Annotated in this window: 56 protein-coding genes, 1 pseudogene and 1 riboswitch (1 of these 58 running past the window's edge); of the genes and pseudogenes, 34 read left to right on the top strand and 23 right to left on the bottom strand. The window is 60.6% G+C overall.

Annotated elements, in window-relative coordinates:
• Positions 1-329, bottom strand: the 5' portion of a protein-coding gene (locus D1646_RS03365) for an RNA polymerase sigma factor (protein WP_347565123.1). Its footprint begins 160 nt before the window's first position; 329 of the gene's 489 nt are visible here — the first part of the coding sequence; the start codon lies at positions 327-329; the stop codon falls past the left edge of the window.
• Between the two features lie 264 nt (positions 330-593).
• Between D1646_RS03365 and D1646_RS03360 the strand changes: the two genes are divergently transcribed.
• The 12 genes from D1646_RS03360 to D1646_RS03305 all read left to right on the top strand — a co-directional run bounded on the left by D1646_RS03360 (position 594) and on the right by D1646_RS03305 (position 13,860).
• A complete protein-coding gene (locus D1646_RS03360) occupies positions 594-1,349 on the top strand; it encodes a carboxymuconolactone decarboxylase family protein (RefSeq protein ID WP_160635084.1) in 756 nt (251 codons plus the stop codon).
• Between the two features lie 146 nt (positions 1,350-1,495).
• The gene (locus D1646_RS03355; RefSeq protein WP_160635083.1) at positions 1,496-2,218 is read left to right on the top strand and encodes a DUF434 domain-containing protein; all 723 of its coding nucleotides are present in this window, start codon (positions 1,496-1,498) and stop codon (positions 2,216-2,218) included.
• A gap of 244 nt (positions 2,219-2,462) precedes the next feature.
• Entirely contained in the window at positions 2,463-4,214 is a 1,752-nt protein-coding gene (locus D1646_RS03350) for a FapA family protein (protein ID WP_160635082.1), read from the top strand.
• A gap of 322 nt (positions 4,215-4,536) precedes the next feature.
• Complete coding sequence (larE, locus tag D1646_RS03345; protein WP_243154002.1) at positions 4,537-5,334, top strand: ATP-dependent sacrificial sulfur transferase LarE; 798 nt, start codon at positions 4,537-4,539, stop codon at positions 5,332-5,334.
• A 12-nt stretch (positions 5,335-5,346) separates the two neighbouring features.
• The gene (gene larB, locus D1646_RS03340; RefSeq protein WP_160635081.1) at positions 5,347-6,102 is read left to right on the top strand and encodes a nickel pincer cofactor biosynthesis protein LarB; all 756 of its coding nucleotides are present in this window, start codon (positions 5,347-5,349) and stop codon (positions 6,100-6,102) included.
• Positions 6,099-7,364, top strand: coding sequence for a nickel pincer cofactor biosynthesis protein LarC (larC, locus tag D1646_RS03335; protein ID WP_160635080.1), 1,266 nt, complete (start codon positions 6,099-6,101; stop codon positions 7,362-7,364). The genes larB and larC overlap by 4 nt, the downstream gene beginning before the upstream one ends.
• Positions 7,365-7,553: 189 nt before the next feature.
• A complete protein-coding gene (locus tag D1646_RS03330; RefSeq protein WP_160635079.1) occupies positions 7,554-8,387 on the top strand; it encodes a hypothetical protein in 834 nt (277 codons plus the stop codon).
• Entirely contained in the window at positions 8,384-8,977 is a 594-nt protein-coding gene (locus tag D1646_RS03325) for a metallophosphoesterase (protein ID WP_160635078.1), read from the top strand. The genes D1646_RS03330 and D1646_RS03325 overlap by 4 nt, the downstream gene beginning before the upstream one ends.
• A gap of 121 nt (positions 8,978-9,098) precedes the next feature.
• Complete coding sequence (locus D1646_RS03320; RefSeq protein ID WP_160635077.1) at positions 9,099-9,611, top strand: hypothetical protein; 513 nt, start codon at positions 9,099-9,101, stop codon at positions 9,609-9,611.
• 163 nt (positions 9,612-9,774) lie between these two features.
• The gene (locus tag D1646_RS03315) at positions 9,775-10,263 is read left to right on the top strand and encodes an NAD(P)H-dependent oxidoreductase subunit E (RefSeq protein ID WP_160635076.1); all 489 of its coding nucleotides are present in this window, start codon (positions 9,775-9,777) and stop codon (positions 10,261-10,263) included.
• A gap of 1 nt (position 10,264) precedes the next feature.
• On the top strand, positions 10,265-12,154 hold the full coding sequence (locus D1646_RS03310; RefSeq protein WP_160635105.1) for an NADH-ubiquinone oxidoreductase-F iron-sulfur binding region domain-containing protein: 1,890 nt from the start codon (positions 10,265-10,267) through the stop codon (positions 12,152-12,154).
• Between the two features lie 5 nt (positions 12,155-12,159).
• Complete coding sequence (locus D1646_RS03305) at positions 12,160-13,860, top strand: [FeFe] hydrogenase, group A (RefSeq protein WP_160635075.1); 1,701 nt, start codon at positions 12,160-12,162, stop codon at positions 13,858-13,860.
• Between the two features lie 36 nt (positions 13,861-13,896).
• Here D1646_RS03305 and D1646_RS03300 read toward each other — a convergent pair whose 3' ends face one another.
• Entirely contained in the window at positions 13,897-15,204 is a 1,308-nt protein-coding gene (locus D1646_RS03300) for a PD-(D/E)XK nuclease family protein (protein WP_160635074.1), read from the bottom strand.
• Positions 15,204-16,448 carry a DUF815 domain-containing protein gene (locus D1646_RS03295; protein WP_243154001.1) on the bottom strand — a complete coding sequence of 415 codons (1,245 nt, stop codon included), beginning with the start codon at positions 16,446-16,448 and terminating at the stop codon, positions 15,204-15,206. Before D1646_RS03295 ends, D1646_RS03300 begins: the two co-directional genes overlap by 1 nt.
• A gap of 108 nt (positions 16,449-16,556) precedes the next feature.
• Between D1646_RS03295 and dusB the strand changes: the two genes are divergently transcribed.
• The 4 genes from dusB (at position 16,557) to D1646_RS03275 (ending at position 21,538) form a co-directional block, all read left to right on the top strand.
• A complete protein-coding gene (dusB, locus tag D1646_RS03290) occupies positions 16,557-17,528 on the top strand; it encodes a tRNA dihydrouridine synthase DusB (protein ID WP_160635073.1) in 972 nt (323 codons plus the stop codon).
• Between the two features lie 16 nt (positions 17,529-17,544).
• On the top strand, positions 17,545-18,156 hold the full coding sequence (locus tag D1646_RS03285; RefSeq protein ID WP_160635072.1) for a sigma-70 family RNA polymerase sigma factor: 612 nt from the start codon (positions 17,545-17,547) through the stop codon (positions 18,154-18,156).
• 5 nt (positions 18,157-18,161) lie between these two features.
• A complete protein-coding gene (locus D1646_RS03280; RefSeq protein ID WP_160635071.1) occupies positions 18,162-19,289 on the top strand; it encodes a hypothetical protein in 1,128 nt (375 codons plus the stop codon).
• Between the two features lie 176 nt (positions 19,290-19,465).
• The gene (locus tag D1646_RS03275; RefSeq protein ID WP_160635070.1) at positions 19,466-21,538 is read left to right on the top strand and encodes an elongation factor G; all 2,073 of its coding nucleotides are present in this window, start codon (positions 19,466-19,468) and stop codon (positions 21,536-21,538) included.
• Positions 21,539-21,605: 67 nt separating this feature from the next.
• Here the strand turns inward: D1646_RS03275 and D1646_RS03270 are convergent, their stop codons facing one another.
• Positions 21,606-22,493 (bottom strand): LysR family transcriptional regulator, encoded by an 888-nt coding sequence (locus D1646_RS03270; protein WP_160635069.1) that lies wholly within the window; start codon positions 22,491-22,493, stop codon positions 21,606-21,608.
• Positions 22,494-22,754: 261 nt separating this feature from the next.
• Here D1646_RS03270 and D1646_RS03265 point away from each other — a divergent pair, with 261 nt between their 5' ends.
• From D1646_RS03265 to D1646_RS03255, 3 genes are all read left to right on the top strand, one after another.
• Complete coding sequence (locus tag D1646_RS03265) at positions 22,755-24,191, top strand: aldehyde dehydrogenase family protein (RefSeq protein ID WP_160635068.1); 1,437 nt, start codon at positions 22,755-22,757, stop codon at positions 24,189-24,191.
• A 347-nt stretch (positions 24,192-24,538) separates the two neighbouring features.
• On the top strand, positions 24,539-25,321 hold the full coding sequence (locus tag D1646_RS03260; protein WP_160635067.1) for a hypothetical protein: 783 nt from the start codon (positions 24,539-24,541) through the stop codon (positions 25,319-25,321).
• A 10-nt stretch (positions 25,322-25,331) separates the two neighbouring features.
• On the top strand, positions 25,332-25,565 hold the full coding sequence (locus D1646_RS03255) for a hypothetical protein (RefSeq protein ID WP_160635066.1): 234 nt from the start codon (positions 25,332-25,334) through the stop codon (positions 25,563-25,565).
• A 61-nt stretch (positions 25,566-25,626) separates the two neighbouring features.
• Here the strand turns inward: D1646_RS03255 and D1646_RS03250 are convergent, their stop codons facing one another.
• On the bottom strand, positions 25,627-26,811 hold the full coding sequence (locus D1646_RS03250) for a Gfo/Idh/MocA family oxidoreductase (protein ID WP_160635065.1): 1,185 nt from the start codon (positions 26,809-26,811) through the stop codon (positions 25,627-25,629).
• A 178-nt stretch (positions 26,812-26,989) separates the two neighbouring features.
• Between D1646_RS03250 and D1646_RS03245 the strand changes: the two genes are divergently transcribed.
• Together D1646_RS03245 and D1646_RS03240 are read left to right on the top strand one after the other, a co-directional pair.
• Positions 26,990-27,907 carry a LysR substrate-binding domain-containing protein gene (locus D1646_RS03245; RefSeq protein ID WP_160635064.1) on the top strand — a complete coding sequence of 306 codons (918 nt, stop codon included), beginning with the start codon at positions 26,990-26,992 and terminating at the stop codon, positions 27,905-27,907.
• Complete coding sequence (locus D1646_RS03240; RefSeq protein ID WP_160635063.1) at positions 27,904-28,518, top strand: MBL fold metallo-hydrolase; 615 nt, start codon at positions 27,904-27,906, stop codon at positions 28,516-28,518. The genes D1646_RS03245 and D1646_RS03240 overlap by 4 nt, the downstream gene beginning before the upstream one ends.
• 69 nt (positions 28,519-28,587) lie before the next feature.
• Here D1646_RS03240 and D1646_RS03235 read toward each other — a convergent pair whose 3' ends face one another.
• The 5 genes from D1646_RS03235 to D1646_RS03215 all read right to left on the bottom strand — a co-directional run bounded on the left by D1646_RS03235 (position 28,588) and on the right by D1646_RS03215 (position 33,529).
• Entirely contained in the window at positions 28,588-29,013 is a 426-nt protein-coding gene (locus D1646_RS03235) for a CD1247 N-terminal domain-containing protein (RefSeq protein ID WP_160635062.1), read from the bottom strand.
• A gap of 31 nt (positions 29,014-29,044) precedes the next feature.
• Positions 29,045-29,611: an elongation factor P gene (gene efp, locus D1646_RS03230; protein WP_160635103.1), complete on the bottom strand. Its 567-nt coding sequence runs from the start codon at positions 29,609-29,611 to the stop codon at positions 29,045-29,047.
• A 174-nt stretch (positions 29,612-29,785) separates the two neighbouring features.
• Positions 29,786-30,223 (bottom strand): Lrp/AsnC family transcriptional regulator, encoded by a 438-nt coding sequence (locus D1646_RS03225; RefSeq protein ID WP_160635061.1) that lies wholly within the window; start codon positions 30,221-30,223, stop codon positions 29,786-29,788.
• Positions 30,223-31,446 (bottom strand): imidazolonepropionase, encoded by a 1,224-nt coding sequence (gene hutI / locus D1646_RS03220; protein WP_160635060.1) that lies wholly within the window; start codon positions 31,444-31,446, stop codon positions 30,223-30,225. The genes D1646_RS03225 and hutI overlap by 1 nt, the downstream gene beginning before the upstream one ends.
• A gap of 67 nt (positions 31,447-31,513) precedes the next feature.
• Positions 31,514-33,529 carry a urocanate hydratase gene (locus tag D1646_RS03215; RefSeq protein WP_160635059.1) on the bottom strand — a complete coding sequence of 672 codons (2,016 nt, stop codon included), beginning with the start codon at positions 33,527-33,529 and terminating at the stop codon, positions 31,514-31,516.
• A 301-nt stretch (positions 33,530-33,830) separates the two neighbouring features.
• Here D1646_RS03215 and D1646_RS03210 point away from each other — a divergent pair, with 301 nt between their 5' ends.
• The 7 genes from D1646_RS03210 to D1646_RS03180 all read left to right on the top strand — a co-directional run bounded on the left by D1646_RS03210 (position 33,831) and on the right by D1646_RS03180 (position 39,876).
• The gene (locus tag D1646_RS03210; RefSeq protein ID WP_160635058.1) at positions 33,831-34,733 is read left to right on the top strand and encodes a LysR family transcriptional regulator; all 903 of its coding nucleotides are present in this window, start codon (positions 33,831-33,833) and stop codon (positions 34,731-34,733) included.
• Between the two features lie 121 nt (positions 34,734-34,854).
• Positions 34,855-35,766 carry a glutamate formimidoyltransferase gene (ftcD, locus tag D1646_RS03205; RefSeq protein ID WP_160635057.1) on the top strand — a complete coding sequence of 304 codons (912 nt, stop codon included), beginning with the start codon at positions 34,855-34,857 and terminating at the stop codon, positions 35,764-35,766.
• Between the two features lie 13 nt (positions 35,767-35,779).
• Positions 35,780-36,406, top strand: a complete 627-nt coding sequence (locus D1646_RS03200) for a cyclodeaminase/cyclohydrolase family protein (RefSeq protein ID WP_160635056.1) — start codon at positions 35,780-35,782, stop codon at positions 36,404-36,406.
• Positions 36,407-36,470: 64 nt separating this feature from the next.
• A riboswitch (THF riboswitch) is annotated at positions 36,471-36,568 on the top strand.
• Between the two features lie 53 nt (positions 36,569-36,621).
• The gene (locus D1646_RS03195; protein WP_160635055.1) at positions 36,622-37,185 is read left to right on the top strand and encodes a folate family ECF transporter S component; all 564 of its coding nucleotides are present in this window, start codon (positions 36,622-36,624) and stop codon (positions 37,183-37,185) included.
• 16 nt (positions 37,186-37,201) lie between these two features.
• Positions 37,202-37,774 (top strand): HutD family protein, encoded by a 573-nt coding sequence (locus D1646_RS03190; RefSeq protein WP_160635054.1) that lies wholly within the window; start codon positions 37,202-37,204, stop codon positions 37,772-37,774.
• A gap of 4 nt (positions 37,775-37,778) precedes the next feature.
• Positions 37,779-39,041 (top strand): folylpolyglutamate synthase/dihydrofolate synthase family protein, encoded by a 1,263-nt coding sequence (locus D1646_RS03185; protein WP_160635053.1) that lies wholly within the window; start codon positions 37,779-37,781, stop codon positions 39,039-39,041.
• Between the two features lie 34 nt (positions 39,042-39,075).
• Entirely contained in the window at positions 39,076-39,876 is an 801-nt protein-coding gene (locus tag D1646_RS03180) for a formate/nitrite transporter family protein (RefSeq protein ID WP_160635052.1), read from the top strand.
• Between the two features lie 95 nt (positions 39,877-39,971).
• On the opposite strand, the gene cysS is transcribed toward D1646_RS03180, so the two are convergent.
• Genes cysS through cysE form a run of 4 tightly spaced genes read right to left on the bottom strand, consistent with a single transcriptional unit; the run spans position 39,972 to position 43,400 of the window.
• The gene (gene cysS / locus D1646_RS03175) at positions 39,972-41,420 is read right to left on the bottom strand and encodes a cysteine--tRNA ligase (protein WP_160635051.1); all 1,449 of its coding nucleotides are present in this window, start codon (positions 41,418-41,420) and stop codon (positions 39,972-39,974) included.
• Between the two features lie 29 nt (positions 41,421-41,449).
• The gene (locus D1646_RS03170) at positions 41,450-42,112 is read right to left on the bottom strand and encodes a hypothetical protein (RefSeq protein WP_160635050.1); all 663 of its coding nucleotides are present in this window, start codon (positions 42,110-42,112) and stop codon (positions 41,450-41,452) included.
• Between the two features lie 41 nt (positions 42,113-42,153).
• Positions 42,154-42,747 (bottom strand): SMI1/KNR4 family protein, encoded by a 594-nt coding sequence (locus D1646_RS03165; protein ID WP_160635049.1) that lies wholly within the window; start codon positions 42,745-42,747, stop codon positions 42,154-42,156.
• Positions 42,744-43,400 (bottom strand): serine O-acetyltransferase, encoded by a 657-nt coding sequence (gene cysE, locus D1646_RS03160; protein WP_160635048.1) that lies wholly within the window; start codon positions 43,398-43,400, stop codon positions 42,744-42,746. Before cysE ends, D1646_RS03165 begins: the two co-directional genes overlap by 4 nt.
• Positions 43,401-43,804: 404 nt before the next feature.
• On the opposite strand from cysE, the gene D1646_RS03155 reads away from it, so the two are divergent.
• Positions 43,805-44,515, top strand: a complete 711-nt coding sequence (locus D1646_RS03155) for a helix-turn-helix transcriptional regulator (protein ID WP_160635047.1) — start codon at positions 43,805-43,807, stop codon at positions 44,513-44,515.
• A complete protein-coding gene (locus D1646_RS03150; RefSeq protein ID WP_160635046.1) occupies positions 44,512-44,871 on the top strand; it encodes a hypothetical protein in 360 nt (119 codons plus the stop codon). Before D1646_RS03155 ends, D1646_RS03150 begins: the two co-directional genes overlap by 4 nt.
• 39 nt (positions 44,872-44,910) lie before the next feature.
• Here the strand turns inward: D1646_RS03150 and raiA are convergent, their stop codons facing one another.
• The 9 genes from raiA to D1646_RS03100 form a co-directional block, all read right to left on the bottom strand.
• Positions 44,911-45,462: a ribosome-associated translation inhibitor RaiA gene (gene raiA / locus D1646_RS03145; protein ID WP_160635045.1), complete on the bottom strand. Its 552-nt coding sequence runs from the start codon at positions 45,460-45,462 to the stop codon at positions 44,911-44,913.
• Between the two features lie 121 nt (positions 45,463-45,583).
• On the bottom strand, positions 45,584-46,741 hold the full coding sequence (locus D1646_RS03140; RefSeq protein WP_160635044.1) for an amidohydrolase: 1,158 nt from the start codon (positions 46,739-46,741) through the stop codon (positions 45,584-45,586).
• A 306-nt stretch (positions 46,742-47,047) separates the two neighbouring features.
• Positions 47,048-47,518, bottom strand: a complete 471-nt coding sequence (locus D1646_RS03135) for a S1 RNA-binding domain-containing protein (protein WP_160635043.1) — start codon at positions 47,516-47,518, stop codon at positions 47,048-47,050.
• A 57-nt stretch (positions 47,519-47,575) separates the two neighbouring features.
• On the bottom strand, positions 47,576-47,857 hold the full coding sequence (locus D1646_RS22970) for a septum formation initiator family protein (protein ID WP_243154000.1): 282 nt from the start codon (positions 47,855-47,857) through the stop codon (positions 47,576-47,578).
• Positions 47,858-48,340: 483 nt separating this feature from the next.
• Positions 48,341-48,634 (bottom strand): sporulation protein YabP, encoded by a 294-nt coding sequence (gene yabP / locus D1646_RS03120; RefSeq protein ID WP_160635040.1) that lies wholly within the window; start codon positions 48,632-48,634, stop codon positions 48,341-48,343.
• An 88-nt stretch (positions 48,635-48,722) separates the two neighbouring features.
• Entirely contained in the window at positions 48,723-49,457 is a 735-nt protein-coding gene (locus tag D1646_RS03115) for a DUF4230 domain-containing protein (RefSeq protein WP_160635039.1), read from the bottom strand.
• Positions 49,458-49,592: 135 nt separating this feature from the next.
• Positions 49,593-49,874: a hypothetical protein gene (locus D1646_RS03110; protein ID WP_160635038.1), complete on the bottom strand. Its 282-nt coding sequence runs from the start codon at positions 49,872-49,874 to the stop codon at positions 49,593-49,595.
• Positions 49,875-49,943: 69 nt separating this feature from the next.
• Positions 49,944-50,963, bottom strand: a complete 1,020-nt coding sequence (locus D1646_RS03105) for a membrane dipeptidase (protein ID WP_160635037.1) — start codon at positions 50,961-50,963, stop codon at positions 49,944-49,946.
• Positions 50,964-51,000: 37 nt separating this feature from the next.
• Positions 51,001-53,148 (bottom strand): Tex family protein, encoded by a 2,148-nt coding sequence (locus D1646_RS03100; protein ID WP_160635036.1) that lies wholly within the window; start codon positions 53,146-53,148, stop codon positions 51,001-51,003.
• A gap of 430 nt (positions 53,149-53,578) precedes the next feature.
• Between D1646_RS03100 and D1646_RS03095 the strand changes: the two genes are divergently transcribed.
• The 4 genes and pseudogenes from D1646_RS03095 to D1646_RS03080 all read left to right on the top strand — a co-directional run.
• The gene (locus D1646_RS03095; RefSeq protein WP_160635035.1) at positions 53,579-53,971 is read left to right on the top strand and encodes a DUF4430 domain-containing protein; all 393 of its coding nucleotides are present in this window, start codon (positions 53,579-53,581) and stop codon (positions 53,969-53,971) included.
• 5 nt (positions 53,972-53,976) lie between these two features.
• Positions 53,977-54,492, top strand: a complete 516-nt coding sequence (locus tag D1646_RS03090) for a hypothetical protein (RefSeq protein WP_347565120.1) — start codon at positions 53,977-53,979, stop codon at positions 54,490-54,492.
• Positions 54,493-54,716: 224 nt separating this feature from the next.
• Positions 54,717-55,178, top strand: a complete 462-nt coding sequence (locus D1646_RS03085; protein WP_160635034.1) for a low molecular weight protein-tyrosine-phosphatase — start codon at positions 54,717-54,719, stop codon at positions 55,176-55,178.
• Between the two features lie 264 nt (positions 55,179-55,442).
• Positions 55,443-55,697, top strand: a pseudogene (locus tag D1646_RS03080) (flagellin); the annotation flags it as partial.

Below are 55,697 nucleotides of genomic sequence, written 5' to 3'. Positions count from 1 at the left end.
GGCAGGCGCAGGACACTCTCCCATATGTCTCCGTCCTCCGGCTGTTCCCAGGTCAGCCCTTGAAAGACCTCTTCGCTCTCCCGGCGGGTCCGCCACCAGTGCTTGAGCTGGTTGCGGCACTCGTTCCGGGCGGTGACGATCAGCCAGGCCCTCTCATGCTCCGGATCACGAAAGGGTTTGGGGTACTCCATCACCTTTCGGAAAACAGTCTGGACTGCGTCCTCTGCGTCGGGTACGTTCTTCATCAGCATCAGACAAATCTGATACACCATGTCCACGTGCCGCTGGTAGAGGCTGGCCACCTCCTCTTGACTGCGAATGGGCTCCACACCGGACGCCTCCTTTCTGTTCTCTCTGTTTATAACACAATTGAAGACAGGAAAATGTTGAGGGATCATAAAAAATTCCTCGGCTCCTGCGAGTCATATCATTACAAATTTTTATTTCTTCACAGTTTCCTCACAAATATGGGCTATCCTGTGGTATTATACCAGCAAAGGGAATCCAAGTGTGCTGATTGTGGACGGTCAGGACAGGCCGGCCCTGATATCTTTCAGCCCCTGAAACATCCATAACAAACAGGAGGAGCAGCTATGGCAAAAAAACAGACGGCAGGGCGGGACAACCTGGGGCGTCTCGCCCCCAAATTCGCACAGCTCAACGATGACGTTCTCTTCGGCGAGGTGTGGTCACGGGAGGAGGAGCTCTCCCTCCGCGACCGCAGTCTGGCGACCATCGCAGCACTGTTCTCGGCGGGACTGTATCCCCAGCTCAAGTCCCACCTGGTACTGGGGAAGGAGCACGGAGTGACCCGGCAGGAGGCGGTGGAGCTGGTGACTCAGCTGGCCTTCTACTGCGGCTGGCCCAAGGCGTGGAGCACCTTCCCGCTGATCCAGGAGGTCTACGGCGAGGACAGCGGCGAGACGAACCGCCCCACTGGGCTCTCCGCCTTTCCCGTGGGGGAGAAAAACGACAGCTTCGCCCAGTATTTTATCGGGCAGAGCTACCTTGCCCCCCTGTCCACCCAGCAGGTCCCAGTGTTCAACGTGACCTTTGAACCGGGCTGCCGCAATAACTGGCACATCCACCACGCCTCCAGCGGCGGCGGACAGATGCTGATCTGTGTCAGCGGCCGGGGCTGGTATCAGGAGTGGGGCCAGGAGGCACGCCAGCTGCACCCCGGCGACGTGGTCAACATCCCCGCCGGCGTCAAGCACTGGCACGGCGCGGCCCAAGACAGCTGGTTCCAGCATCTGGCCATTGAGGTCCCCGGAACGGAGGCCCGCACGGAGTGGTGTGAGCCGGTGGACGAGGAGCAGTACAGCAGCTTGTGTTCGCGCTTGCTCTAACGGACTGGCCGAAATATCTGTGAAGCGCACCTCAAATATATCTCTGACTACATGTAGTGCCGTGTACTGCTGTCAGTACACGGCACTATACCAGATCCTATGTATTTGGTTTACGGGAAATAATCTATCAAAGAAATGAGGCCGCCATGGAAATCGTAAAACGCGGCTATATGCCGAAAGATACCACCGAATTTGGCCCCAAGGCTGCGGTCAAGCTGAACGCCGCCGCCCAGGAGCTGGTCTTCCTGATGGACCGGGGCTATGACACCAAATCCGCCTCCACCTTTGTGGGCAACCACCACCTGCTCTCAGAGCGCCAGCGGCTGGCTCTGGCCCGGATGACCTCGCCCCACGCCGCCCTGGCTGAGCGGGAGCGGAAACGGCTGCGTGAGGCCCCGCAGGCTCTGGTGCTGGACGGCTTCAACACCATCATCACCCTGGAGGTGGCCCTGTCCGGCTCTCTGCTCCTGGAGGGGATGGACGGCACCATCCGGGACCTGGCCGGGCTGCGGGGAAGCTACCGCATCGTGGACAAAACGGTGCGGGCGGTGGAGCTGCTGCTGGACCGGATGGAGACTCTGGGGGTTCAGGAAGCCCTGTTCTATCTGGACCAGCAGGTATCCAACTCAGGCCGCCTCCGGGCGTTGCTGCTGGACAAGGCGGAGGGCCGCCCGGTCCAGGTCCAGGTGGAGCTTCACCCCAGCGTGGACGGCGTTCTCTCCCGCCTGGAGAAGGTGGTCACCACCGACGCCATTATCCTAGACAAGTGCGGAAGCTGGTACAACCTGAACCGGGAGCTGATGGAAGAGACCGTCCCGGAGGCGTGGATTTTTCGCTTGAGAAAGTCAAACACGGATTGGGGACGCTGAAAATAGGAGCAGATGATCTGTTTGAAGCTTTTGGGATGGAGGCCGGATCGCCCCAGGCGCCATCGGGCCTGACCCGAAGCCGGGGCCGCGCACTGGGTTTGTCTTGGGTGGTATCACGAAATGCCGGAATTTTCTGTCTTTAGCCCATACTTTTTTGAATAATACGGAAATAAGGCTTGTAAATATCTGAGATATTTCGTATAATAGTGAGATAGAAGGCCCATGGAATGGAGGTGCAGTGTACATGTCACTCAAGAGCAAATTGAAATCTCTTTTATTCTCCGCCGCGTCGAAAAAGGAGGAAGAGCAGCAGGAACCCGTCCAAGCCGCGCCGGAGGTAGAACGCCCCGCCGCGCCGCCCCCCCCTATCCTGGACCCGGACCAGCTGGACCTGCCCCGGGATCATGCCATCTTCCGGCTGTATCAGCTCAGCGGAACAAGCATGGAACAGCTGTCCTCTCCCAGCCTCCGGCTGGACCCAGACGGTGTGCTGCCGGGGGAGGTTGTGAAACGGGAGAAGAACAGGATTCGGGGTACCTTGAGCAAGATCTGCAGCGACCGGCTGAAGGAAGTCTCCCGCCGGGAGGCCGCAGCTCAAAAATCTGACCAGGACCCGTCCGGCGTTCAAAAGCCGGCGCTGCCGCCGCTGGACGCATCACCCCAGATATTTCTTTCAACAGATTCCCTGTATGCCTGGCTGCTTGTGTTCCCTCCGACGGAACAGGGCGAGGCGCTGTCTGACGAGATGCTTCAGCGTGCGCTGGCGGATCGGGGCGTCCGCTGGGGTCTGGATACGCAGCTGATCCAGCAGCTCTCTCAGGCGGAGGACCGGTATTTTACACTGCACCTTGTTGCGGTGGGCAAGCCCGCTGTCAACGGTGAGAACGGCAAAGTTGAGGACCGCTTCCCCCGGTCCAGCCAGCAGCTGCTGGAGCCGGACGAGAATGACCAGGTGGACTACGCCTCCTTGAATCTTGTCCGCAGCGTAGAAAAGGGACAGGAGATCTGCCGCCTGGTCCCGCCCACCGAGGGCGAGCCGGGCCGCACTGTGCTGGACCAGGAGATTGCTGCCAAAGCCGGGCGGGCGGTCACCCTGCCCAAGGGGAAGAATACCCAGATCAGCGAGGACGGCCTCTCTCTGCTCTCCACGCTGGACGGACATTTGGAGTTCAGCGGGAACTGCTTCCATGTGAAGCCGGTATGGGATGTCCCCGGCGATGTGGACTTCTCCACCGGCAACATCAACTTCACCGGGGATGTGACCATCAGAGGCGATGTCGTCAGCGGCTTCACCGTCCGGGCCAAGGGCAGTATCCATGTGGACGGCTCAGTGGAGGCGGGCAGTACAGTGGAGGCCGGAGGCGACCTGATTGTGGCCAAGGGCATCCTGGGGGACGGGAGCACAGTGATCCGCTCCCAGCGGAGTGTTTTCGCCAAGTATATTGAAAATTCCACCATTTTTGTCCGGGAGACCCTGCAAACCGACTGCATCGTCAACGGGCAGGTGTACTGCGGCGGACAGGTGGTGGTCCGCTCCGGTCGGGGAAGCATTATCGGCGGCCGGATCTGGGCAGCCAAACTGGTCAACGCCCAGACGGTGGGATCACCGTCAGAGCGTTCCACCTCCATCGTTCTGGGAGGCCGCCCCTGCGTCAGCTTTGAGCGGGAGACCCTTCAGCAGGAGCTGCAGGCCCTGACGGCGGAGCGGGAGAAGCTGAAAAACCAGTTGGACAGTCCGGCCAAGTCGGGTCAGATGGGCCGGCTCAAAATCCGTATGTCTGCGTTGGAGATCAAGCTGAAGCAGCTGGAGGACAGCTTTCCGGAGGGCAGTCCGAATCCGGCGGACAAAACGCCCAAGCGAAACTCCGGACGGCTGGAGTGTGGCATTGCCCACCCGGGGGTGGATATCACCTTCGGGGATCAGACGTTGCGCCTGCGGAATGAGAACCGCCAGTGTATCGTCAGGCTGATTAACGGCGAGATAGTTGTGATGTAGTGGAGCAAAGGGAGTTCTAGCTGTTATATTGACACGATGGAGGGACTTGGCCGGTTGGTCCAAATCCCTCCATTGAAAATCACCGGTATCATTGGACTTGATTGGCTGCTGTGTCGTCCTTCTGAATGCAGCGAAAGTATCTGTATAGATGTACTCCTGAAGGAAGGAGGGGATGACCGCCGAAGGTCATATTGACAGGGGAGCGGCCGGCTGATATACTGATGAAAACGGCATGAAGCCGTGAATGGGTCAGAAGGCCGCAAAAACATGGGAAACAATATGTGTCCGGTCAGGAAGGCGGGGCGCTGCCAGGAGGCATACCATGCAGGTATGTCTTTTATTGTTGGCTGAGGGGGATTTTGCGATGACGCTGGAAGAATTTTTTCAAGCCCATCCCCGGGGGGCGCTGGCCTTTTCCGGGGGAGTTGACTCCGCCTTTCTGCTGTGGGCGGGTCTGGAGTACGGCGCGGAGGTGGAACCTTATTTTGTCAAAACCCCCTTTCAGCCCCGATTTGAGCTGGAGGACGCCCGGCGGCTGTGCGGGCAGCTGGGGGTGGAGCTGAGAATTGTGGAGCTGGATATCCTCGCCGCCCCCCAGGTGGCGGACAATCCGGCGGACCGGTGCTACCACTGTAAAAGGCGGCTGTTTTCGCTGCTGCGGGAGCGGGCGGCGGCAGACGGGTTTTCCCTGCTGCTGGACGGCACCAACGCCTCCGATGACATAGGGGACCGCCCCGGAATGCGGGCATTGCGGGAGCTGGAGGTGCGTTCCCCTCTGCGGGAGTGCGGGCTGTCCAAAGAGGATATTCGAGCGCTGTCGAAGGGGGCCGGGCTGTTTACCTGGGATAAGCCCTCCTACGCCTGCCTGGCCACCCGGATCCCCCCGGGGCGGCCCATCCTCCGGGAGGACCTGGAGCGGGTTGAGCTGGGGGAGGAGCGGCTGGCCCGGCTGGGCTTCCGGGACTTCCGCCTGCGGCTGAGCGATGGGGGCGGCAAGCTCCAGGTGACCCGGGAGCAGTTTCCCCTGGTCCAGACCCGGCGGGAGGACATTCTGGCCGCGCTGTCCCCCCTGTTTTCCCAAGTGGTACTGGACTTGAGCCCCAGGATTTCTGTGGATTGAGGAGGTGTGCCTGTGGACAACCGGCACGACATTTTACAGCTGCTGCGCCAGGTAGCCGGCGGCGCGGCCACCCCGGAGGAGGCCCTGCTCCAGCTGAAGCGGGAGCCCTTCCAGGACCTGGGCTACGCCAAGGTGGACCTCCACCGTGGGGTGCGCCAGGGGGCGGCGGAGGTGATTTACGGCGCAGGCAAGACGGCGGAGCAGATTGCCGGCATCGCCGCCGCCATGGGGGAGCGAGACTGTCAGAACGTGCTCATAACCCGCCTGTCCCAGGAGGCAGCGGAGCTGGTGGGGCGGACGATCCCCCTGGACTACCATCCCATTCCCAAACTGGCCATTGCCTGGCCCGGGGCGCGGAGGTCCTTGGGGCACATTGTGGTGGCCACCGGGGGCACCAGCGATATGCCGGTGGCGGAGGAGGCCGCCCTCACCGCCGAAGTGATGGGCAACCGGGTCACCCGGCTGTATGATGTGGGGGTTGCCGGCCTGCACCGGCTGCTGGCCAATCTGGAGCCGCTGATGGAAGCCCGGTGCGTGGTGGCGGTGGCCGGGATGGAGGGGGCGCTGGCCTCTGTGGTGGGGGGACTGGTGGACTGCCCTGTCATTGCCGTCCCCACCAGCGTGGGCTATGGGGCCAACTTCGGCGGACTGTCGGCGCTGCTGGCTATGCTGAACTCCTGCGCCTCCGGGTGCAGTGTGGTAAATATTGACAACGGATTTGGGGCCGGGTACCTGGCCAGCCGGATCAATCAGATGGAGGGACTATGAAAACACTTTATTTAGAATGTAAGATGGGGGCCGCAGGGGATATGCTGATGGCCGCCCTGTACGAGGTGATGGATGAGGGGCAGAAGGCGGACTTCCTGCGCGCCATGGAGGGGCTGGGTCTGCCCGGGGTTGAGGTGGCCCCTGTGCCTGCCACTGCCTGCGGCATCCGAGGGACCCATATGCGGGTCACCGTCCACGGTCTGGAGGAGCATGAGCACCACCACGACCACGACCATGAGCACCACCATGACCACGACCATGAGCATGACCACGAACACGACCATGACCATGAGCACGGCCATGAGCACCACCACGCTACACCGGGGCACATCGGAGCGCTTATTGACGGTCTGGCGCTGCCCCCGGAGGTCCGGGAGAAGGCCCGGGAGGTCTACGACGCCATTGCCCGGGCGGAGGCCCAGGCCCACGGCTGTGACGTGAGCGACGTCCACTATCACGAGGTGGGGGCGCTGGACGCGGTGGCCGACGTTGTTGGGGTCTGTCTGGCGATCCATATGCTGGATCCCGACCTGATTGCCGCCTCCCCCGTCCACGTGGGCAGCGGCACGGTGAAGTGCGCCCACGGGATCATGCCCGTCCCCGCTCCCGCCACCGCCGCCCTGCTGAAGGGGGTCCCCACCTACGGGGGGGAGATCAGCGGGGAGCTGTGTACCCCCACCGGGGCCGCCCTGCTGAAATGCTTTGTCCGGAGCTTCGGCCCCATGCCTCTGATGGCCGCAGAGGCGGTGGGCTGCGGCATGGGGAGCAAGGACTTCCACCAGCAGCCCAACTGCGTCCGGGCCTTCTGGGGGGAGGAGGAGCCCCAAGCCTCCGGCGATATCCTGGAGCTGGTGTGCAACATAGACGACATGACCCCCGAGGCTCTCTCCTTCGCCTGCCAGCAGCTGCTGGAGGCGGGGGCGCTGGATGTGTACACGACCCCCGGCACCATGAAGAAGGGCCGCCCCGGCTGGGTTCTCACTGTGCTGTGTGTCCCCCACCAGGACCAGGAGATGATCCGGCACATCTTTGCCCACACTACCACCAACGGCCTGAGGGCCCATCTGTCAGAGAAATTCTATCTCGCCTCCGGCAGGGAAGAGGTCCAGACCCAGTGGGGGCCGGTGGGGGCTAAGCGGGCCCAGGGCTTCGGCGTCTCCCGGGTCAAGCCGGAGTATGAGGACGCAGCCGCCCTGGCTCGGGCCAACGGCCTGTCCTACCAGACCGTGTGCCAGGAGGTCCTGCGCCGGATTGAGGAGTGATTTCCTGCACACTCCCTCAATATTTGTCGAAAGTTCACAAATCATTGACGCCGCCGCAGAGGTTTTTCCCTTTGCGGCGGCATTTTTTGTCCAGTTTTTGCCTTGCGTTGATATTGGGCCTGTGTTATGATACTGCAAAGCTGACCGAAGCAGTCAGCCATTCCTTCCCCTGATGAGGAGGTGCGTTTTATGTATATGGAGGAATATCGCAAGGCCCGGCAGCTGGGTCTGAAGGAGGCCAAATTGTGTCAGTCCCGAGGGGGCTCCCCCTATCTGCCGGTGCTGGATGAGATTTTGGCCGAGGAGACCACCTGTGGAGAGGTGGACTTGGGACTGGTGGACATTCCCATGGAGCTGATTGTGGGAACCCGGACCGCCGGGCGCAGTCAGGCCCTGTCCCGCAGCTTCTATCCGCTGATGGCGGAGGATTCCGAGTTTGCCCACAAGTGGGTCGCGCTGTGCAAGGCCCACATGGATGAGGGGATCAACGACCCCATCAAGGTCTATGAGTATATGCACACGTTTTACGTAGAGGAGGGCAACAAACGGGTCAGTGTCCTGCACTACTTTGGGGCGGTGAACGTGCCCGCCATGGTGACCCGTATCCTGCCCGTGAAAAACGACTCCAAGGCCAGTATCATCTACTACGAGTACGTGGATTTCTACCGTCTGACCGGGGTGAATTACCTGTGGTTCAGCGGGGTGGGCCGGTTTGCCAAGCTCCAGCTGGCGGTGGGCAAGGGGCCGGACGAGCCCTGGACCGAGGAGGACCGGCGGAAGTTTTACAGCTTTTACCACAGCTTCTCCGCCCTGTACGGCGACAAAAGCGCCAAGGAGCTGGCGGGCCGGATGACCACCGCCGACGCCATGCTGCTCTATCTGAATATGTTCGACTACAGCGAGGTGAAGGGCTGGTCCCAGACCCAGCTGGAGGAGGGCTTTCTTCAGCTCCACCAGGCGTTTTCCGTGAAGAAAAAAGGTCTTCAGGATCTGAAGGGGCTGAAAGGACTGCTGGGCCTATGAAAATTTTGGCGTTGTCTGACCAGGAGTCCCTGGGGCTGTGGGACTATTTTGACCCCCGCCGGCTGGAGGGGATCGATTTGATCCTCTCCTGCGGCGACCTGGACCCCCGATATCTCTCCTTTATTGCCACCTTTGCCCACGCGCCGGTGCTCTATGTCCACGGGAACCACGACGACAAATATGCCAGCGTGCCGCCGGAGGGCTGTATCTGTGTGGAGGACAAGCTCTACACCTGGAACGGCATCCGGATCCTGGGGCTGGGGGGCTCGGTGCGGTACAAGCCCAAGGGGGAACACCAGTACACCCAGCGGCAGATGGACTGGCGGGTGTGGAAGCAGAAGCTGACGCTGCTGCACAGGGGCGGCTTTGATATTCTGCTGACCCATGCGCCGGCCCTGGGGCTGAACGATGGGGAGGACCTGGCCCATATGGGCTTTGACGCCTTCAATACCCTGATAGACCGCTATCAGCCCCGGTACTTCATCCATGGACACGTCCACATGAACTATGGACTGGAGTTCCCCAGGCGGTGTAGCCGGGGAGAGACTCAGGTCATCAACGCCTACGAGACCTATACCTTTGAATATTAGACAGCCCGCCGGAGGAGATTTTTTCCTCCGGCGCTTTGCTGTCTGCGGCTTGAAAAGGCGGACAGGCTATGGTACAATATGGATAATGGAAGGGAAAAATGGAGAAAGGGAGATGAGAGATATGTCTACGCAGACGTCTGCCGCACAGACCAGACTGCCCCCTGAGCTGATGACTCAGGTGTGCCGGGCACTGAATTTCGATCCGGAGGACTTTGCCAAGCGTCACGCCGGGGAGTTTGTCCACCTGTACCTGCGGGTGGACGGGATGCTCAGCTATGTGGGGGAGGAGATTGTCTCCTACCTGTCCAAGCAGGTGAATGAATGCCTGTCCAAGGCGGAGTATGCCCTGCTGTCCTACATCGAGTACGCCGGGCGGGCGGAGAAGAAGGCGGACTCCGACTGCTTCAGCGAGGCGGTGGCCCGGTACCTCCAGGCCCGGCAGGAGGTGGGGGACGGCTGGGTCTACGCCTTTGAGGGGGAGGGGGCCCGGGGCCGCTGTCTGAACGCCTATCCCCAGATGTACGCCATTGCCCACGCCATGTACAGCTTCTCCCAGGAGGTCAAGGAGCTGAAGCAGGTGGCCAAAACCGATGGGCCGGACGCCTGGCCCAATCCGAAAAAAATAAAGCTGTGATGCAGCGGCGGCGCGGCCAGTTCGCGCCGCCGTTTTTTCCAGATAAATGAATTATTTCCTGCAAATTCGTCTTGTCTAACTGGCGGTGGATATGGTAAAATCCCAAGAAGTGTAATGGGATTTATCCAATATGCACAAGAAAAGAGAGGAGAGAGCATCAGCCATGTCCAATGGAATTTCCATGGAGCGGGTAGAGGAGATCATTGACAGCTATGGGTGTCAGCTCCACCACCTGATTGCAATCATGCAGGACATCCAGGCGGAGTATAAGTATCTCAGTCCGGCGGTGCTGGAGCGCATTGCGGAGAAGCTGGGGGTCGGGGTTGCCAAGGTGTACAGCGTGGCCACCTTCTACGAGAACTTTTCCCTGGAGGCGAAGGGCAAGTACATTATCAAGGTGTGTGACGGCACCGCCTGCCACGTGCGCAAATCCCAGCCTATCTACAACGCCATCCGGGAGTATCTGGAGCTGGAGGGCAAACAGAAGACCTCCGCCGACGGCATGTTTACCCTGGAGACGGTGGCCTGCCTGGGAGCCTGCGGACTGGCGCCGGTGGTGACGGTAAACGACCAGGTCCACTCCAAGATGAGCCCGGAGCTGGCTATCGACCTGCTGGAGGAGCTGCGAAAGGAGGAGGCCGCCAATGGCTGAAATGAATCGGGAACGGCTGGAGGTCCGCCGGGTGAAGGCCAAGCGGGCCCTGTCCTATCAGAAAAAGCAGGTGCTGTTTTGCGCCGGTACCGGCTGTATTGCCGGCGGCGCACTGAAGCTGTACGGCTATATCAAGGAGGAGTGCGCCCGCCGGGGTTTGGACGTCTATGTGGGTCTGAGCCAGGAGAGCGAGACCGAGGACGTGGCCGAGCCCAAGGGCGACGGCGTCTATTTGAAGCGGAGCGGCTGCCACGGCTTCTGCGAGATGGGCCCCCTGGTGCAGATCGAGCCCGAGGGCATCCTCTATACCCATGTGCAGCTGGAGGACTGCGACGAGATCATTGAGAAGACCATTATGAAGGGGGAGGTCATTGACCGCCTGCTCTATGAGCTGGACGGGGCCAAGTACACCAAGCACAGCGACATCCCCTTCTACCACCGGCAGCACCGGGTCGTGCTGGAGAACTGCGGCACCACCGACGCCGAGGACATTGACGAATACCTGGCCAAGGACGGCTATGTGGCCTTTGAGAAGGCCCTGTTTGAGATGACCGACGAGGCCATTTGCAAGGAGGTCCTGGACTCCGGCCTGCGGGGGCGGGGAGGCGGCGGCTTCCCGGCGGGGCGCAAGTGGGACAGTGTGCGCAGACAGCCCAAGGGGAAGAAGTATGTGGTGTGCAACGGCGACGAGGGCGACCCCGGCGCGTTCATGGACCGCTCCATTATGGAGGGCAACCCCCACTCCATTATTGAGGGGATGCTCATTGCCGCCCTGGGGGCGGGCAGTGACGAGGGCTACATCTACGTCCGGGCCGAGTACCCCCTGGCGGTGGCCCGGCTGAAAACTGCCATTGCCAAGGCGGAGGAGATGGGCCTGCTGGGGGAAAACATCCTGGGGACTCAGTTTTCCTTCCACCTCCACGTCAACCGGGGGGCGGGGGCCTTCGTCTGCGGCGAGGGCTCTGCCCTTACCGCCTCCATCGAGGGCAACCGGGGTATGCCTCGGGTCAAGCCCCCCCGCACCGTGGAGCACGGCCTGTGGGCCCAGCCCACCGTACTGAACAACGTGGAGACCTTCTCCGCCGTCCCCCTGATTATCCGCCGGGGCGCTCCCTGGTTTAAATCCATCGGCACCGAGAAGTCCCCGGGCACCAAGGCCTTCGCCCTCACCGGCAATGTGGTGAACACCGGTCTGATCGAGGTCCCCATGGGCACGACCCTGCGGGAGATCATCTTCGACATTGGCGGCGGCATTAAGGACGGCAAGAAGTTTAAGGCGGTCCAGATCGGCGGTCCCTCCGGCGGCTGTCTCACCGAGGAACACCTGGACCTGCCCCTGGACTTCGACTCCCTGAAAAAGCTGGGGGCCATGATCGGCTCCGGCGGCCTGGTGGTCATGGATGAGGACACCTGTATGGTGGAGGTGGCCCGGTTCTTTATGAACTTCACCCAGAACGAGTCCTGCGGAAAGTGCGTCCCCTGCCGGGAGGGAACCCGCCGGATGCTGGAGATTTTGACCCGTATTGTCAACAACGAGGGCTCTCTGGAGGACCTGGACCTGCTGGAGGAGCTGTCCGCCACCATCAGCGAGACCGCCCTGTGCGGCCTGGGCCAGAGCGCCTGCAAGCCGGTGCAGAGCACCCTGAAGTATTTCCGGGACGAGTACTTGGCCCATGTGGTGGATAAGCACTGCCCCCACTGCAATGGCCGGAAAAAGGTGCTCCAGATCGATCCGGAGCTGTGCAAGGGCTGCGGCAAGTGTATGCGCCAGTGCCCCATGGAGGCCATCACTGGGCAGATCCGGATGCCCCATGTCATCGACACAGAGAAGTGTATCAAGTGCGGCGCGTGCTGGGGCTGCTGTCCCTTCGGCGCCATTCGGGAGGAGTGAGCAGTATGGCAAAGGGAATTATGTACATCGACGGGCAGCGCATCCCCTTCGACGGGGAGCCCAACGTCCTGTCCGTCATCCGGAAGGCCGGCATCGAAATGCCCACCTTCTGCTACTACTCCGACCTGTCGGTCTACGGCGCCTGCCGGATGTGCGTGGTGGAGGACGAGCGGGGGAAGATTGAGACCTCCTGTTCCATGCAGCCCCGGGACGGCCTGTCCATCAAGACCAACACCGCCCGCCTGCTCAAGCACCGGCGGATGATCCTGGAGCTGATGCTGGCCTCCCACAACTGCTCCTGTACCACCTGCGAGAAGAGCGGCGACTGTCACCTTCAGTCGCTGGCGACCCAGTTCGGCATCCACCGGGTCCGCTTCGGGGACAGCCGGGAGGAGAAAGAACTCGACATGACCAGCCCCGCCATCATCCGGGACCCCAGCAAGTGCATTTTGTGCGGCGACTGCGTCCGGGTGTGCAGCGAGAATATTGGAATGCACATCATCGACTTTGCCCACCGGGGCTACAATATGCGGGTCATGCCCGCCTTTGACCGCAGCCTGGACCAGACCCACTGTATCAGCTGCGGCCAGTGCTCCGCCGTCTGCCCCACCGGCGCTATCACCGTGAAGAACCAGATCGGCGACGCCTGGCGGGCCATCCACGACCCCGCCAAGCGGGTTGTGGTGCAGATTGCCCCCGCCGTCCGGGTCGCGGTGGGCGAGGCCTTCGGTATGGCCCCCGGGCAGAACGCCCTGGACCAGCTGGTCTCCGCCCTGAAGCTGATGGGGGTCGACGAGGTGTACGACACCACCTTCGGCGCCGACTTCACCACCATTGAGGAGGGCACCGAGTTCCTCCAGCGGCTGGAGAAGGGCGGCCCCTTCCCCATGTTCACCTCCTGCTGTCCCGCCTGGGTGAAGTATCTGGAGAACGAGAATCCCAAATATCTCAAACACATCTCCACCTGCAAGTCCCCCATGCAGATGTTCGCCTCCATTTTGAAGGACCGCTACCAGGAGAAGGACGCGGAGGACGGCCGCAAGACCTACCACATCGCCATTATGCCCTGCACCGCCAAGAAGATGGAGGCGGCCCGGGCGGAGTTTGTCCAGGAGGACGGGACCCCGGCGGTGGATTTGGTCCTCACCACCAAGGAGATCATTAAGATGATCCAGGAGTCGGGCATCCAGCTCACCAAGCTGGAGTACGAGTCCCCCGACCTGCCCTTCGGCCTGGGCTCCGGCGCGGGCACCATCTACGGCACCACCGGCGGCGTGGCCGAGGCGGTAGTCCGGTTCTGCCTGCCCGACAAGTCCAAGAATGTGCTGCGGGAGCTGAAGTACTCCCCACTGCGGGGCAACCGGGCCATCCGGGTTGCCGTCATCAAGGTGGGGGACCGGGACGTCCATATGGCCATTGTCCACGGCCTGGCCAACGCCCAGAAGCTGCTGCGGGAGATTGAGGCGGGCAACGCCTACTTCGACCTGGTGGAGGTAATGACCTGCCAGGGCGGCTGTGTAGGCGGTGCGGGTCAGCCCCACAGTATGCAGCAGGATAAAGAGGACCGGGCTGAGGGCCTGTACTCCCTGGACCGCTCCGCGCCCTTCAAGCGGGCGGAGCGCAACCCGGTGGTTGGTGTGTTCCTCAAGGATTACACCCAGGAACAGCACCATAAGCTGCTCCACGTAGACTATGTGAAGGAATAAACACATCACCCTCCGGACGCGCCGGAGGGTGATTTTTTATGGCGTTTGATTGTGGGCGGTGTCCGGCGTCAGGGCATCCAGAAGCTGCGCCTCAAAGACCTGAACGGCCCGCCGCACAAACTCCCGCCGCCGCCCGGGGTCCACCAGACTGACGGCGCAGGGATTCATTGTTTTGAAATTTGGCACGTCGGGATAATCATCGTCCTGAAATTTTCCATTGGGATAGCAGTATGCAAGCCACCAATCCTCGGGTTGAATCATATCCTTATCAAGGTATTGCGCCGCTTCTTTAATGAGCGCTGGAGTGATCTTGTCCACCTGACAGCCTCTGGAATAGCCGTATTTGGTCTCCGCCTCCAGGTCGAACAGGCAGAATCCGGCGAAGAGCCGGTGGTCCACCTCAATGCGGAACCACAGCCGCAGGCCCTCCGCCTGAAATTTGGCCCTTTTGACCACGTAGTTCAGGGCAGGCCAGGTGCTGGCTTTGGAGCTGTAGTACCCGTCATGGGCCGGGTCCTCATAGGTGTAGTAGTCCGTGTCCGTGACCTGTTCCAGTCCGTATTTTTGGGCCACAGGAGCCATCTCCTCCTTGAAGCAGTCAAACATCAGCCGCATAAGGGCCACCTTTGCCCGGCTCATGGTCCCCTCCAGCTCCAGCCCCGCCTGGAAAAACTCCGGGGAGGCCAGCACCGCCTGCACGATCTCCTCCACCTGCCTCTGCCCCCTCTCGTCCGCAATCGTGCGGATGGTGTCGATGTACTGCTCTGTCATGGAGCGGACTGCTCCGTCCAGCTGAGGCAGCAAGCCGGTCAGCCAATTGACGATGTCCCTGGACCAGGAGATACACCGGACGTGCTCCAGCGGGAGCAAGCCCGGGCCGTCCTTCTGCTTCAGGCTGTAGCCCGAGGGGGCCTCCCCGAACCGGGTCAAATAGAGCAGCGGAGCGTTTCGGGCGTACTGACTGTAATCAAAACACTGTCCCTCCTGTTCCCTGGCGTATATTTTCACTTCAATTGGAACAAAATACCGGGAATTTTGAATGACAATGTCAATTTTCCGGTCACCGTCCGTCACAAATTCCGTGACCACACTCGTCCGGGCAAGCAGAGTATCGCTCATGGGACAGTCCCACAGGACCCTTTGGAGAAATGCCCTCAAAAACAGGGGACCGGTTCCGTGGCTCCTCTCCGGATTCAGCAGGTCGGCCAGGAAGCGGCACATAATCACCTCCTTGGCCTCGACCCCCAAAATCCGAAAGATGTTATAGCCGGACAGCGGCTGATGGGGCAGGCAGCCCTTGAGCCGCTTGCTGACCTCCGCCAGCAGATCCCTGGGACCGTCCATCAGTTCAGGCTGGCCACGAACTGCCGTGCCACTCTGGGGGTACGGCCTGCGTGGCGGATCTCCCAGGTCATAGCCTGGGCGTGGAGGGCCTCCGGGTCCATGGCGATCCCCGCCTGAGCGGCCAGGTGGTCCACCAGGGCCAGGTAGCCCGCCTTGTTCATGGTCAGATAGGGGATACGCAGGCCGAAGCGCTCCGCCAGGGCGGTCTTTTCCGAGATGGTCTCAAAGGTATCCACCTCGTCCCCCGCACGGTCGGCGAAGGTCTGGCGCACCAGGTGGCGGCGGTTGGAGGTGGCGTAGATGGCCACGTTGACGGGCCGTTTCTCCAGGGTCCCCTCCAGGATGGTCTTCATGGAGGAATAGGTTTTGTCGTCCTGGTCGAAGGCCAGGTCGTCAATAAAGAGAATGAACTTCTGCCGCCGCCCGGCTAGGGAGCGGATCAGGTCAGGCATTCCGGTGAGGTTTTCCTTCTCCACCTCAATAAGGCGCAGGTCCTCCATGCCCGGCAGGTAGAGCATGGATTTCACTGTGGCCGACTTGCCGGTGCCCCCGTCGCCGAAGAGCAATACGTTGTTGGTCTGCCGCCCCGCCAGCATGAGCCGGGTGTTCTGCTCCACCTGGCCCCGCTGGTGCTCATAGCCCAGCAGGTCCTGGGGCTTGGGACAGTCTGGGTCGGTCACCGGCACCAGTCTGCCCTCCTCCCACAGGAAGGCCCGGTATTTGGCGAACAGCCCCGCGCCGTGGTCCCGGTAGAACTGGGTCAGACGGTCAAAGTCAAAGGGGGCCGCCGCCCGCCACCGGGGCAGTCCGGCCAGCACTGGGGCGTACTCGCTGCCCAACAGGGGCTTCATGGCGTCGATGTACCGGTCGCAGTCGGTTTCGGCCAGCAGGACCAGGGTGTCAATGTCCCGCCGGGCGGCGTTCTCCAGGGCGGGGTCGGACTTTCCCTCCTCAACAAGCCGGGAGTATAGGGTCTCATGATACCGCAGGAAGTCCCACAGCCAGTCCCCCAGTCCCTCGCAGCCTGCCAGACGCAGGGAATGGAACAGGCGGATGTAGAAATCCAGGGCGTTCTCCCCGTAACCGTGCTTCAAAAAGTGCAGCAGCCGTTCCGCATTTTCCATCACACGGACATCGGGGCCGCTGTTCTCGCGCACCATCCCGGCAACCCCGATCAGGGGGTCCAGCAGCTCCCGGTGAGCGGAGATGCCCATCAGAGCGGCGTGTAAAGCGTTCAATTCCATTTGTTTCTCCTCCCTTTGAGGTTTTTTTCATTTTACCGGGTAAAAGCGGCCTTGTCAACGGTCAAGGGACATGATAGAATGGGAAAAATAGTTTGATGCGAGGTAACTATGGTCACCATTGGAGGAATCACAATTGAGACGCCCCTGGCGCTGGGGCCCATGGCCGGAGTGACGGACATGGCCTTCCGTACTATTTGCCGGGAGCAGGGGGCGGGGCTGACCTGTACCGAGATGGTCAGCGCCAAGGCCCTTTGCTACCAGGATAAGAAGTCCATCCCCCTGCTGCAAATAGGGGAGAAGGAGACCCCCGCCGCCGCCCAGATCTTCGGCAGCGACCCCAAGTGCATGGAAGAGGGGGCCGCCATTGCCCGGGAGGTCTCTGGGGCGGACATCATCGACATCAACATGGGCTGTCCCGTCCCCAAGGTGGCCAACTCCGGGGACGGCTCCGGGCTGATGAAAAATCCCGACCTGGCGGTCCGGGTTGCTGAGGCGGTCATCCGGGGGGCGCGGTGCCCTGTAACGGTAAAATTCCGCCTGGGCTGGGACAAGGGCTCCATCAACTGCGTGGAGTTCGCCAAGGCCATGGAGCAGGCCGGGGTTGCCGCAGTGGCCGTCCACGGGCGCACCAAGGTTCAGATGTACTCCGGTACCGCCAACTGGGATTGGATTCGGGAGGTCAAGAAGGCGGTGAACATCCCGGTCATCGCCAACGGGGACGTGTTTAAGGGGGAGGACGCCCCCCGCATTCTCCGGTACACCGGGGCGGACATGGCCATGATCGGCCGGGGGGTGTTTGGCAATCCCTGGCTCTTCGCCCAGTGCAGAGCGGCCCTGAAGGGGGAGCCCATCCCCGAGCTGCCACCCCTGGCGGAGCGGTGCGACACCGCCGTGCGCCAGTTTGAGATGGCCGCCGCCAACAAGGGGGAGAAGATTGCCTGTCTGGAGGCCCGAAAGCAGTACGCCTGGTATTTGAAGGGGGTCCCCTACGCAGGCTACTACAAGGAGCAGATTGTGAAAATTACCACGCTGGAGGACGTCTATCGGGTGACAGCGGGTATTAAACGAGATTTGTGCTGAGAGGAGGTGAGCCGCCGTGTCTGACCGGGAACTGGTGGAGCGGGCAAAGAAGAGGGATCAAAAGGCCTTTGAGCAGCTGGTATTGGACAACCAGAATCGGGTCTACGGGCTGGCGCTGCGGCTCACCAATGACCGGGAGGAGGCGGCAGACCTGGCTCAGGAGGCCTTTGTCAAGGCGTGGCAGGGTCTGGACTCCTTTCAGGGGGAGAGCAGCTTTTCCACCTGGCTGTACCGGCTGACCGCCAACCTGTGCATCGACTGGCTGCGGAAAAAGAAGCGGCGGGAGGGGGTCGAACCCGCCGTCTCTCTGGATGACGAGGAGCGCGCCTGGGCGGAGCCCGCCAACTGGGAGGGGGACCCCCAGGTCCAGCTGGAGCGCTCAGAGCAGGGAAAGGCGCTGGCCCGGGGACTGGCCCGGCTGTCTGAGGAACACCGGCGCATCCTGGTGCTGCGGGAGCTGTCCGGGTTGAGCTATCAGGAGATCAGCCAGACGCTGGAGCTTGACCTGGGCACGGTGAAGTCCCGCATCGCCCGGGCCAGACTGGCATTGCGAAAAATTTTGCTGGAGGACGGGAACTTTTTTGACAAAGGACCGTCTAACCCGGTGAAGAGAAAGGAGAGGGGGTGAAGTCTGTGGACGACGGCAAATATTTGGAACTGCTGGCGCTCAGTCTGGACGGGGAGCTGTCGGAGGAGGAGCGGCAGGAGCTGGAGAAGGTTTCTGGCCATGAAGAGGTGGAGGCGCAGCTGGCCGCGCTCCAGGCCGCATTTTGTGAGCTGGAAGAAATTCCCGCCCCCGAGGGCTTTGCCCAGGGCGTGATGGAGCGCATCAAAGCGGAAACGCCCAAGGACAGGACCATCCCCCTATTCCCCCGGCCCCAGTTCCGAGCCCTGGCCGGATTGGCCGCCTGCGCAGTGCTGGCGGTTGGGCTGTACGGCACTGCCCGGTGGCCGGCTGAATACGACGACGCTGCGGGGTCCGAGCTCCTCCAGAATGTGGATTTGGATTCAACTGCTGTGCAGCGCTGTATCCCGGACACGGCGGACACGACGGAAGGGGAGGAGAGCTTAATGATGTTCGCCTGTGCTCCGCCGGAGGATGAGGAGGACAAAGAGGACCTCTCTGCCAGTCAGGGAGAGCAGGGAGCACCTGCGGCGGAGGAGAAATCCGTCCGCGCCAATACCCTGCCCACCCCCACTGAGGAGACTGTGGAGTCCCCCACCGCCCCCGTCGGCTCTGACAGTCTATCCGGCCCCACTGCCCCCGCCGGCTCTGACAGTCTATCCGGCCCCACTGCCCCCACCGGTTCTGACAGTTTCTCCGGCCCCACTGCCCCCGCCGGTTCTGACAACTTCTCCGGGTCCACCGCCCCCGCCGGCTCTGACAGCCTCTCTGACCCCACCAACGGGGAGGCTGCTGTGGGGACCGGCACGGACACCGAAGTGTCAATCACCTCATCTGACGGCGGCGTGGATATACCGGCGTCCCTGGTGAGGCGGCCGTCCGACAGCGCTATTCTGGTGCTGGACCGGATGCCCCAGGGGGCGGAGGCGTTGATCCCAGAGGACCCCGGGCTAGTATCGGTGATCCATCATACTGAAACTGGCGAAAAGGGGTATCAGTGGTGGACGGAGGATGTGTTTGAGGTCCTGGACCAGATCGAACGCCTGGCCCAGGAGCAGGGTATCACCGCCCAGCGCTCCTCCACTCCGGCAGAAGCGCTGCTGTATACCTTGGCGATTTTACAGCCGGATACCTGACAAAAAGGCTCTCCGCCAGCTGCGGAGGGCTTTTTCCATTCCGGCCAAAATCCCTCAAAAAAACAGTTGTCAGAATTGCCTCTTTCGTGTATAATAACCAATAGCGTGTAACGCCCTTTTTCAGATAGGACAAACGGTCCGGGGGCGATACCAAACGATAAGGAGTGGAACCAACTATGAGCTATTCTGTACAAAACATCCGCAACGTGGCCCTGATTGGGCATGGCGGCAGCGGCAAGACCGCCCTGGCTGAGAGCCTGCTCTACATGACCAAGGCCATTGACCGCATGGGCAAGGCCGTGGACGGCAACACCGTGTGCGACTACGACCCCGAGGAGGTCAAGCGTCAGATTTCCATCTCCCTGGCCGTGGCCCCCGTGGAGTACAAGGGCTGTAAGATCAATGTGCTGGACACCCCGGGCGGCTTCGACTTTGCCGGCGAGGTGATGGAGGCCCTGCGCGCCGCTGACGCCGCCATCATCGTCTGCTCCGCCAAGGACGGTGTCTCCGTGGGTCTGGAGAAGGCCTGGAAGTACTGCGAGGAGCGGAATATGCCCCGCTTTATTTACATCTCCAAGACCGATGAGGATAACTCCGACTACAACGCCACCTTCGAGGCCCTCCGGGAAAAATACGGCAACAAGATTGCGCCCCTGGTGGTGCCCATCTGGGACGACAATAAAAAAGTGACCGGCATTATCGATGTGCTGAATAAGCGGGCCTATGAGATGCAGAAGCTCCAGCGGGTTGAGATCCAGCTGCCCGAAAGCAAGGCCGGCGTCATTGACGAGTTCTACGAGGCCCTGAAGGAGTCGGTGGCCGAGACCAGCGAGGAGATGATGGAGCGCTTTTTCGAGGGCGAAGACTTCACCTACCCCGAGATGATCCAGGGCCTGCGCCAGGGCGTGCGGGAGCTGTCCATGTTCCCCGTGGTGTGCGGCTCCGCCGTGAACTGTATGGGCTCTCTGATGCTGATGGACTACATTGTGGAGCTGCTGCCAACCCCCATGGAGGGCAACTATCACAAGGCAACCCGCCAGGACGGCGAGACCGAGGAGTTTGTGGTCTCTCCCGGCGGCGTGCCCGCAGCCTTTGTCTTTAAAACCGTGTCTGACCAGTACGGCAAGTACTCCTATATCAAGGTGCTCTCCGGCATCATCACCTCCGATCTGGCCCTGGTCAACTCCCGCACCGGAAATGCTGAAAAGCTGGGCCGGCTGTATGTGATGAAGGGCAAGAAGGCCGAGGAGGTCAAGGAGCTGACCTGTGGTGACATTGGCGCCATCGGCAAGATGGACAAGGTGAAGACCGGCGACACCCTGTGCGACAGCCGCAAGGTGGTGGCCCTGAAGCAGATCCCCTTTGCCGAGCCCTGCTACTCCGTGGCCATCGCCCCCAAGACCCGGGGGCAGGAGGACAAGGTGGCCCAGGGCCTGAACCGCCTCAACGAGGAGGACCCCTCCTTTACCCTGGTGAACAATGGCGAGACCCACCAGATGGTACTCACCGGCGCCGGCGACATTCAGGTGGACGTGCTGGTGGCCAAGCTGAAGAGCCGCTTCAATGTGGAGGCCGTCCTCAGCGAGACCCGGGTCCCCTACCGGGAGAAGATCCGCAAGAAGGTGGAAAAACAGGGGCGGCATAAGAAACAGACCGGCGGCTCCGGTCAGTTCGGCGACGTGTGGATTCGCTTCGAGCCCAACCCCGACGAGGAGCAGATGGTCTTTGCCGAGGAGGTCTTCGGCGGCTCCGTACCCAAGAACTTCTTCCCCGCCGTGGAGAAGGGCCTGCGTGAGGCCTGCGTCCACGGTCCTCTGGCCGGCTACCCCGTGGTCAACCTGAAAGCGGTGCTCTACGACGGAAGCTACCACCCGGTGGACTCCTCCGAAATCGCCTTCAAGACCGCTGCCCAGCTGGCTTACAAGGCTGCTATGCCCGAGGCCAACCCCGTCTTGCTGGAGCCAGTGGGCGAGCTGAAGGTCACCGTGCCCGACAGCTACATGGGCGACGTTATGGGCGACCTGAACAAGCGCCGGGGCCGTGTTATGGGCATGAGTCCCACGGGCGACGGCGACCAGGTGATTGAGGCCGAGGTCCCCATGGCCGAGATGACCAGCTACGCCATCGACCTGCGGGCCATGACCCAGTCCCGGGGGTCCTACACCTTCCACTTCATCCGCTACGAGGACTGCCCCCCCGCCGCCCAGGAGAAGGCCATTGCCGCCGCCAAGGCTATGGCCGAGGAATAAAATTCTCAAAATCCGCTTCCCGGTTCCGGGAAGCGGATTTCTTGATTTATATTGAAATTCTCTCTGGTCAGGGCGTCTCATAGTGCTCCACAATATAGTCCCGAACCCGTTTGGCTGCCGGGGAGAGGGGGCGGCGCTTCATCCAGGAGAAGCTGACGGTGCGCACAAAGGAGGCGGTCTCATCGGAGATGGGAATGACCACCACCTTCTCGTTTTCCATAGCGGGCACCTGGGGCAGAACGGATACACCAAAGCGCAGGGCCACATACTGGAGAGCGGCGTTGCACTCCCGCACTTCGAATACTACCTGGGGGGACTGACCGTGCCGGGAATAGATCTCGTCCAGCTGCTGGCGCAGGCTGCTGGGCTTGTCCAGCATGACGATAGGCTCCCTGGAGAAGTCGTCAAAGCACACTGACTCCCGCCGGGCCAGGGGGTGGTGCTCCGGCACGGCCAGATACAGGGGCTGGCGCATGATGGTCACCGACTCCAGGTCCTCGTCCTGGTGCAGGCAGAAAGCCAGGTCGATCTCCCCCTTTTTCAGCGCCTGAAACAGGTCGAAGGAGGGGGCCTCGGTAAACTGAAAGCGGATGTTCTGATTCTTATCCTGGCCGTAAATGCCCAGCATCACCGAGGGGATGAGAGAGGCGGAGACGGAGTGGAAATAGCCCAGGCGGACGATCTGCTGGGCGGAGTTGGACATCTGCCGCAGCACCCCGACCCCCTCGTCGATCATGGACAGGGCCTGCTGGGCGTAGGGCAGGAACTGCTCCCCGTAGATGGTCAGGCGGATGTGCCGGCTGTCCTTTTCGAAGAGCTTCACCCCCAGTTCCTTCTCCAGCTCCTTGATGGAGTAGCTCAGGCTGGGCTGGGCGATGTGGAGTTCAGCGGCGGCCTGGGTGTAGTGCAGGACCCGGGCCAGAGTCTGGAAATATTGCAGCTGAAGCAGGGTCATAAAAACTCACTCATTTCCTCATTATAGTTTTTCTCTATTGTACGACAGAGCGGACTCTTTTGCAAGCGAGCCCTTTGCACAAGAGGCCTTTCCGGAATTTGTGTAAAAGCTCCAAACAAGCTGCATAGAAGGGGCAAATAATAGAGAATGTCTATGAATTAAGAGAAAGCCGGTATTGGACTTGTGGCTTTTTTCACGCTAAAATAAAACCATAGAAAACAACCCCGGCAAACAATAAATTGATGAAGGAGCGTATTCATTATGGCCAAAGAAGTTACTGCTGAGCAAATCCAGATGCTGGAAGAGATGGTAGCCCGCGCCCAGAAGGCCGCCGACATCATTGCCACCTATGACCAGGCCCGTGTTGACCGGCTGTGCCAGGCCGTTGCCGCCGCCGTGTGCGACATGAAGGTCTGGGCCAACCTGGCTGACGAGGCCGTGGACGAGACCGGCCTGGGCGACAAGGTCACCAAGCGCAACAAGCGCAACAAGATCAAGCTGATCCTCCGGGACTGCCTGCGCCAGAAGAGCGTCGGCATCATCGAGGAGATCCCCGAGAAGGGCATTGTCAAGTACGCCAAGCCCGTGGGTGTCATCGCCTCCCTGGTTCCCACCACCAATCCCTGCCTGACTCCCGCCGGCCAGGTGGTCTACGCCATCAAGGCCCGTGACGTTATCATCTGCTCCCCCCATCCCCGCGCCAAGAAGACCACCAACAAGTGCATCAACATCATCCGTGAGGCCCTGGTCCGCGAGGGCGCACCCGCCGATATCATCCAGGGCATCGAGGAGCCCAGCATCTCCCTGACCCAGGAGCTGATGAAGCGCTGCCAGCTGACCATCGCCACCGGCGGCCGTCCCATGGTCAAGTCCGCCTACTCCACCGGCGTGCCCGCCTACGGCTCCGGCGCCGGCAACGCCACCGTCATCATCGACAACACCTGCGACACCCCCGAACGCCAAGCTGAGGCCGCCGAGAACACCCGCATCTCCAAGACCTCTGACTTCGGCTCCGGCTGCTCCTGCGACGGCAACCTGATTATCCATGAGGATGTGTACGACGGCTTTGTCAAGGCTCTGGTGGATCAGGGCGCTTACTTGGCCAATGAGGAAGAGGCCGAGAAGCTGAAGAACGTCATGTGGGACGAGACTGGTCACCGCCTGCCCAACACCGTGGCCATCAGCCCCCAGAAGCTGGCTGAGGCCGCCGGCTTCACCATCCCCGAGGACCGCAAGTTCATCGCTGTCACCGGCGGCGGCATTGAGAACGTGGGCAAGGAGCACTTCTTCTCCAGCGAGAAGCTGACCACTCTGCTGGCCCTGTTCAAGTACAAGGGCGAGTTCCAGAACGCTCTGGATATGATGCAGGCTATGTTCAACGTGGGCGGCAAGGGCCACTCCTGCGGCATCTACTCCTGGGATGACAGCCACATTGACCGTCTGGGTATGTGCGCCCCCGTCTCCCGTATCATGGTCCGTCAGCCCAACAACCGGGGCAACTCCGGCTCCGCTTACAACGGTATGCCCCCCACGTCTTCCATGGGCTGCGGCACCTGGGGCGGCAACATCGTTTCCGAGAATATCTGCCTGAAGCACTACATGAACACCACTTGGGTTGCCCGTCCTCTGCCCTATGATATGCCCTCCAACGAGGAGCTGTTCGGCGACTTCAACAAGCCCGACATGGACGAGGAGTAATTCCATCCCTCTCCCGCGAGTTCCGGGCCGGGACACCTGCCGGGGCAGGGCGCCGAGTCTGGACGCGGATTGCAAGCGGCATTCGCTCTGATATGAGAAAAACCGCCCTGCGGCGTCCGTAGGGTGGTTTTTCTCATGTGTACTCACTTTTACGGGGATGGAGGGATGGGAGCTAAGAATTTGCTTGACAAGTTTTGCTTAATGTGTTAAAGTGGTAAAAAGCATTTATATAGGTTACATTAAAAATTTGGGAGGGTCAAAATGAAAAAAGATGTTTATCTGTAGTGCTGGCGTTGGTAACATTGGTTGCGTCGATTTGCACTGTTGGCGCATATGAAGTTCCCCGTGTGAATGTAGAGGATAATTCCACTCTTGTATGTGAGACTGTGAGTGAGTACGAGGCTGTTGCTGAGCTTGCGAAACGGTCAACTAACGATCTTATATGTGCTGGGTATAATCTTCAAGAGATTCAGAATATTAAAAATTATAAGGAATTATATGTAGGACATATTGAAGAATTGAATAGCTTAAGTACAGAAACTCTAAAAGAGCATGGATATACAGATGGTCAGATATATGATATTAGGAATTTCACTGGTGCTGAGTCTCAAATTGCGCGCATCGGCGCAACATTAACTTTGCAAGTAAATATTACTAGTCTCAAATATGATGGTCAATATACACGTGGTACGATTATCTATTCGTGGCTTTGGAATGGAATTCCGGAGTTTAAAATGAAAGATATTGTAGCTTTTGGGTGGAATGATTGGATTGTTGAAACCCAACGATCTAATGTTAGCTATATGAACATACTAACAGGGAATTATACTTATAATAAATCTGCCACTTATGAAGCAGAAAATATTCAAACCAGGGGTGCAGCACACAAGTTTAGTGTATCAGAAGATAATAACTATTCTTATGCGAAAACAGGGGATGGAAGTTTTACTGTTAAATCTGACGTTCAAGCACGTAAGGATATGTATCTTTATGCTTCTTATGGGCATTCTGAAATTGTAGCAAGTGCCCCGTCATTTAGCGTTGGTACTAGCGGTGCAGGCTTGTCCATTTCTTATTCATTTGGAGTCTCGACCATTGCTAGTGTAAATAAAAATAAAGCCTGCTCATAGGAGACTTTGCATGAAGCGAGAAAGCAAAATTTTCATTGTTTTTTTGACTATTATTTTAATTACTCAACTTGTATTGCTGAAGCGTATCAGTGATTTAGAAGTTGCTATATCCGGATTAACTTCCTTTCATATGAAAACAAACGATATATTGACCGGAAGGATTTGCAGAATTCTAGAGCATTTTGATTTACCTACAGAAATAGTAATAGACAATCCAGACGGTACGACACCGGCAATTGACTGAGTTTGATGACCTTGTAAAGAAGGCCGCCGCATATGCGGTGGCCTTCCGTATTTCTGTAGTATCATAACTCAATTGTCCGGCCCTCCTCGGCGGACTGGTAGGCGGCATAGAGAACTCTGGTGGTCTCATAGGCCAGATCAAAGCCGGAGGCGGGCTGGCGGTGATATGCGGCCGCCTCCATAAAGTCCTGGAGCTCCCCCACATAGCCCCGGATGATCTCGTCCGAGACAAAGGCCTTGTTCCAGCCCAGCTTTTTGGGCAGCATCTCCGAGATGGGCACATCGTCCAGGCCCTCTTCATCCAGAAAATAGGTGTTCAGAAGGTCGGTGGGCGTGATGTTGCAGGTCAGGGCAGTGTTGTTTCCATAGATCTCGATGTAGTTCTTTGTGCCGCCCAGAACGGCGTCGCTGGCGATACACAGCGCCTTGGTGCCGTCGGAAAAGGTCAGGCTGGCGACGCCATAGTCCTCCACATCCTCGGGATGGGCGGTGATGTACTGGTGCTCCTCCTGAGTCAGGCACTGGGTCACCTTGCCTACGTCACAGCTGACCCGTTTGACGGTGATGACCTCGCCCCGGGCAGCGGCCTCCTGCTGCTTCAGCCAGAGCATCCCGCCCAGGGGATGGACACCGGTGCGGCTCAGTGTACCGCCGCCGGTCCGGTTCCATTTGCCGGCCACGGGGCTGCTGGAGCCCTTCAGACTCTCCTCCCCCTTCATAAAGAGCAGCTTGGTTTTTTTGGCCCGGATGATCTCGGCGGACTTTTGGATGGGCGAGGCGTAGACGAAGTTTTCTGCGTACATAAAGGTGCGTCCGGTCTGTTGGACAACCCCTTTCAGCTCGTCCATCTCCGCCAGGCACTGCCGGAGCATCTCCCCCTTGGGCACCGAGAGCCCCACATTTTCCTGCCCCGGCGCGCCAAAATAGCCGGTCAGAGGCTTTTCGCAGATGACATCCTTGCCTGCTCGCATGGCCTCCATGGCGAAGCGGGTGTGGAGAAAGGGCGGGAGGACAATGTCCACAACGTCGATCTCCGGGTCGTTCAAAATTTCCTGATAATCGTTTACCGCCCGCTCATAGCCAAACCGGGCTTTCACCTTTTCTGCCAGCTCCAGCTGCACGTCGCAGACGGTTTTCAGCCGGACAGAAATCCCGCTCACCTTCTCATAGCCGTTGCCGTGGAGGTACGCCGCGTAACCGGCGCCCACCGTTCCAATGGTGACCGTTTTTGTGGGGTTGCAGCTCATATTCTCTTCCTCCTGTCTCTCGGCGGCGCCGAGTGTAACATGTCCGCATACCGTTGTTTTTTGCGATAAGGTATGTTATCATTATCATAACCGGAGTACCATTGGAAAGCAATCACCTTTTTCAACGGCATTGATACCAAAACCGTTATGAATCTCGGGGCAGGAGGGCGAGAAAGCTATGACCTTGCACCAGCTGCGGCATTTTGAGAGTCTGGCCCATACCCAGCACTATCAGCGCTCCGCAGAGCTGCTGGGGGTCAGCCAGCCTGCCCTGAGCCGGTCCATCAGCGCGTTAGAGCTGGAGTTGGGCGCGCCGCTTTTTGAGCGGCAGGGGCGGAACGTGGTGCTCAGCCGCTTTGGCCGGGTCTTTGCGGAGCATATCTTTGCCGCTATGGATGAGATCAACACCGGCTTTGCCCATGTGCGGGATTTGACCGACCCCAAAAAGTGTGTACTGGATATCTCTCTGAATTACATTGCGGCCAACCTCTACCTTCCGCAGCTCCTGCGCGGTTACACCCGGCTGAACCCGGAGAAGGAGCTGGTATTTCAGCTCCGTCAGGCCAATACGCCGGAGATCCTCCGCAATGTGCTGGAGGGACGCAGTGAAATTGGACTGTGCTCCTATATGGAGGACCAGCCGGGGATCCATTTCTCCCCCCTTGTCCGCTATCCTCTGCGGCTGGTGACCCCGCCGGACCACCCTCTGGCCCAGCGGGATCAGGTGTCGCTGGAGGAGATTGGTCAGTATCCGCTGATCCTCTCCATAGATAAAACCCACTACATTGAAAATATGCTGATCGGTTTGGGGGTGAGGCCCATTGTGGCCTGCCGGATGGGGGAGGACCGCTCCATCGCCAACTTTGTGGCCTGCGGGTTTGGACTGGCCATTTTGCCCTATGACCCTCAACTGGAGAGCTGCGGCGTCTCCCTGGTGCCCATCCGGGACAGCTGCGCCTATCGGGACTTCTACCTGGCGCTGGCCCGGGGCAGGCCCATCTCGACCCACAGCAGAGACTTTTGCCGCTATATTTTAAACGGCCGGAACAAGGACAGCGCCCGCCGGCCATCCATTTTTAAGGAGGAATCACAATGAAAATCACTTATCTGGGTCACTCCTGCTTTCAAATCGAGTCTCAGGGCTATTCCGTGGTGCTGGACCCCTATCGGGAGGGCAGCGTACCCGGTTACCGCCCCGTTCAAGCAGAGGCCGACGGGGTACTGTGCAGCCACGGCCACAACGACCACGGCGGCGCGGAGTGCGTGACCCTGAGGCAGGGCACAGTCTCCCCCTTCACTGTGGAGACCATCCAGACCTGGCACGACGACCAGCAGGGGGCCCTGCGGGGCAGCGACACCATCCACATCCTGGACGACGGCCAGTGCCGGATTGCCCACCTGGGGGACCTGGGCTGTGAGCTGACGGTGGAGCAGAAGGAGAAGCTCAAGGGCCTCACCGCCCTGCTGATCCCGGTGGGGGGTTACTACACCATTGACGCCGCCCAGGCCAGCGCGCTGGCGGATGAACTGGACCCCACCGTGGTGATCCCCATGCACTACCGGGGGGAGAGCTTCGGCTACGACGTCATCGGGACCCTGGAGCAGTTTACCGCCCTGCGCAGCGACGTGGTACCCTGCGGCTCTGAGCTGGAGCTGACGCCGGAGACCGGAAAACAGACCGCCGTGCTCCGCCCCCAGAACCGGTAAGCTTTCATAAACATACAAAAACGCCCTGGAGAAAACCTCCAGGGCGTTGGTGCCGTTTGGGGAGTGGGATTACTCCTCCTCGTCCTCTTCCAAGTCCTCCTCGTCGTCCTCGTCGTCGGTGAGTTCCATGGCAAAGCGGGACCCGCAGTCGGGGCACTCCACCTCTCCCGCCGCCATCGCCTCCTCATCAATGATGAGAGGCTCGCCGCAGGTGGGACAGTCCACCTCGAACCAGTCGTCGTCATAGTCCTCGTCGTCCTCGTCCATCTCATCGTCAAAGAGCACCGCTTCCACATCGGCCAGGTCGTCAGACAGCACATCGATCTCTTCGCCCAGATTCAGGGCGTTCTCCTCCAGGTCCTCCACCGACATGGCCAGCTCCTCCATGATGCCGATCATCACGGAGATGAGCTTGCCCTCCTTGGACTTCACAGTATCCAGGTCCAGCCCCTCGGCCAGGCCCTTCAGATAGGCGACTTTTTCGGAAATAGTCATAATCGTTTCCCTTTCTGAGGCAATGCCTCCCTTAGGCCTTACATCTCTCCAGATACTCGCCGGTACGGGTGTCAATCTTGATCTTATCGCCAGGGTTGACAAACAGGGGGACCTTAATCTCAGCGCCCGTCTCCAGAGTGGCAGGCTTGAGCACGTTGTTGGTGGCCGTATTGCCCGCAAACCCGGGGTCGGTCTCGGTGACCTCCAGGTCCACAAAGTTGGGGGGCTCCACGCCGAAGACGCTGCCCTTGTAGGACATCACCTTGCAGGTCATGTTCTCCTTGACAAACTTGAAGCTGTCGCCCAGCAGGTCTCTGCCAATCGGAATCATGTCGAAGGACTCGGGGTCCATAAAGTAGTACAGGTCGCCGTCACTGTAGCTGTACTCCATGTCCTTGCGCTCCACAAAGGCCTGCTCGAACTTGGCGGTGGGATTGAAGGAGGTCTCGGTCACGCCGCCGGTGATGACATTCTTCATCTTAGTGCGCACAAAGGCGGCGCCCTTCCCGGGTTTGACGTGCTGGAACTCCACTACCTGCATCACCTTGCCGTCCATCTCAAAGGTCACACCGTTACGGAAATCGCTGGCAGAAATCATTGGCATAGGAATCATCCTCCGTTATAAAACTATTTGAGCCTCGTTAGCTGACTTATTTTACCCTATTTTTTCCCCCTTGGCAAGGGGTTCGGAGAGAATTGCCGCCATTCCGAAAAATTTTTTCTGCGCAGGACCCCATACCGGTCACACCGGCCGGGGATTTTGATTGGTCCCTCACTTGGGCAGGGGCATATCCTTGTACTCGAAGCAGGTCTCCAGCTCCACGGAGGTCTGGGAGTCGCCGTACTGCTTGAGGGAGGACAGCAGCTCGTTCAGCTGGTGGGTATCCTTCACCGCAAAGCGCAGCAGGGCGTTGAGCTTTCCCACCAGGTGGTGGTGGGCAGTGATCGCGGGGGTGTTCTCACAGTATTTACAAAACTGGCTGTATTTTTCCGGGAACAGCGCAATCAGGATAAATCCGGTCAGGCTGCTGTCCAGCAGAGTGCGGTCCACACTGATGGAAAAGCCCTTAATAACCCCCTTCTCCTCCATGCGGCGAATGCGCTCGGAGACGGCGGGGGCGGTGAGACCCACCTGGTCCCCGATGCACTTTAACGTGGTGCGGCTGTCCCGCTGTAGGATATTCAGGATCTGATAGTCGGTGCGGTCCATCAGCCCATCACTGTACCTTTCTTCACCACTGTCTGGACCAGGTTGCTCCCCATGCGGTAGCAGATGTAGTCCAGGTCGGGGGCGTCCCAAATCACCAGATCCCCCTGTTTGCCTGGCTCTATGGACCCCACCCGATCCGCCATATCAATGGCACAGGCGGCGTTGAGGGTCACGGCGGTGAGGACTTCCTCCGGGGTCAGCTTGTACTTCAGGCAGCCCAGGTTGATGACAAATTGCAGATTTAGGCAGGGGCAGGAGCCGGGATTGAAATCGGAGGCCATTGCCACCGGCACGCCGGCGCTGACCATGTCCCGGGCAGGGGCGAAGACGGCCCCCAGGTAGAAGCTGGTGGCGGGCAGGAGGCAGGCCACCACGCCGCCCTTGGCTAGGCTCTCAATGCCCTCCGGGGGACAGACGATCAGGTGTTCGGCGGAGATGGCCCCAATCTCCCCCGCCAGCTGGGAGCCGCCGATGGCCTCGATCTCGTCGGCGTGGATCTTGGGGCGCAGGCCGTACTTGAGACCGGCCTCCAGCACCTGCCGGGACTCCTCCATGGTGAAGGTGTCCGCCTCACAGAACACGTCGCAGAACTTGGCAATGCCCTGCTCCTTCACCAGGGGCATCATCTCCTCGCACACCAGGCGGATGTACTCGGCCCGGTCGGCCTTGTACTCGGCGGGCACCAGGTGGGCCCCCATGAAGGTGGCCACCAGGTCCATGGGGTGACGGCGGTTCAGGTTGTCAATGACCCGCAGGGCCTTCAGCTCGTGCTCTGTGGCCAGGCCGTAGCCGCTCTTGGCCTCGCAGGTGGTGACGCCCAGGGAGAGCATCTCGTCCAGGGCCCGGGCGGCCTTGGCGGTCAGCTCCTCCTCGGTGGCGGCCCGGGTCGCGTTGGTGGTGGACTGAATGCCTCCGCCGGCGTTCTGAATTTCCAGATAGGTCTTTCCATGGAGCTTCAGCCCCAGCTCGTTCTGCCGCCAGCCGCCGAAGATGAGGTGGGTGTGGGCGTCCACCAGGCCGGGGGTCACCAATTTCCCCTGGGCGTCAATGGTCTGCTCCGCCGCCGGGGCGGGACCGGCGCCTACCTGGGAGATCAGGCCGTCCTCCATCAGGACCCATGCGTCCTTCAAAATCTGAATGTTCCCCTGCTCCGTCCCCCTCTTGGGGCCGGTCCCCTGGGGGGTGGCCAGCATACCAATATTGCTGACAAGTACCTTGCTCATAGTGTCCTTCCTTTCCAAAAGAGGGGACGCCGCAGGACGCCCCCTCTGGTTAATTTGCAGTGAAATTTTAGTCCTTCATGTCCTTGAGTGCCTCGGCCACCAGGTTGTCGTCGGCCAGATAGGGCAGGGTTATGTGATCCTGGCCCTGGTACAGCTCGTTGTACTCGACCACGGTGGTCATGGAGTTGGGATTGCCGGCCCAGTTGCGGCGGGAGACGCCGATCATGGTGTCCCAGGGCATGGACATCTTCAGGATGGTGTCAACCCGCTCGGAGCCGTCCAGCACCATGCCGAAGCCGCCGTTGATGGCCTTGCCGATGCCAGTGCCGCCGCCGTTGTGGAGGGCGATCAGGCTCATGCCCCGGGCGGCGTTGCCGGCGTAGCACTGGGTGGCCATCTCGGCCATGATGTTGGAGCCGTCCTTGATGTTGGAGGTCTCACGGAAGGGGGAGTCGGTTCCGCCGGTGTCGTGGTGGTCGCGGCCCAGCATGACGGGGCCGATCTCGCCGTTGCGGACCATCTCGTTGAACTTCAGGGCGATGTTCATGCGGCCCATAGCGTCCTGATACAGGATGCGGCACTGGGTGCCCACCACCAGCTTGTTCTTCTTGGCGTCACGGCACCAGACATAGTTGTCATAGTCCTGATAGCGGCGGTTGTGGGCCTTGATGTACTCGGCGGCGGCGGCGTCGGTCTTGTCCAGGTCCTCGGGATTGCGGCTCAAGCAGCACCAGCGGAAGGGGCCGTAGCCGAAGTCGAACAGGCAGGGACCCAGGATGTCCTCCACGTAGGAGGGGAAGACAAAGCCGTCCAGGTCGTTCTCGCCGTTCTTGCAGATGGACTTGACGCCGGTGTCGTACACGGCCTTCAGGAAGCTGTTGCCGTAGTCGAAGAAGTAAGTACCCTTGTCGTGGAGCTTGCAGATCATCTCGTAGTGGTGCTGGAGGGTCTTGTCAACCAGCTTGGCGAAGCCCTCGGGGTCCTTGTCCAGCATCTCGGTGCGCTCCTCGAAGGTCAGGCCCTGGGGGCAGTAGCCGCCGTCATAGGGCACGTGGCAGGAGGTCTGGTCGGACAGCAGGTCCACGTGGATGTTGTTGTTGTAGACATACTCCAGCAGGTCCACAATGTTGCCGTGGTAGGCGACGGCGCAGGGCTGTTTGCTCTCCTGGTGCTCCTGGGCGATCTTTACCGCCTCGGCCAGGTCGGCGGTGCGGTGGCTCACCCAGCCCTGGGTGTAGCGGGTCTCAATGCGGGAGTCGTCCACCTCGGCGATGATGGAGGCGGCCCCGGCAATCTCAGCGGCCTTGCCCTGAGCGCCGGACATACCGCCCAGACCGGCGGAGATGAACAGACGGCCGGCCAGGTTGCCGTCCTCGGGGATGCCCAGTTTCAGGCGGCCGGCGTTGAGCAGGGTGTTGAAGGTGCCGTGGACAATGCCCTGGGGACCGATGTACATCCAGCCGCCGGCGGTCATCTGGCCGTAGTTGGCCACGCCAATGGCGGCGGCGCGGTTGAAGTCTTTCTGGTTGTCGTACATACCCACCATCAGGCCGTTGGAGATGATGCAGCGGGGGGCCATCTTGTGGCTGTGGAACAGGCCCAGGGGGTGGCCGGACATGACCACCAAGGTCTGTTCGTCGGTCATGACCTCCAGGTACTTCTTAATCAGACGGTACTGCATCCAGTTCTGACAGACCTGGCCGGTCTCGCCGTAGGTGACCAGTTCGTAGGGATACAGGGCGATATCAAAGTCCAGGTTGTTGTCGATCATCACCTGGAAGGCCTTGGCCTCGGTGCAGTTGCCCTTGTACTCCTCGATGGGCTTGCCGTACAGCTTGCCGGCGGGGCGGAAGCGGTAGCCATAGATGCGGCCGTGCTCCTCCAGCTCCTGGGCGAACTCCTTGGCCATCTGGGCGTGGTGGTCAGGGTGGATGTAGCGCAGGGCGTTCTTAATGGCCAGCACCTTGTCGGTCTGGGTGAGGTGGGACTCCCGGCGGGGGGCCCGGCGGTACTGGGGGTCGAATTGGGGATACTCGGGCAGGTCATAGTCCAGCTTGATGGTCATGGTGTCTGCAAGATTCATTGGGTTTGCCTCCGTTTCTAAAATTTTTGTGTAATACTTCCGGATTTGTTCCGGGGGTCATATCTTCTGTATTGTATTTTATCAAAAAGATGGTAGAATGAAAAGTACTACTATTATATATTTGATATATAAAAAAAGTATGGTGCATTCAGGGATGAGAGTCCAGAAGCGCCCACCCCATACTATAAAAAGGCAATTTCCCCATACCGGGCGGCGGGGTCACGCCAATTTGAGACCGTCAGACCGCGGAAAAAGTTCGTTCTCTTCCTTTCAAAAAAGAGAAGAAAAAGGAGGAAAAAGTATGAATTTCAAGCAGCTGGAGTATTTTGCCGCAGTGGCGGAGGCGGGGAGTATTTCCGGGGCCTCCCGGGCCCTCCACGTGGCCCAGCCCCCCATCAGCCGGCAGCTGGCCCTGCTGGAGGACGAGCTGGGGGTGTGTCTCTTCCTGCGGACCAACAAGGGGATTGAACTGACCGAGGCGGGGCGGCGTCTGGCCCAGCACAGCCGCCAGATGTTCCAGAGTCTGCGGGCCATGGCCGACAGCGTCCGAGATGTGGACGCGGGTATCCAGGGAGAGCTGAAGGTGGGGGCCATCTACTCCGACGCCCAGATTGCCGCCCGCCTGCTGAAGGACTACCACAAGCACTATCCCCAGGTGGAGCTGTATGTGCGCATGGGCTCTCCCGGCGACCTGCTGAACGCCCTGAGCCGGGGGGAGCTCCACGTGCTGTTCCTGCGCAGTCAGTCGGAGACCCCCTGCGGCCTGCGGGAGCTGGTTCTGGGGGCGGACCCCCTGGAGCTGGTGATGTGCCCCGAAACCGACCCCGCCCCAGGACAGGAGGCTGTCCCCCTTCAGGCCCTGCGGGACGCCCCCATGTGCCTGCTGCGCAGCGATGACCTGTGGGGCTATGGCCGGGACCTGCTGGAGGAGTGCCGCCGGGCGGGCTTCTCCCCCCATGTGGTCTGCCACTGCTACGACACGCCCATGGAGATGCAGATGATTCAGGCGGGCTTTGGGGTTGGATTTCTGCCCAGATCCATTGTGGCCGCCCACCCGGGGTCGCCGGTGTACACCAAGCCGGTGCTGGAGTGCCCGTTCAGCTCTTACCCCGTTCTGGCGTGGGAAAACAGCCCCTATCAGCCCAGCTGTGTCCAGCGGTTTCTGGAGCTGGCGGAAGAAAGCCAGGAGGGGGGGAAGCCTTAATATTTTTAAGCCCAGGGCCAAAAACACCTTCCTTCCCTCCTTGCATCTTCCTCCTGAATCCCATATAATAGACGCATCAAAGGAAACACCCCGGCAAAAAATTTTTAGGAGGAAATCTCAAATGGCTAGACTGGTAGAGTGTGTCCCTAATTTCAGCTGCAGCAAGGAGAAGGACGAGGCCGCATACAACGCCCTGGTGGAGGTGGCCAAGAGCATCCCCGGCTGCACCCTCTTTGACGCCCAGACCGACGGCAACCACAACCGCTGTGTGTTCACCATGATCGGCTCCCCCGAGGCCGTGGAGGAAGCGGCCTTCCAGCTGGCCAAAAAGGCCGCCGAGGTCATCGATATGAACAAGCACACCGGCGAGCACTCCCGCATGGGCGCCACCGATGTGATCCCCTTCATCCCCACCATGGGGATTACCGTGGAGGAGTGCGTGGAGATCTCCAAGCGGCTGGGCCAGCGGATCTGGGACGAGCTGAAGATCCCCTCCTTCCTCTATGAGGACTCCGCCTCAACTCCCGCCCGCCGCAATCTGGCCGCCTGCCGCAAGGGCCAGTTCGAGGGGATGCCTGAGAAGCTGCTCCAGCCCGAGTGGGCCCCCGACTTCGGCGAGCGGAAGATCCATCCCACCGCCGGCATTACCGCCATCGGTGCTCGGATGCCCCTGGTGGCCTTCAACGTGAACCTGGCCACCTCCGATGTGGAGGTCGCCAAGAAGATCGCCAAGGTGATCCGCGGCTCCTCCGGCGGCTTCCGCAGCTGCAAGGCCATGGGCTTTATGCTGGAGGACCGGGGCATCGCCCAGGTGTCCATGAACATGGTCAACTATGAGGATACCTCCCTGTGTACTGTGTATGAGATGATTAAGTCCCTGGCTGAGCGGTACGGCACCTATATCGTGGGCAGTGAGGTGGTAGGTCTGACCCCCGCCAAGGCCCTTATTGACTGCGCCGAGCACTACCTGAAGCTGGAGAACTTTGACTGCCACAACCAGGTGATGGAGTACCACCTGGTGGGAATGGAATAAGGGGGACGATACAATGAAACTGGCAGAACTGAAAACCGCCGAATTTGTGGACCTGCTGGCCTCCGACGCCCCCGCCCCCGGCGGCGGCTCCGCCGCCGCGCTGGAGGGGGCCTTGGGCGCCGCCCTCACCGCTATGGTGTGCTCCCTCACCGTGGGCAAGAAGAAGTACGCCGACCATGAGGAGCTGGCCCGGGAGACCCAGACCAAGGCCCTGGCGCTGAAAGACCGCTTTGTGGACGTGATGGACCGGGATACCGAGGCCTTTAACGTGGTCAGCGCTGCCTTCGCCATGCCCAAGGCCACCGATGAGGAGAAGGCCGCCCGCTCCGCCGCCATCCAGAAGGGGCTGGAGGGCTGCACCAAGACCCCCTTTGAGATGATGGAGCTGGCCGTGGAGGCCCTGGAGCTCACCGCCGGGGTTCTGGGCAAGAGCAACGACAGCGCCGCCAGCGACCTGGGGGTGTCCGCCCTGTCCCTGCGCGCCGCCATCCAGGGGGCCTGGCTCAATGTGCTCATCAACATTGGGAGCCTAAAAAACAAGGAGCTGGCCCAGGACTACCGCGCCAAGGGCGAGGCCCTGCTGGCCAAGGCCCTGCCTCTGGCCGATCAGATCTACAGCGCCGTGGCCGCCGCCATGTAATCAAAAATTGATTGACAAACCGGCCTTCCTGCTGTATCTTATTGGATGTGAGAAATATCACCTGGTCAGAGTAGGCCCAGTGCGTCAAGTGCCGTCGGACGGGAAGTTGCCGGCGGACGAAGGATGTTTGTGATCCGCGATGCTGTGCCGCATTCCGCTGCCATGGGGGAGTATGCTCCTTTCGTGGCAACACGCCGTGAAAGGAGCGTATTATTATGTCAAAAAACCGCCATTACATCTACAACATCTGCATGATTGCCCTGCTCACCGCAATGATGGTGCTGCTGAAGCGGACCATCGCCATCGAGACCCCCTATTTTAAGTTCTCCTTCGCCTCCCTGCCCATTGTGCTGGCGGCCCTGCTCTTCGGCCCCATTGAGGGGGCGGTGGTGGGTCTGCTGGGGGAGTTCATCGCCCAGATCACCGGGCTCTATGGGCTGGCCCCCACCACAGTGCTCTATGTGGCCCCCGCCGCCATCCGGGGGGTCACCGTGGGACTGGGGGCCCTGTGGTGCCGCCGGGCCACCGGCCGGAGGCTGGAGAGCCGTCCGGCGCTGTGCTACACCGTCTGCATCCTGGGGGCGGTGCTTACCACCGCAGGGAATACCCTGAGCATCTGGCTGGAGTGCCTGATGTACCGCACCTCCTTCGCCGCCCACCTGCCCTTCCTGCCTGGGCGGTTCTTTACCGGGATCGCCACTGCGGTGGGTATCACCACCGTCTGTATCCCCTTGGCCTTCGCCCTGCGCCGCAGCGGCGCGGTGAAATACATCGACTGAGAAAGGACGCGGAGCTATGGAATGGAAGCTGCTGGATCAAGCCGGCTATGTGACCACCAGTTGGTCCGGGGGGACGACAACCCAGCTGGCCATTGCGCCGGAGGGGGCGGTGTATGGGGACCGGGACTTCCTCTGGCGCATCAGCTCCGCCACTGTGGAGCTGGACCACTCCGACTTTACCCCCCTGCCCGACTACCACCGCTTTTTGGCGGTGCTGGAGGGGGAGATCAGGCTGAAGATTGACGGTCAGGAGCCCTTCCTCCTGGCCCCGGGCCGGGTGGTGGAGTTTGACGGCGGCGTCCCGGTGGAGAGCTGGGGGCGGTGCGTGGACTTTAACCTGATGGTCCGCAAGGGAAAGGGCCAGGGGGCGGTGAGCCTTCTGTCCGGGACCCGTCCCCAGGAGGGAAGCTGGACCCCCGCCCCCGGTGACGCCGCCATTTACTGCCTGTCCGGCGCGGTCCGCCTGCCGGAGCAGGGCCTGGAGGCCAAAGCGGGGGAACTCCTTCTGTGCCGTGACTGCCGGGGAGAAGAGGTGGAGCTGATCTGTGAGGCGGGGGCGGCTATGCTGGTCTCCGTCAGGGAGGCATGAGCCTATGACCGATCTGGAAGCGGTGGAGCTGATCCACCAGCGGGCCTGGGTCGGCCAGAAGCCGGGGCTGGAGCGCATCCGCCGGCTGCTGGGACGGCTGGGCGACCCCCAGAAGGAGCTGAAATTTGTCCACATCGCCGGGTCCAACGGAAAGGGATCCACCGCCGCCATGCTGGCCAGCGTGCTCACCGCGGCGGGGCTGAGGACCGGACTGTACACCTCTCCCCACCTGTGGCATTTCCATGAGCGGTTCCGGGTCGACGGGGTCCCCATCCCCGGGGAGAAACTGGCGGACATTGCCGCCCAGGTGCTGGAGGCGGCGGAGGACCAGACCGAGTTTGAGCTGATGACCGCCATCGGAATGGTCTGCTTCCTGCGGTCGAAGTGCGATATTGTGGTGCTGGAGACCGGCCTGGGGGGGCGGCTGGACTCCACCAACATTATCGGCAAGCCTGAGGCGGCGGTGGTAACCCACATCGGCCTGGAGCACACTGAGCTGCTGGGGGATACCCTGGAGAAGATTGCCGCCGAGAAGGCGGGGATCATCAAGGAGGGCTGTGATGTAGTCCTTTACCGGCAGGACCGAGGGGTCATTGAAACGGTGGAGGACGCCTGCCGCAGGGCGGGCAATTCGGAAAGGCTCTGGCTGACGGACCCAAGCGCACTGGAGGTGATCTCCAGCGGACTGGAGGGGCAGACATTTCGATACCAGGGTTTGGGGCCCTTCCGCATCCCTCTGCTGGGGGAGTATCAGCTGTACAACGCCGCCGTGGTGCTGGAGACGGTGAATGCCCTTCGGTCGCGGGGCTGGGACATCCCGGAGGAGGCGGTGGTCCAGGGTCTGGAACAGGCCCGGTGGCCTGGGCGGCTGGAGCTGGTCCGCCGGAAGCCCGACGTGATCCTGGACGGGGGCCACAATCCCCAGTGTATGGAGGCGCTGAGCCGGGCGCTGGGGGAGCTGTACCCCGGGAAAAAGCTGGTATTCCTCACCGGTGTGCTGGCGGACAAGAATTGGCGGGCAATGGCAGTGGAGCTGCTGCCCCTGGCAAAGGAGTTTTACACCATCACCCCTGACAGCCCACGGGCTATGGCCGCCCAGGAGCTGGCCCAGTATTTCAGCGGTCAGGGCGTGAAAGCAACCCCCTGTGACACCATTCACGAGGGGCTGGAGCGGTCAATGGAGGCCGCCGGCCCGGAAGGGATTGTGTGCGTCTGCGGGTCGCTGTATATGATTGGCGAGGCGCGGCACCTGCTGGGGCTGTGCTGAGTCCCAACTCTGGATCAAGAAAGGTGGAAGCACTATGTTGAGCCCCGGGGAATTTGTCCTGTTTTATGCCCAGGTGGGCGAGAAAAAGTGTGCCAACAGCGCCGTCAGACTGTTTTTGGCGGCAGTGCTGGCGGGATTCTTTATCGCCTCCGGCGCGGTGGCGGCAGGAACGGCCTCCTATGGGCTGGATAATCCCTCCATTGCTCGGGTTGTCAGCGGCCTGCTGTTCCCCTTCGGGCTCATCATGGTCATCCTCACCGGGGCGGAGCTGTTTACCGGAAACTGCATGATTGCCATCTCCCTGCTGGAGCGGAAAGCCGGCCCGGCGGGAATGGTGCGGAATCTGGCGATTGTCTACCTGGGAAACTTTACCGGGGCGGGATTGCTGGCGGCGGCAATGGCCTTCAGCGGGGCCTTTTCCAACGAGGCACTGGCAGTTTATGTCATTCGCTCCGCTGCCGCCAAGTGCGCCATTCCCTTCGGCAGGGCGGTGGTGCTGGGAATTTTGTGCAACATTCTGGTGTGCGCCGGGGTGATGTGCTCCCTGTGCGGCAAGAGTCTGCCGGGGCGGGCCATAGGGGCCTTTGTGCCGGTGAGCTTCTTTGTCATCGGCGGCTTTGAGCACTGCGTGGCCAATATGTACTACATCCCCGCCGGACTGCTGGCGGCAGGTCTGCCCGGCTGTGCTGGGCTGGCCCGGGAGGCAGGGATTGATTTGTCCCTGCTGAGCCTGGGCGGACTGTTCACCAACCTGATTCCGGTGACCATTGGGAACATCATCGGCGGCTGCGGCTTCGGGGCGCTGATCTGGGCCTGTCACCGGAGGCCGGCGTAAGGGGCCGTGCCCTGATCCTTTCATACAAAAAGCTCCCATCCCGGAAGGGATGGGAGCTCTGCTTTATAGAGGATCAAAGGGGTTTGAGGAGGCCGTCAAATCCGTCTCCAGCTCGCCCCGCCGGGCACGTCGGTGACATCAATGCCCTGCTGCTTCAGCTCGTCCCGAATGCGGTCGGCCTCGGCAAAGTTCTTGGCCTTCTTGGCCTCATACCGCTGGAGGACCAGCGCGTCCACCGCGGGGTCCCCCTCGCCGGTGATGGTATAGCCCCCCTGGGTCGCGGTCTTCTGCCGCTTCTGCTCCTCCCGCACCGCCGCCGCCTTCTCCAGCAGCGACAGGGAGAGCACCTGGTCAAAGCTGTTCAGAATGGCCAGCCGGGTTGCGCCGTTGGTCTTGGCCTTGAGGGCGTCGTACAGGGCGGTGACCCCCAGGGCGGTGTTCAGGTCGTTGCCCACCTGGGCGCGGAATTTTTCCTTGTATGCTTCCAGTACGGTCTGGTCCACGGCTCCGTCGGCGGGGTCCTGGGCGGCCACTTTGGCAATGAGCTTGTGGAAGGCCGCCGTGGCGTTGTCCAGGTTCTCCCAGGAGAAGACCAGCCCCTTGCGGTAGTGGCTCTGGAGGCAGAAGAAGCGGTAGACGATGGGGTCATAGCCCTTCTCCTCCAGCAGGGACACGGTGAGGAACTCCCCCTTGGACTTGGACATCTTGCCCTCGTTGGCGGTGTTCAGGTGGTGGACGTGGAACCACTGCCTGCACCAGGGGTGGCCGATATAGGCTTCACTTTGGGCAATCTCGTTGGTGTGGTGGGGGAATGCGTTGTCAATGCCGCCGCAGTGCAGGTCCAGGTACTCCCCATTGTACTTCAGGGAGATGCCGGAGCACTCAATGTGCCAGCCGGGGTAGCCCACGCCCCAGGGGGAGTCCCACTTCAGGGCCTGGTCCTCAAACTTGGACTTGGTGAACCAGAGGACAAAGTCGTTCTTGTTCCGCTTGTTCCGGTCCTCCTCCACGCCCTCCCGGACGCCCACCGCCAGGTCCTCCTCGTCGTGGGCGTTGAAGATATAGTAGCGCTCCAGCTTGGAGGTGTCGAAGTACACGTTGCCCCCCGCCACATAGGCATAGCCCTTGTCCAGCAGGCCCTCAATGAGCTTGATAAACTCGTCAATCAGGCCGGTGGCGGGCTGGACCATGTCGGGGGTCTTGATGTTCAGCCTGCGGCAGTCGTCGAAAAAGGCGTCGGTGTAGTACTGGGCAATCTCCATCACGCTCTTGTGCTCCCGCCTGGCCCCCTTGAGCATCTTGTCCTCGCCGGTGTCGGCGTCGGAGCTGAGGTGGCCCACGTCGGTGATGTTCATAACCCGGTTGACCTCGTAGCCGTCCCAGCGCAGGAATTTTTCCAGCACGTCCTCCATGATGTAGGAGCGCAGATTGCCGATGTGGGCGAAGTGGTACACCGTGGGGCCGCAGGTGTACATCTCCACATGGCCGGGGGTGTGGGTCGTAAATTCTTCCTTCTTGTGGGTCGCGGAATTGTATAATTGCATGGTATTTTCCTCCATTTTGTAATTTCGCTCTAAATCGGCTCGCCCAGCCCCTCCATGACCTCCATCAGAGCGTCGCAGCTCTCCCGGGTCGAGGCGCCATACATGGTCTGGTACTGGCCGCCCACATCCATGACCACCACCAGATTATCGGGGCGGCTGCTGTAAAAGGTGAGCTCATAGTCCATCCAGTTTTTCAGGACAACAGGGCGCCGGGCCAATTTCGTCTGAACTGCTTCCAGCTCTTCATCGGTCAGCCAATAAAAGAAACAGTCCTCCGGGGTATGTTCCAGCTGCCAGACGGCCTCATAGGTCAGGGCGGCCTCCAGAAACTCACTGGCAGTGGAGGCGGACAGCAGCCAGGGGTCGTCATCCTCCGTCTGGGTGTACACCGGCGGGTCGGGGAGGGCCAGGTCCTCCCGGCGGATGCCCGCCCGGCAGACCCCCTGGTTCTCGTTGAGCAGGATCAGCGCGTCACAGTCCTCCAGCCACTTCCATTTGGAATACTGCTCCGGAAAAATCCAGTCGTCCTGGACATAGTTCAGCCGCTTTGTGTGTCCAAAGGTGCGCCAGAAGTCCTCCACCACGGCGGGGAGCACGCCGAACCGCTCCCTCACTGCGGCAATCTCCGCCTCGGTACAGCCCTGGGGCCGGTCCACGCCGTAGAGGTCGCGGACAAGTGCTCTCAGCTCCATTTTAACAAGCTCCTCCTCTGTAGGGGCGGCCTGCGGCCGTCTTATTGGTAAATCAGATAATCCGTTTCTTCCCAAATATCCAGCTGGGAAAACAGCTCCTCCAGCGCCTCCGAATCTCCGGAGGCCAACACGGCCTGATGCTCCGGTGTCAGCCAGCCCTGCTGCTTCCGGACCCACCAATGGTCCGCTGGCAGGTCGGCATACAGAATGGGTTCACACAGGTGGGAGAAGATGAAATGCTCAAAGCTGCGGTTGGTCAAGCCGATTTCACCGCTGAACTTCATCCAGGCAAACACAGGGGCCTCCGGGTCCTCCAAAGCGGCGTCAAAGAAATAGATGTCCCCGTCATCATCCCAGGCAAAGGGAAGGATCTGGACTCCTTCCTTCCACTGTCCGCCGTGCTCCTGGACCTGTTCCATCAGATTTTCCCGCACCAGCACCACATCCGAAAAGAGCAGCGGGGACCAGCCGCGGCAATATTCCGGACACATGGTTTCCAAAAGCTGATTTGGAAAGAAGTGTGATTGAGCCTGGGGCCTGCCGCACATCCAGCGCATGGCTCCGCTTTCGTAGATGCTCCGACAAGCCTGCGGATAGGCGATATGGAGCTTTTTCTCTACTGTCTCCAGTTTCATTTGTGTTTCGCCTCCAAATACGTTTCATCCAGCAGCTTCTCCACCAGCTCCAGACGGGCGTTGAGGGCGGCCAGCTTTTCCAGTGTGGGGTTGTTCACGCTGGTCTGGTCCACGTCGTCGGCGTAGTGGGTGGAGCGCCCGGCGATGCGGACGATCTGAGCGGGGATGCCCACGGCGGTGGCGTCCTCCGGGACTTCGGACAGTACCACGGCGTTGGCGGCGATGCGGGCGTTGTCCCCCACCTTAAAGGGGCCCAGCACCTTGGCTCCGCAGGAGATGAGCACGTTGTTGCCGATGGTGGGATGGCGCTTGCCCTGGTCCTTGCCGGTGCCCCCCAGGGTGACGCCGTGGTAGATGAGCACGTCGTCTCCCACCTCGGCGGTCTCGCCGATGACAATGCCCATGCCGTGGTCAATGACAAACCGGCGGCCGATCTGCGCGCCGGGGTGAATTTCGATGCCCGTCCAGAACCGGGACCACTGGGACACCCAGCGGGCCAGAAATTTCCAGTTACGGCAGTACATCCAGTGGGCAATCCGGTGGTATATGGTGGCGTGGACCCCCTGATACAGCAGGAAAATTTCCAGCTTGGACCGGGCCGCCGGGTCCCGGCGCTGATAGGCCTCCAGCATTTCATTCAAGGCTTTAAACATAGATAACCCTCTTTCGGTTGAAAACAAAAAACCCCCTATGCCCACCTGGGCATAAGAGGCGATTGCTCGCGGTTCCACTCTCATTTTCACTCATTTGGCCGGTATCGGGGCCAAGCCGGACGGCATTACCCGCCGCGCTCCCGGACGCACTTCACGCCTCCCGCCGTAAGCCCCCTTGCAGCCAGTGAGGGGCCCTCTCTGTCCTTTGGGTGGGACGTTACTTTTCCGTTCCTCGCGCTGATAGTATAATATATTAACATTTCCCGGGTTTGGTGTCAAGTATTTGGCGTGGAAATTTGGAAAAATCCCCGATGTCAACGCAGAGTTGACAAGTTTCCAGCCCTCTTTTCTTGTCAACCGGCTGTATTTTTGTTATACTGGGAGCAGAAAAAGGAGGGATGAATATGACTTTAGGAGAACGAATTGCCCTGGTCCGGAAGAATGCGGGGCTGTCCCAGGAGCAGCTGGGAGAGAAACTGGGGGTATCCCGGCAGGCGGTGAGCAAGTGGGAGTCGAACCAGACCAACCCGGATGTGGTCTATGTGGCCCAGATGTGCCGGCTGTTGAAGGTGTCCTCCGACTGGCTGCTGCTGGGGGAGGAGCGGGAGGCGGACGGCGCGCCCCGCCGGTGTCCCCACTGCCAGGGAGTGGTGACCGGCCTGGAGAAGTTCTGCCCCAGCTGCGGCCAGAGCCTTATGGAGGAGTCCTCCGACGACAGCCGCTATAACCTGTTTTTGTGGGTCGTGCGCCACAAGGCCGACACTCGGAACGCCCTGCGGAAGTTTTACCGGGATTTGGCCGGTGACCGGGACTATATCCTGCCTAAATGTCTCCAGACAGATCCCATGCGCTTTGATATAACCCTCACGGAGAACACCCCCGTCCTGATCTGCGGCCACGCCGACCGTGCCGCCGCTGAGAAGGCTAAATCGCTGCTGGCCGGCTGTGCAGAGCTGCGGACCTACCCTGAAGACGCCGGCGAGGACTGGCTGCAACTGCCCCCCGGCGAACAGGTGAACAGTCTGTCTACCCAGTTTCCCCCCACACCGCCCATGACCTTCGGCATGGTGGTACTGGCGGTGATTCTGGGCATCATCATTGCCAGCTTCCTATGAGCAAGGGGCAGCGCTTTGATCTGTGGGTCTGCGGCGGTGCGGCCCTCTTCTACCTGGTCAACCGCCTGTGGCTGAGTCAGGCGGCGGGCGGCTGGCTGGGGGGATTCCTGTCCTGTTACGCCAACGACATCTTTGCCGGGGCGGCCATTGTGGCCTGGACTGATCTGCTGCTCCGCTTGGGAAAACTGCCCCCGGTGCGCTCCTGGCGGCACACCGTTCCTCTGCTGCTGGCCTGCGGCTTTGTCTGGGAGGTGCTGGCCCCCCTGTGGAAGGCGGGGGCGGTCTTCGACCCCTGGGACTTCCTGGCCTACCAGGCCGGGGGCCTGCTCTGGCTGGCCGGTCAGAGAGGAAAATAAAACGCGCCCGGGAAAATCCCAGGCGCGTACAGGAAAAACTTACTGCTCGTCCTCAATCAGGCCGTAGTCCCCGTTGTTGCGGTGATACACCACGGCAAAGGCCCCGCCGGCGTCCTCGTCCCGGAAGGCGAAGAAGCTGTGGCCCAGCAGATTCATCTGCAAAATGGCCTCCTCCTTGGTCATGGGCTTGATGGGGAAGGTCTTGCTGCGCATAATGCGGTACTCGCCCTCCTCCGGCTCGTCGGGGGCAAAGGTGGACACCTCGCTCACGTCTAGGGCCCGCTCGAAAGCCCCCTGGCGCAGCCGCTTCTCCAGGCGGGTCTTGTTCTTGCGGATCTGCCGCTCCAGGGTGGTGACGGCGGCGTCGATGGAGGCGTGCATATCGGAGGTGCTCTCCGACACCCGGAAAATGGTGCCGCTGGAGCGGATGGTGATCTCCACCTTGTTGTTCCGCTCCTTCTCCACACTGAATGTGATGGCGGCGGTGGCATCCTCCTTAAAGAAACGGTCCAGCTTGCCCACCTTCTTCTCCGCGTACTTGTGTACGGCGTCGGGCAGGGTCACTTTTTTGTCCGTAAATACAAATTTCATCTCAGTCGCTCCTTTCTGGTATCAACCGAAGGGAGGTTCCCTTCTGTGTCACTTATTATACCACAGGGGCGGAGAAAATCCAATCATTTTTGTTAAAAATTTCTAAATTCTTTGAGACCTTTTACTCAACCCGCCGGCCGCCGATCAGCACGGCCCTCACCTGGCCCATCAGCTCCAGAGGATGGCGGCTGGAGACCACAAGGTCCGCCTCCTTGCCGGGGGTCAGGGAGCCCAACTGGGCGTCCAGTCCGGCGATTTTGGCTGCGTGGATGGTGATGGCGGCCAGGGCGGTCTCCTCGTCCAGCCCCCCCTTTACCGCCAAAGCGGCGCACAGGGGCAGGTACTGGATGGGGATCTCCGGATGGTCGGTGCAGACGGCGATTTCAACCCCGGCCCGGCTGAGGATGGCGGGATTCTCCAGGGTCATGTTGGCCAGCTCCGGCTTGGAGCGGTCCCCCAGGGCGGGGCCGGTGATGACCGGGACCTTCTCCTGGGCCAGCAGGTCGGGGAGGAGGTGGCCCTCAGTTCCGTGGACAATGACGCATTTTAGGGAAAATTCCCTGGCAATGCGCAGCCCTGTGGCGATGTCGTCCGCCCGGTGGGCATGGATGTGGACGGGCAGCTCCCCCCGGACCACCGGCAGGAGGGCCTCCAGCTTGGCGTCATAGTCGGGGGGATCGGTGTCCTCGTCCTGGTCCGCCCTGTCCAGTTTCTCCCCATACTCCACCGCCTTGCGCAGATTCTCCCGGATGATAGCGGCGGTGGCCATACGGGTCACGGGAGTCTCGTCCCGGTGGTGGTAGACCTGCTTGGGATTCTCCCCCAGAGCCAGCTTCATGGACACAGGAGCCTTTACAAGCATGGCGTCGACCCAGCGGCCGTCGGTCTTGACGGCGGCGAACTGCCCGGCGATGGGGTTGGCGGAACCGGGACCAGTGAGAACGGTGGTCACCCCCGCCGCCCGGGCCTCGGAGAAGCAGCGGTCCAGGGGATTGACGGCGTCGACCGCCCGGAGCTGGGGGGTGCAGGGATCGGTCTCCTCGTTGCCGTCGTCGCTCTCAAAGCCGACTGCGTCGCCGAACATCCCCAGGTGGCAGTGGGCGTCGATGAAGCCGGGGCAGATGTGCCCCCCTTCCGCGTCGATGATTTCCCCCTCCCAGTCTGCGGGACACTCTGACATGGGACCCACCTGGGCAATTTTGCTCCCTGTGACGGCTACGTAGCCCTGTCCAATCACAGGTCCGTCCATCGTGTGGACGGCGCCGTTGATGATAAGCATAAGATTTCCTCCGTTGACAGGAACCGACAAAGGTTCCCATTGACTTGCCTGGGAAAATATGGTAGACTTCTCCCAGCTCGACCAATATGCTTTGTGCGAGTCTCTCCCCGCACTTGGGCGCCCTTCTTCGGAGGGGCGTCTTTTCTATTTTTGTATCTGTTTCCCGTATTCATATGGACGACCCCCTGCCCCGGGAAAAGAGACAGCCAAGGGGAAGGGGCGCTCCTAAGTGAATGGCCGGCAGCACAGATGCTCCTCATTATACAAAGGGGACCGTCCGCAGACGGCCCCCTCAAACGCACATGTTTACCGGCGTCCGCCGCCGCCCCGGCGGTTTCCGCCTTTTTTCTCGATATAGCGCAGCTCAGACAGCTTGCTGTCAGAGGACTGCATAAACTGCTTCAGCCGGTCCTCAAAGTCGGTGGGCTCCTTGGGAGCTTGGTGGACAAAGCCCATTGGGCGCGCCGGGCCGCCGCCCTGCCTTGGACGGCCTCCTCCCCCTTGCCGGGGGCCGCCGCCCTGTCTGGGGGCGCGCTGGGGCGGGGGCTCTACCTGCTTGATGGACAGATTGATCCGCTTGGCCTGGTCAATTCCGATGACCTTCACCTTGACCTCCTGCCCCTCGTGCAGGTGGTCGCTCACCTCATTCACATAGGAATAAGCGATCTCTGAAATATGGACCAACCCGGATTTTCCATCCGGCAGGGCTACGAAAGCCCCAAACTTTGTGATTCCCGTCACCTTGCCATCCAAAATGGCTCCTACAGCTAACTCCATTGAACCCAACTGTCCTCCCTTGTAAATTTAGAACACACACCCGCTGAGGCAGCTTGATTAGTTGGCGATGTCGATAAACAGTGTTTCGTGCTGCTCCACATAGCCCCGTTCCCGGGCCACCTGCTCCAGCATTTCAGGGTCGTCGCTGTTTGCGATAGCGTCTTCCAGTTTTTGGTTTTCCAGCCGCTGGTCGGTCACCTGCCGGGCCAGAATATCCCGTTCCGCTTCCACGCTCTGGATTTTCCCGCGCAGGTCCAGCACAGCGATGGCCATATAGATCAGCAGCACCAGCACCACGAGCTTGGTTAAAAATCCGGCCCGTTTGAACTGCATGGTCATCCACCTCTCCTTCCCTGACACGGCGGCGGCGGGCGGCCTGATCCAACTGCCCCGTCAGCGACTTTATTTTATACCATTTCGCTCCGGAAAGGAAGACGTTTTTTGCAAATTTTCTGATTTTTTTTAAAAGGACGCCTGCAAGCCCCAGAGGAAATGTCAAAATGCCCAATAGAGCGGCGGTCAGATCGGCTCCCAGGTAGCCCAGCCGCAGCAGCCAGGGGCTGATGGCCCAAAAATAGAGCCCTCCGCCCACCAGGCAGAAGACGGCGCCGTACACTCTGACCTGGCCTCCCCAGGCCTCCTGGGACCAGAGAAACAGGGCCGCAGTGGCTGCCAGCCAGAACAGCAGATCCAGCACAGGGGCCAGGAACGGAATCCTGACCCGCACCCGCAGGATGCGCAGCAGGTCGTAGACGATCCCCATGGCTCCGCCCAGCAGCAGCGCCTGACACAGTGCCCGGCTCTGCTGGACCACATCCACCGTCATCCGCCCAGAAGCCGGGCGAGAAATCCGCCGCCCCGGCCGCCCTGGTCCGACTCGTAGAGCAGCGCGTTCACCCGGCCCTCCACCTTCAGGTCGCCCCCGTCCAGGGAGAGCTTTTCGATGTGCAGACCCTCCCCCTGGATCTCCAGTCCCCCCTGAGCGGTGGTGAGGAGGATGGTGTTCTCATCAAAGCTCTCCACCTCCTCCACGCCGGAGACGACCAGCTGTTCCCGCTCCTCCAGGATGATGTGGTGGCTCATGGTCGGACGGGCCCGGTCGTCCACAAATGCCATAGAAATTCCCCCTTTCCTCTCCATTCTATGGGAGCGGCCCCAGGCTTTAGAACCGATATCCCAAAAGGGAAGGGAAAGGGGAGTAAGATCATGTCACGGTCAGCCGGTAGGACTCCATCCCGGGCAGCTGGGCCAGGAAGGACTGCACCAGGATCCGGGCCTCCTGGCTGGCGCTGGCGAGGACGCCCCGGTCTATGGCCTTCTGCTCCATGCTGGTCTTTTGTCTGGCCACAAACTCGGTATAGTTCTCAATGGAGATGGGGTTGAAGACGTTGTTGGTCTCGTCCAGCACCACCAGGGTGTCCTCAAAGGTCTCATGGGAGACGATCTCACTGTCGGGCAGGGTCACGGCAATGGAACGCGCCTCTTCATCTACGTCGATTTGGGCCCGGCTCAGGTCCACCCCGACCCGGATCCGTCCGTCGTAGGCCACAATAAACCGCTTGCTGGTGAAGGGGATGCCCACGTCCTGGCCAATGATCTTGATCTGGTTCTGATTTTCAAATTTGCCCGCGTTGGTGTAAATGTACTCGGTGGTCACTAGCTCCTGGAGGGAGCTGAGCTGGTCGCTGACGGTGGAGCTGGTGATGACGGGCTCGCTCTCCTGGATCAGCCGGTCCTCCTCCGCCTGCCGGGCCTCCGACCGCAGGGCCGCGATGGCCTCCTTTTGCAGCTCCAGCTCCTGTTCCAGCATATTCTGACGGTCGTGGGCGGACAGAGCCAGCCGTCCCAGGCCGGCAGAGACCAGGACCAGCAGAAGAATGATGGCCCAGAGGAACCCCCTTTTTTTCCAAATGGGGCGTTTTTCTTCCGTTTTACTCATGAGAAAACCTCCTTTAACCGGCGGCAGTCGAATTTTCCGGGATTTTGTCACAATTATACCATGGAGCGTCCCCGGGCGCAAGGCCGGCGGAAAAAGTTCAGACCGGCAGGGGAGAACCCTTCCGGTCTGGCTTTGTCATTTGAAGAGGAAGTACAGAAGCACACCCGCCGCCAGCAGCCCCAGGATGATCCAGGGCGCGGGACTGCCCTTCTTCTTGGGCTTGGGTGTAGAGTGGGTGTTGTAAAACTTGATATCGCTGTGCGGAGTGGGAGTGGAACCGCCCTGCGCCAGGATATCCCTCTGCCGCTCCAGCCCCTGGATCAGGCGGACATGGGCGTCCAGCGCTCCGCCGCAGTAGACGCAGAAGGAGCGGACATCCTCATTGACACGGTGGCATTCGGGACAGCGTTTTGACATAATGATGCTCCTTTTGCGGAATTTAGCTGCATTATACCAGAAAGGGCCGTCATGTGCAACATCACTGGACTAAATCAAATGGGCTTTGAAAAAATGCAGGGCGTTTTTCCACAAGATTCCATCCGCCAGCTCCCGAGAGAGACCCCGGTCCAGAAAGTACTGATACAGCCCGGCGAAGCGCTCCCCGCTGTCCAGTCCCGGGGGCACGTTGGTGCCGTCAGCGTCGGAGCCCAGCGCCAGGCAGCGCTCCGCGCCCAGCTCCAGGAAGTGGGCCACATGACGCCACAGGTCGTCCAGCACCGCAGGGCGCTCCCCGGTGCGCAGAAAGTCCTGGCAGTAGTTCAGGCCGATGAGACAGTTTCGGTCCACCATCTCCCGGATCTGTCTGTCGGTGAGGTTGCGTCTGTGGCCGCATACAGCGCGGGCGTTGGAATGGCTGGCGACAAAGGGTTTTTCCGCCGTCTCCAGCACATCCTGAAAACTCCGGTCATTTAAATGGGACACGTCTACCAGAATGCCCGTCCCCTCCAGGGCCCGGACGGCCTCCCTGCCGAAGGGGGACAGGCCGTGGTCCGTCACATTGCCGGAGGCCAGCTCATTCTCCCCGTTCCAGGTGAGGGTTATCATCCGTACCCCGTCCCGGGCCAGGACTTCGATCCGCTCCAGCTGCCCGGCCAGGGCGGAGCCGTTTTCCACCGTGAGGATGGCGGCAGTCTTGCCCTGAGCCCAGGCGGCCTCAATATCGGCGGCGCTGCGGCAGGGGCTCACCTTGTCCGCCAGCCCCTCCATCTGGCGGTCAAAATTGCGCCGGTGGAGCTCATAATAGGCGGCGGCCTCCTCTCCCCGCACCTCGTCGGGGAGGAAAATGGCGCAGCACTGACACCAGCGGACCTCCTCCGGAAGGGCGGACAGGGAGAAGTGCCGCCCCGGCAGGTCCAGGGTGTTGGTCCGCTGTACCCGCTGGGCCAGTTCAGCGGCGGCCCGGGCCTTTTGCCCCGGGTTCCGGACAGCGTCCAGCAGTCTGTAATCCTCCTGAGAGCAGGCGGTGAGGGTGTCGCAGTGCAGGTCGATGAGGGCAGAGGGAAGCACGAACATCACTCCTTTGCAGTTATCCTATGCGGAAAGGTCAGGGCTTTTTCATGGTCAGGGAGATGCGCTTCTTTTTCTCGTCCACCTCCACCACCCACACGGTGATCACGTCCCCCACGCTGAGCAGCTCGGAGGGGTGGCGGACCCGGCGGGGCAGCTTGGAGATATGGACCAGTCCATCCTGGTGGACGCCGATATCCACAAACACGCCAAAGTCGATGACGTTGCGCACCGTGCCCTGGAGCTCCATACCGGGTTTCAGGTCCTTGGCCTCCATCACATCGGTGCGGAGAATGGGGGGCGGCAGCTCATCCCGGGGGTCCCGGCCCGGCTTGGACAGCTCCTTCACAATGTCCGCCAGGGTGGGAGCCCCCGCGCCGCAGGTCTGGGCAAGAGTCTCATAGCCGATGGCCTCCGCCTTCTCCTTCAGCTGCGGGATGTTCCCCGCCTTCACGTCCTCCAGCGTATACCCACAGGCGGACAGCAGCTGTTCCGCCGCGCCGTAGCTCTCCGGGTGGACGCCGGTGTTGTCCAGCACGCTCTTGCTCTCCGGGATCCGGATGAAGCCGGCGCACTGCTCAAAGGCCTTGGGCCCCAGCTTGGGCACTTTTAACAGCTGTTTCCGCGTGGTAAAGATCCCGTTCTCCTCCCGGTACTTCACCAGATTTTTGGCGGTGGCGGCGGTGAGGCCGGACACCCGCTGGAGCAGGGAGGGGGAGGCGGTGTTGGCGTCAACTCCAACGGCGTTCACGCAGTCCTCCACCACTCCGTCCAGAGTCTCCCCCAAGCGGGCCTGGGGCATATCGTGCTGGTACTGGCCCACGCCGATGGCCTTGGGGTCGATCTTCACCAGCTCGGCCAGGGGGTCCTGGAGCCGCCGGGCGATGGACACGGCGCTTCTCAGATTCACGTCAAACTGGGGGAACTCCTCGGCAGCCAGCTTGGAGGCGGAGTACACCGACGCCCCCGCCTCGCTGACGATCATATAGCTGACGCCGCCCCCCACTTTCTGGATCAGCTCCACCGTCATCTGCTCGGTCTCCCGGCTGGCGGTGCCGTTGCCAATGGCAATATGCTCCACGCCGTGCTTTCGGATGAGGGTGGACAGGGTTTCGATGCACTCCGCCTTCTGGCGCTGACCGTAGGTGGGGTAGACCACCGCCGTGTCCAGCACCTTGCCGGTGCCGTCCACCACCGCCACCTTGCAGCCCATGCGGTAGCCCGGGTCCAGGCCCATGGTCACCTTCCCCTTGACGGGGGGCTGCATCAGCAGGGGCTTCAGGTTGAGGGCGAACATATGGATGGCCCCCTCGTTGGCCTGGTCGGTGAGGGTGTTTCTGATCTCCCGCTCCATGGAGGGCTGGATCAGCCGGTCGTAAGCGTCGTCGGCGGCGGCGCGGACAAAGTCCATGGCCGCCCGGTTGGGGACCACCATGCGGCGGACGGCAATGTGGGCGGTCTCCGGGTCCAGTTCCACACTGACCTTTAAAACGTCCTCTCGCTCCCCCCGGTTGACGGCCAGCACCTGGTAGCCCTGGACCCGGCCCACCGGCTGCTTGAAATCGTAGTACAGGCGGTAGACGGTGTCCTCCGGCTCCTTGGCGGCGGCCCTGGACACCAGCAGACTGCGGCGCAGATACAGCTCCCGCAGCATTTTACGCACGTCGGCGTCGTCGGAGATCATCTCAGCGATAATGTCGCTGGCCCCCTGGAGGGCGTCCTCCGCTGTCTCCACCCCCTTCTCGGGATCGACATAGTCCAGGGCGGCCCCCTCCATGTCCACCGCGGGACCGAGGGCAAAAGCCAGGGCGGCCAGGGGTTCCAGCCCCTTTTCCCGGGCAATGGTGGCCCGGGTGCGCCGCTTCTGCTTGTAGGGGCGGTACAGGTCCTCCACCTCCGCCAGGGTCGCGGCGGCGTCTATGGCGGCGGAAAGCTCCTCCGTCATTTTGCCCTGGTTCTCGATGGAGGTCTTCACCTCTCCCTTCCGGGTCTCCAGATTGCGCAGGTATTGCAGCCGGTCGGCCAGCTCCCGGAGCAGCTGGTCGTCCATAGAGCCGTGAAGCTCCTTGCGGTAGCGGGCGATAAAGGGAATGGTGGCCCCCTCATCAATGAGGGTTACCACATTTTGCACGTGTTCCTCGGCGCGGCCCAGCTCCTGGGCCAGAGTTTGAATCATGGCGTCCATAACGTTCTCCTTGGAAATAAAGTCAGGGAACAGTTTACCGCAGATTCGGGAAAAAGTCCAGCAAAAAACAGCCCTTGACAGGACTGTGAAATCTGGTATAATGGGGACCAAGGAAGACGCCGCCCACAGAGGGTGGTCACTCTCCGGTTACGTTCTAAAAGAAGTAACCACCCGTGGTTTGCGGCCTGGGGTGGTTACTTCCTTTTATCGATGATTTGGATAACCAAATTGATGACGCCCAAGATCACCAGACAAAACTGGAAGATGTCTGAATAAGTAGGCATCAAATCACCCCCTCTCCTTCTGGGAGAGGCTTGGAAGAACCCTCCCAGTCCAGAGAGCCCTGCCCGCCTGTGTTAACGGCGGCGTCTTGTCTGCTATTATAACACGGGACGGGGAACTGAGCAATAATAAAGAGAGGAGTTTTGACATGAGAGAAAACAAGAAGACACTGTTGGCCGTGGCCGCGCTGGCGGTTGTGGCGGCGCTGATGCTGGGGCTGTGGTACTTCACCAGGCCCGAGACTCAGGCGGGGGCCAAGACCATTGCGGTGGAGGTGGTCCACGGAGACGAGAGCGTCAAAGAGTTCACCTATCATACCGACGCCGAATATTTAGGTGAGGTCCTGCTGGCGGAACAGCTGGCAGAGGGAGAACAGGGGGCCTACGGGCTGTTTATCACCACCGTGGACGGGGAGACCGCCCAGGACAGCCTGCGCCAGTGGTGGTGCATCACCAAGGGAGGCGAACGGGTGGACACCGGCGCAGACACCACCCCCATTGCCGATGGGGACCGCTTTGAGCTGACCATGTCCACCTACTGACGGCGGTGGATCGGAAGCATATAGAGACGGCCAGCCGAAGGGTCGTGCTGTGCGCCCTGCTGGCCGCCCTGATGATGGTGCTGAAAATGGCTATGGCCCCCCTGCCCAACATTGAGCCGGTATCCCTTCTGATTCTGGTCTATGCCCTGGTCTTTGGGCGGCAGGTATATTACATAGTATTTACTTATGTGCTGTTGGAGGGGCTGGTCTTCGGCTTTGGCCTGTGGTGGCTGAGCTACCTCTATATCTGGCCCCTGTGGGCGGCGTTGGTCCTGCTCCTGGGCCGGAGCGGAACACGTCCCCCTCTGCTGTGGGCGGCGGCCAGCGGTATTTTCGGACTGAGCTTTGGGGCGCTGTGCGCGCTGCCCTACCTGGCAGGCGGACCCTGGGCCGCTTTCGCCTATTGGACGGCGGGCATCCCCTTCGACCTGATCCACTGCGGCGGGAACTTCCTACAGACGCTGTTCCTGGCAGAACCCCTGCGCCGGGCTTTAACTGCGGCGCGGGAGAAACTAATGTGATTCGATCTTATGAAGAGCGCAGCAAGCTGCGCTCTTCGGCAGGGCTGGGAGTTAGGGATGTCCAGGGCCGCGTGCGCGGACAAAAGGGAGGCAGTGGAAAGACCTGATTTATCAATATCGGTACACAGATATCCCCAGGAGACGGGCAGTACACCAAGGACAGGAAAAACGCCGAACCCTTTGATATAACAGGGTTTGCAGATTGATAAAGGGGAATGTGAGATATGACAAAGATCCTATTTGTGTGCCACGGCAACATTTGCAGGAGCCCAATGGCCGAGTTTGTGATGAAGGATCTGGTGAAAAAAGCGGGGTTGGAGAGCCAGTTCCACATTGAGTCCGCCGCTACCAGCACCGAGGAACTCGGCAATCCGGTCTATCCACCGGCCCGGCGCAAGTTGGGGGAGCACGGGATCGACTGCACCGGCAAGACGGCCCGCCAGCTGAAAAACCGCGACTACGACCAGTTCGACCTCCTGATTGGAATGGATCAGGCCAACCTGCGGAATATGCACCGTATCTGCGGCGGCGATTTCGAGGGCAAGATACATTTGCTGATGGAATACACCGGCCGCCCCGGCGAGGTGGCCGATCCGTGGTACACAGGCGATTTTGAAACCACTTGGCGGGATGTATTGGCGGGATGCCAAGGGCTGTTGGATTCCTTGCGTTCCAGAGAGCGCTGATTATGGCTGGAAGGGGGGCTGACGGCGCAGAAAATAAAAGCCAAAAAATTTTTCCAACGCCCCTTAATTTTTGGAAAGAGCGTCCGATATAGTAAAAGAACCGAGGGTTCAAAGGATTTCAGCCGGTCCTAGGCGGTTGAAACCACGTACCGCGTCAAACGTTTTAAGGATTGTGGCCACGGTCCGCGGATGAATGGCGCAAGGCAGAACTGTGTTTTTCGCAAGGATGCGTTAAGCACACTAAAAACCGAAAGGAGTCATACTATGCGTATCCAGCACAATATTATGGCTATGAATGCCTACCGTAACTACAATTTGAACAACAAGGCTTTGGCCGGCAACCTGGAGAAGCTCTCCTCGGGCTACAAGATCAACCGCGCGGGTGACGACGCGGCTGGCTTGGCTATTTCCGAGAAGATGCGCGCCCAGATCGCCGGCCTTGAGGCTGCCCAGAAGAACGTGAAGGACGGCACCTCCCTGGTGAAGACCGCCGAGGGCGCGATGCAGGAGGTCCAGGAT

This window comes from Pseudoflavonifractor sp. 60 (assembly GCF_009911645.1).
In the GTDB taxonomy this organism is placed as follows: Bacteria; Bacillota; Clostridia; order Oscillospirales; family Oscillospiraceae; genus Lawsonibacter.
Note: the sequence above shows the minus strand (reverse complement) of the source record. Positions and strands in the feature narration are given on the sequence as shown.

What these genes read in the sequence shown, in the direction of transcription:
- D1646_RS03360 (WP_160635084.1), top strand. Translation starts at nt 594, where the DNA reads ATGGCAAAAAAACAGACGGCAGGGCGGGACAACCTGGGGCGTCTCGCC.
- D1646_RS03355 (WP_160635083.1), top strand. Translation starts at nt 1,496, where the DNA reads ATGGAAATCGTAAAACGCGGCTATATGCCGAAAGATACCACCGAATTT.
- D1646_RS03350 (WP_160635082.1), top strand. Translation starts at nt 2,463, where the DNA reads ATGTCACTCAAGAGCAAATTGAAATCTCTTTTATTCTCCGCCGCGTCG.
- larE (WP_243154002.1), top strand. Translation starts at nt 4,537, where the DNA reads ATGCAGGTATGTCTTTTATTGTTGGCTGAGGGGGATTTTGCGATGACG.
- larC (WP_160635080.1), top strand. Translation starts at nt 6,099, where the DNA reads ATGAAAACACTTTATTTAGAATGTAAGATGGGGGCCGCAGGGGATATG.
- D1646_RS03330 (WP_160635079.1), top strand. Translation starts at nt 7,554, where the DNA reads ATGTATATGGAGGAATATCGCAAGGCCCGGCAGCTGGGTCTGAAGGAG.
- D1646_RS03325 (WP_160635078.1), top strand. Translation starts at nt 8,384, where the DNA reads ATGAAAATTTTGGCGTTGTCTGACCAGGAGTCCCTGGGGCTGTGGGAC.
- D1646_RS03320 (WP_160635077.1), top strand. Translation starts at nt 9,099, where the DNA reads ATGTCTACGCAGACGTCTGCCGCACAGACCAGACTGCCCCCTGAGCTG.
- D1646_RS03315 (WP_160635076.1), top strand. Translation starts at nt 9,775, where the DNA reads ATGTCCAATGGAATTTCCATGGAGCGGGTAGAGGAGATCATTGACAGC.
- D1646_RS03310 (WP_160635105.1), top strand. Translation starts at nt 10,265, where the DNA reads ATGAATCGGGAACGGCTGGAGGTCCGCCGGGTGAAGGCCAAGCGGGCC.
- D1646_RS03305 (WP_160635075.1), top strand. Translation starts at nt 12,160, where the DNA reads ATGGCAAAGGGAATTATGTACATCGACGGGCAGCGCATCCCCTTCGAC.
- D1646_RS03300 (WP_160635074.1), bottom strand. Translation starts at nt 15,204, where the DNA reads ATGGACGGTCCCAGGGATCTGCTGGCGGAGGTCAGCAAGCGGCTCAAG.
- D1646_RS03295 (WP_243154001.1), bottom strand. Translation starts at nt 16,448, where the DNA reads ATGGAATTGAACGCTTTACACGCCGCTCTGATGGGCATCTCCGCTCAC.
- dusB (WP_160635073.1), top strand. Translation starts at nt 16,557, where the DNA reads ATGGTCACCATTGGAGGAATCACAATTGAGACGCCCCTGGCGCTGGGG.
- D1646_RS03275 (WP_160635070.1), top strand. Translation starts at nt 19,466, where the DNA reads ATGAGCTATTCTGTACAAAACATCCGCAACGTGGCCCTGATTGGGCAT.
- D1646_RS03270 (WP_160635069.1), bottom strand. Translation starts at nt 22,493, where the DNA reads ATGACCCTGCTTCAGCTGCAATATTTCCAGACTCTGGCCCGGGTCCTG.
- D1646_RS03265 (WP_160635068.1), top strand. Translation starts at nt 22,755, where the DNA reads ATGGCCAAAGAAGTTACTGCTGAGCAAATCCAGATGCTGGAAGAGATG.
- D1646_RS03255 (WP_160635066.1), top strand. Translation starts at nt 25,332, where the DNA reads ATGAAGCGAGAAAGCAAAATTTTCATTGTTTTTTTGACTATTATTTTA.
- D1646_RS03250 (WP_160635065.1), bottom strand. Translation starts at nt 26,811, where the DNA reads ATGAGCTGCAACCCCACAAAAACGGTCACCATTGGAACGGTGGGCGCC.
- D1646_RS03245 (WP_160635064.1), top strand. Translation starts at nt 26,990, where the DNA reads ATGACCTTGCACCAGCTGCGGCATTTTGAGAGTCTGGCCCATACCCAG.
- D1646_RS03240 (WP_160635063.1), top strand. Translation starts at nt 27,904, where the DNA reads ATGAAAATCACTTATCTGGGTCACTCCTGCTTTCAAATCGAGTCTCAG.
- D1646_RS03235 (WP_160635062.1), bottom strand. Translation starts at nt 29,013, where the DNA reads ATGACTATTTCCGAAAAAGTCGCCTATCTGAAGGGCCTGGCCGAGGGG.
- efp (WP_160635103.1), bottom strand. Translation starts at nt 29,611, where the DNA reads ATGATTTCTGCCAGCGATTTCCGTAACGGTGTGACCTTTGAGATGGAC.
- D1646_RS03225 (WP_160635061.1), bottom strand. Translation starts at nt 30,223, where the DNA reads ATGGACCGCACCGACTATCAGATCCTGAATATCCTACAGCGGGACAGC.
- hutI (WP_160635060.1), bottom strand. Translation starts at nt 31,446, where the DNA reads ATGAGCAAGGTACTTGTCAGCAATATTGGTATGCTGGCCACCCCCCAG.
- D1646_RS03215 (WP_160635059.1), bottom strand. Translation starts at nt 33,529, where the DNA reads ATGAATCTTGCAGACACCATGACCATCAAGCTGGACTATGACCTGCCC.
- D1646_RS03210 (WP_160635058.1), top strand. Translation starts at nt 33,831, where the DNA reads ATGAATTTCAAGCAGCTGGAGTATTTTGCCGCAGTGGCGGAGGCGGGG.
- ftcD (WP_160635057.1), top strand. Translation starts at nt 34,855, where the DNA reads ATGGCTAGACTGGTAGAGTGTGTCCCTAATTTCAGCTGCAGCAAGGAG.
- D1646_RS03200 (WP_160635056.1), top strand. Translation starts at nt 35,780, where the DNA reads ATGAAACTGGCAGAACTGAAAACCGCCGAATTTGTGGACCTGCTGGCC.
- D1646_RS03195 (WP_160635055.1), top strand. Translation starts at nt 36,622, where the DNA reads ATGTCAAAAAACCGCCATTACATCTACAACATCTGCATGATTGCCCTG.
- D1646_RS03190 (WP_160635054.1), top strand. Translation starts at nt 37,202, where the DNA reads ATGGAATGGAAGCTGCTGGATCAAGCCGGCTATGTGACCACCAGTTGG.
- D1646_RS03185 (WP_160635053.1), top strand. Translation starts at nt 37,779, where the DNA reads ATGACCGATCTGGAAGCGGTGGAGCTGATCCACCAGCGGGCCTGGGTC.
- D1646_RS03180 (WP_160635052.1), top strand. Translation starts at nt 39,076, where the DNA reads ATGTTGAGCCCCGGGGAATTTGTCCTGTTTTATGCCCAGGTGGGCGAG.
- cysS (WP_160635051.1), bottom strand. Translation starts at nt 41,420, where the DNA reads ATGCAATTATACAATTCCGCGACCCACAAGAAGGAAGAATTTACGACC.
- D1646_RS03170 (WP_160635050.1), bottom strand. Translation starts at nt 42,112, where the DNA reads ATGGAGCTGAGAGCACTTGTCCGCGACCTCTACGGCGTGGACCGGCCC.
- D1646_RS03165 (WP_160635049.1), bottom strand. Translation starts at nt 42,747, where the DNA reads ATGAAACTGGAGACAGTAGAGAAAAAGCTCCATATCGCCTATCCGCAG.
- cysE (WP_160635048.1), bottom strand. Translation starts at nt 43,400, where the DNA reads ATGTTTAAAGCCTTGAATGAAATGCTGGAGGCCTATCAGCGCCGGGAC.
- D1646_RS03155 (WP_160635047.1), top strand. Translation starts at nt 43,805, where the DNA reads ATGACTTTAGGAGAACGAATTGCCCTGGTCCGGAAGAATGCGGGGCTG.
- D1646_RS03150 (WP_160635046.1), top strand. Translation starts at nt 44,512, where the DNA reads ATGAGCAAGGGGCAGCGCTTTGATCTGTGGGTCTGCGGCGGTGCGGCC.
- raiA (WP_160635045.1), bottom strand. Translation starts at nt 45,462, where the DNA reads ATGAAATTTGTATTTACGGACAAAAAAGTGACCCTGCCCGACGCCGTA.
- D1646_RS03140 (WP_160635044.1), bottom strand. Translation starts at nt 46,741, where the DNA reads ATGCTTATCATCAACGGCGCCGTCCACACGATGGACGGACCTGTGATT.
- D1646_RS03135 (WP_160635043.1), bottom strand. Translation starts at nt 47,518, where the DNA reads ATGGAGTTAGCTGTAGGAGCCATTTTGGATGGCAAGGTGACGGGAATC.
- D1646_RS22970 (WP_243154000.1), bottom strand. Translation starts at nt 47,857, where the DNA reads ATGACCATGCAGTTCAAACGGGCCGGATTTTTAACCAAGCTCGTGGTG.
- yabP (WP_160635040.1), bottom strand. Translation starts at nt 48,634, where the DNA reads ATGGCATTTGTGGACGACCGGGCCCGTCCGACCATGAGCCACCACATC.
- D1646_RS03115 (WP_160635039.1), bottom strand. Translation starts at nt 49,457, where the DNA reads ATGAGTAAAACGGAAGAAAAACGCCCCATTTGGAAAAAAAGGGGGTTC.
- D1646_RS03110 (WP_160635038.1), bottom strand. Translation starts at nt 49,874, where the DNA reads ATGTCAAAACGCTGTCCCGAATGCCACCGTGTCAATGAGGATGTCCGC.
- D1646_RS03100 (WP_160635036.1), bottom strand. Translation starts at nt 53,148, where the DNA reads ATGGACGCCATGATTCAAACTCTGGCCCAGGAGCTGGGCCGCGCCGAG.
- D1646_RS03095 (WP_160635035.1), top strand. Translation starts at nt 53,579, where the DNA reads ATGAGAGAAAACAAGAAGACACTGTTGGCCGTGGCCGCGCTGGCGGTT.
- D1646_RS03085 (WP_160635034.1), top strand. Translation starts at nt 54,717, where the DNA reads ATGACAAAGATCCTATTTGTGTGCCACGGCAACATTTGCAGGAGCCCA.